The sequence below is a fragment of the Bacillus carboniphilus genome (assembly GCF_020524035.2).
Lineage (GTDB): Bacteria > Bacillota > Bacilli > Bacillales > JAIVKR01 > Bacillus_CC.
In genome coordinates, this window is sequence record NZ_CP129013.1 from 1730139 (window position 1) to 1787809 (window position 57671).

General features: G+C 35.6%; 44 protein-coding genes, 10 pseudogenes and 1 other annotated feature (1 of these 55 only partly in view). Of the genes and pseudogenes, 17 read left to right on the top strand and 37 right to left on the bottom strand.

The annotated features are described in order from the left end of the window. A protein-coding gene (gene citZ / locus LC087_RS08840) for a citrate synthase (RefSeq protein ID WP_226539197.1) crosses the window boundary here: on the bottom strand, positions 1-712 show its 5' portion. 404 nt of this gene lie to the left of the window's left edge; the window shows 712 of its 1116 coding nt (coding positions 1-712); its start codon is at positions 710-712; its stop codon lies beyond the left edge, outside the window. Positions 713-1578: 866 nt separating this feature from the next. On the opposite strand from citZ, the gene ytvI reads away from it, so the two are divergent. Beyond that, positions 1579-2700, top strand: a complete 1122-nt coding sequence (ytvI, locus tag LC087_RS08845) for a sporulation integral membrane protein YtvI (RefSeq protein ID WP_226539196.1) — start codon at positions 1579-1581, stop codon at positions 2698-2700. A gap of 174 nt (positions 2701-2874) precedes the next feature. Here the strand turns inward: ytvI and LC087_RS08850 are convergent, their stop codons facing one another. From LC087_RS08850 to dnaE, 9 genes and pseudogenes are all read right to left on the bottom strand, one after another. Then, the gene (locus LC087_RS08850; RefSeq protein ID WP_226539195.1) at positions 2875-3264 is read right to left on the bottom strand and encodes an FxsA family protein; all 390 of its coding nucleotides are present in this window, start codon (positions 3262-3264) and stop codon (positions 2875-2877) included. Between the two features lie 155 nt (positions 3265-3419). Further along, positions 3420-3593: a PEP-utilizing enzyme gene (locus tag LC087_RS19665; protein WP_371932692.1), complete on the bottom strand. Its 174-nt coding sequence runs from the start codon at positions 3591-3593 to the stop codon at positions 3420-3422. Then, the gene (pyk, locus tag LC087_RS08855; RefSeq protein WP_371932670.1) at positions 3587-5182 is read right to left on the bottom strand and encodes a pyruvate kinase; all 1596 of its coding nucleotides are present in this window, start codon (positions 5180-5182) and stop codon (positions 3587-3589) included. The genes LC087_RS19665 and pyk overlap by 7 nt, the downstream gene beginning before the upstream one ends. Positions 5183-5348: 166 nt before the next feature. Continuing rightward, positions 5349-6309 (bottom strand): annotated as a pseudogene (pfkA, locus tag LC087_RS08860) (6-phosphofructokinase). A 265-nt stretch (positions 6310-6574) separates the two neighbouring features. Beyond that, positions 6575-7557, bottom strand: a pseudogene (gene accA / locus LC087_RS08865) (acetyl-CoA carboxylase carboxyl transferase subunit alpha). Next, positions 7542-8414 carry an acetyl-CoA carboxylase, carboxyltransferase subunit beta gene (gene accD, locus LC087_RS08870; RefSeq protein ID WP_226539191.1) on the bottom strand — a complete coding sequence of 291 codons (873 nt, stop codon included), beginning with the start codon at positions 8412-8414 and terminating at the stop codon, positions 7542-7544. Before accD ends, accA begins: the two are co-directional and overlap by 16 nt. Positions 8415-8764: 350 nt before the next feature. Beyond that, positions 8765-9379, bottom strand: a complete 615-nt coding sequence (locus LC087_RS08875; RefSeq protein ID WP_226539190.1) for a FadR/GntR family transcriptional regulator — start codon at positions 9377-9379, stop codon at positions 8765-8767. Continuing rightward, entirely contained in the window at positions 9360-10625 is a 1266-nt protein-coding gene (locus LC087_RS08880; RefSeq protein WP_226539189.1) for an NADP-dependent malic enzyme, read from the bottom strand. Before LC087_RS08880 ends, LC087_RS08875 begins: the two co-directional genes overlap by 20 nt. 124 nt (positions 10626-10749) lie before the next feature. Next, positions 10750-14096, bottom strand: a pseudogene (gene dnaE, locus LC087_RS08885) (DNA polymerase III subunit alpha). A gap of 203 nt (positions 14097-14299) precedes the next feature. On the opposite strand from dnaE, the gene LC087_RS08890 reads away from it, so the two are divergent. The 3 genes from LC087_RS08890 (at position 14300) to LC087_RS08900 (ending at position 15466) form a co-directional block, all read left to right on the top strand. After that, complete coding sequence (locus LC087_RS08890) at positions 14300-14629, top strand: sporulation membrane protein YtrH (RefSeq protein WP_226539187.1); 330 nt, start codon at positions 14300-14302, stop codon at positions 14627-14629. A 33-nt stretch (positions 14630-14662) separates the two neighbouring features. Beyond that, complete coding sequence (ytrI, locus tag LC087_RS08895; protein WP_371932671.1) at positions 14663-15136, top strand: sporulation membrane protein YtrI; 474 nt, start codon at positions 14663-14665, stop codon at positions 15134-15136. A gap of 126 nt (positions 15137-15262) precedes the next feature. Next, positions 15263-15466 carry a YtzJ family protein gene (locus tag LC087_RS08900; RefSeq protein WP_226539185.1) on the top strand — a complete coding sequence of 68 codons (204 nt, stop codon included), beginning with the start codon at positions 15263-15265 and terminating at the stop codon, positions 15464-15466. A gap of 90 nt (positions 15467-15556) precedes the next feature. Here LC087_RS08900 and LC087_RS08905 read toward each other — a convergent pair whose 3' ends face one another. Next, on the bottom strand, positions 15557-16495 hold the full coding sequence (locus tag LC087_RS08905; RefSeq protein WP_226539184.1) for a DHH family phosphoesterase: 939 nt from the start codon (positions 16493-16495) through the stop codon (positions 15557-15559). Between the two features lie 121 nt (positions 16496-16616). Between LC087_RS08905 and LC087_RS08910 the strand changes: the two genes are divergently transcribed. Beyond that, entirely contained in the window at positions 16617-16919 is a 303-nt protein-coding gene (locus tag LC087_RS08910) for a YtpI family protein (protein ID WP_226539183.1), read from the top strand. A gap of 58 nt (positions 16920-16977) precedes the next feature. On the opposite strand, the gene LC087_RS08915 is transcribed toward LC087_RS08910, so the two are convergent. Beyond that, on the bottom strand, positions 16978-18291 hold the full coding sequence (locus LC087_RS08915) for a DRTGG domain-containing protein (RefSeq protein WP_226539182.1): 1314 nt from the start codon (positions 18289-18291) through the stop codon (positions 16978-16980). A gap of 324 nt (positions 18292-18615) precedes the next feature. On the opposite strand from LC087_RS08915, the gene LC087_RS08920 reads away from it, so the two are divergent. Continuing rightward, complete coding sequence (locus tag LC087_RS08920; protein ID WP_226539181.1) at positions 18616-19419, top strand: DUF368 domain-containing protein; 804 nt, start codon at positions 18616-18618, stop codon at positions 19417-19419. A gap of 30 nt (positions 19420-19449) precedes the next feature. Here LC087_RS08920 and LC087_RS08925 read toward each other — a convergent pair whose 3' ends face one another. The 3 genes from LC087_RS08925 to LC087_RS08935 all read right to left on the bottom strand — a co-directional run bounded on the left by LC087_RS08925 (position 19450) and on the right by LC087_RS08935 (position 21309). Next, positions 19450-20133: a metal-dependent hydrolase gene (locus LC087_RS08925; RefSeq protein WP_226539180.1), complete on the bottom strand. Its 684-nt coding sequence runs from the start codon at positions 20131-20133 to the stop codon at positions 19450-19452. A 43-nt stretch (positions 20134-20176) separates the two neighbouring features. Then, positions 20177-20932 carry an SDR family oxidoreductase gene (locus LC087_RS08930; protein WP_226539179.1) on the bottom strand — a complete coding sequence of 252 codons (756 nt, stop codon included), beginning with the start codon at positions 20930-20932 and terminating at the stop codon, positions 20177-20179. Between the two features lie 227 nt (positions 20933-21159). After that, complete coding sequence (locus LC087_RS08935; RefSeq protein WP_226539178.1) at positions 21160-21309, bottom strand: hypothetical protein; 150 nt, start codon at positions 21307-21309, stop codon at positions 21160-21162. 169 nt (positions 21310-21478) lie between these two features. Between LC087_RS08935 and LC087_RS08940 the strand changes: the two genes are divergently transcribed. Beyond that, positions 21479-21802, top strand: coding sequence for a hypothetical protein (locus LC087_RS08940; RefSeq protein WP_226539177.1), 324 nt, complete (start codon positions 21479-21481; stop codon positions 21800-21802). Between the two features lie 149 nt (positions 21803-21951). Here the strand turns inward: LC087_RS08940 and LC087_RS08945 are convergent, their stop codons facing one another. The 7 genes and pseudogenes from LC087_RS08945 to sppA form a co-directional block, all read right to left on the bottom strand. Continuing rightward, the gene (locus LC087_RS08945; protein WP_226539176.1) at positions 21952-23139 is read right to left on the bottom strand and encodes an acetate kinase; all 1188 of its coding nucleotides are present in this window, start codon (positions 23137-23139) and stop codon (positions 21952-21954) included. Between the two features lie 241 nt (positions 23140-23380). Further along, positions 23381-24361: a class I SAM-dependent methyltransferase gene (locus LC087_RS08950; protein WP_226539175.1), complete on the bottom strand. Its 981-nt coding sequence runs from the start codon at positions 24359-24361 to the stop codon at positions 23381-23383. A gap of 130 nt (positions 24362-24491) precedes the next feature. After that, the gene (gene tpx / locus LC087_RS08955; RefSeq protein WP_226539174.1) at positions 24492-24989 is read right to left on the bottom strand and encodes a thiol peroxidase; all 498 of its coding nucleotides are present in this window, start codon (positions 24987-24989) and stop codon (positions 24492-24494) included. 92 nt (positions 24990-25081) lie between these two features. Further along, positions 25082-25565 (bottom strand): annotated as a pseudogene (gene ytfJ, locus LC087_RS08960) (GerW family sporulation protein). Positions 25566-25632: 67 nt separating this feature from the next. Continuing rightward, positions 25633-26373, bottom strand: coding sequence for a DUF2953 domain-containing protein (locus LC087_RS08965; RefSeq protein ID WP_306020793.1), 741 nt, complete (start codon positions 26371-26373; stop codon positions 25633-25635). A gap of 35 nt (positions 26374-26408) precedes the next feature. Continuing rightward, positions 26409-26879 (bottom strand): RDD family protein, encoded by a 471-nt coding sequence (locus tag LC087_RS08970; protein WP_226539171.1) that lies wholly within the window; start codon positions 26877-26879, stop codon positions 26409-26411. A gap of 11 nt (positions 26880-26890) precedes the next feature. After that, positions 26891-27895, bottom strand: coding sequence for a signal peptide peptidase SppA (sppA, locus tag LC087_RS08975; RefSeq protein ID WP_226539170.1), 1005 nt, complete (start codon positions 27893-27895; stop codon positions 26891-26893). Between the two features lie 126 nt (positions 27896-28021). On the opposite strand from sppA, the gene LC087_RS08980 reads away from it, so the two are divergent. Then, entirely contained in the window at positions 28022-28822 is an 801-nt protein-coding gene (locus tag LC087_RS08980) for an NAD kinase (protein WP_264189824.1), read from the top strand. Positions 28823-29026: 204 nt separating this feature from the next. Here LC087_RS08980 and LC087_RS08985 read toward each other — a convergent pair whose 3' ends face one another. The 7 genes and pseudogenes from LC087_RS08985 to LC087_RS09015 all read right to left on the bottom strand — a co-directional run bounded on the left by LC087_RS08985 (position 29027) and on the right by LC087_RS09015 (position 37310). Further along, positions 29027-30628 (bottom strand): amidohydrolase, encoded by a 1602-nt coding sequence (locus tag LC087_RS08985; RefSeq protein WP_226539169.1) that lies wholly within the window; start codon positions 30626-30628, stop codon positions 29027-29029. A gap of 33 nt (positions 30629-30661) precedes the next feature. Next, a pseudogene (mbcS, locus tag LC087_RS08990) lies at positions 30662-32231 on the bottom strand (acyl-CoA synthetase MbcS). 339 nt (positions 32232-32570) lie between these two features. Further along, positions 32571-32789, bottom strand: a complete 219-nt coding sequence (locus LC087_RS08995) for an alpha/beta-type small acid-soluble spore protein (protein ID WP_226539167.1) — start codon at positions 32787-32789, stop codon at positions 32571-32573. 218 nt (positions 32790-33007) lie between these two features. Then, complete coding sequence (gene thiI / locus LC087_RS09000; protein ID WP_226539166.1) at positions 33008-34210, bottom strand: tRNA uracil 4-sulfurtransferase ThiI; 1203 nt, start codon at positions 34208-34210, stop codon at positions 33008-33010. Between the two features lie 3 nt (positions 34211-34213). Next, complete coding sequence (locus LC087_RS09005; RefSeq protein ID WP_226539165.1) at positions 34214-35362, bottom strand: cysteine desulfurase family protein; 1149 nt, start codon at positions 35360-35362, stop codon at positions 34214-34216. Positions 35363-35613: 251 nt separating this feature from the next. Next, positions 35614-36162: a septation ring formation regulator EzrA gene (locus LC087_RS09010; RefSeq protein WP_306020700.1), complete on the bottom strand. Its 549-nt coding sequence runs from the start codon at positions 36160-36162 to the stop codon at positions 35614-35616. An 8-nt stretch (positions 36163-36170) separates the two neighbouring features. Beyond that, on the bottom strand, positions 36171-37310 hold the full coding sequence (locus LC087_RS09015; RefSeq protein ID WP_306020702.1) for a septation ring formation regulator EzrA: 1140 nt from the start codon (positions 37308-37310) through the stop codon (positions 36171-36173). 288 nt (positions 37311-37598) lie between these two features. On the opposite strand from LC087_RS09015, the gene hisJ reads away from it, so the two are divergent. Continuing rightward, positions 37599-38405 carry a histidinol-phosphatase HisJ gene (hisJ, locus tag LC087_RS09020; protein WP_226539163.1) on the top strand — a complete coding sequence of 269 codons (807 nt, stop codon included), beginning with the start codon at positions 37599-37601 and terminating at the stop codon, positions 38403-38405. Here hisJ and refZ read toward each other — a convergent pair. Then, positions 38394-39017, bottom strand: coding sequence for a forespore capture DNA-binding protein RefZ (gene refZ, locus LC087_RS09025; protein ID WP_226539162.1), 624 nt, complete (start codon positions 39015-39017; stop codon positions 38394-38396). The two genes, hisJ and refZ, sit on opposite strands and share 12 nt — an antisense overlap. A gap of 151 nt (positions 39018-39168) precedes the next feature. On the opposite strand from refZ, the gene LC087_RS09030 reads away from it, so the two are divergent. Next, entirely contained in the window at positions 39169-39651 is a 483-nt protein-coding gene (locus LC087_RS09030; RefSeq protein ID WP_306020705.1) for a GAF domain-containing protein, read from the top strand. A gap of 46 nt (positions 39652-39697) precedes the next feature. Here the strand turns inward: LC087_RS09030 and megL are convergent. Together megL and LC087_RS09040 are read right to left on the bottom strand one after the other, a co-directional pair. Further along, a pseudogene (gene megL / locus LC087_RS09035) lies at positions 39698-40881 on the bottom strand (methionine gamma-lyase). 374 nt (positions 40882-41255) lie between these two features. Next, positions 41256-43028: a sensor domain-containing diguanylate cyclase gene (locus LC087_RS09040; RefSeq protein WP_226539160.1), complete on the bottom strand. Its 1773-nt coding sequence runs from the start codon at positions 43026-43028 to the stop codon at positions 41256-41258. A gap of 355 nt (positions 43029-43383) precedes the next feature. On the opposite strand from LC087_RS09040, the pseudogene rpsD reads away from it, so the two are divergent. Next, positions 43384-43987 (top strand): annotated as a pseudogene (gene rpsD / locus LC087_RS09045) (30S ribosomal protein S4). Between the two features lie 173 nt (positions 43988-44160). Beyond that, positions 44161-44487, top strand: coding sequence for an SCP2 sterol-binding domain-containing protein (locus tag LC087_RS09050; RefSeq protein ID WP_226539158.1), 327 nt, complete (start codon positions 44161-44163; stop codon positions 44485-44487). Between the two features lie 40 nt (positions 44488-44527). Here LC087_RS09050 and tyrS read toward each other — a convergent pair whose 3' ends face one another. Then, positions 44528-45793: a tyrosine--tRNA ligase gene (tyrS, locus tag LC087_RS09055; protein ID WP_226539157.1), complete on the bottom strand. Its 1266-nt coding sequence runs from the start codon at positions 45791-45793 to the stop codon at positions 44528-44530. A gap of 62 nt (positions 45794-45855) precedes the next feature. Further along, positions 45856-46084 (bottom strand) — a binding site (T-box leader). Between the two features lie 166 nt (positions 46085-46250). Between tyrS and LC087_RS09060 the strand changes: the two genes are divergently transcribed. Continuing rightward, complete coding sequence (locus LC087_RS09060) at positions 46251-49109, top strand: transglycosylase domain-containing protein (protein ID WP_226539156.1); 2859 nt, start codon at positions 46251-46253, stop codon at positions 49107-49109. Positions 49110-49251: 142 nt separating this feature from the next. Here the strand turns inward: LC087_RS09060 and acsA are convergent. Next, positions 49252-50969: pseudogene (gene acsA / locus LC087_RS09065) on the bottom strand (acetate--CoA ligase). 493 nt (positions 50970-51462) lie between these two features. On the opposite strand from acsA, the gene LC087_RS09070 reads away from it, so the two are divergent. From LC087_RS09070 to LC087_RS09085, 4 genes and pseudogenes are all read left to right on the top strand, one after another. Continuing rightward, the gene (locus LC087_RS09070) at positions 51463-51603 is read left to right on the top strand and encodes a hypothetical protein (RefSeq protein WP_226539154.1); all 141 of its coding nucleotides are present in this window, start codon (positions 51463-51465) and stop codon (positions 51601-51603) included. 349 nt (positions 51604-51952) lie between these two features. Then, on the top strand, positions 51953-52585 hold the full coding sequence (locus LC087_RS09075; RefSeq protein WP_226539153.1) for a GNAT family N-acetyltransferase: 633 nt from the start codon (positions 51953-51955) through the stop codon (positions 52583-52585). 62 nt (positions 52586-52647) lie between these two features. After that, on the top strand, positions 52648-53292 hold the full coding sequence (locus LC087_RS09080; protein ID WP_226539152.1) for an acetoin utilization AcuB family protein: 645 nt from the start codon (positions 52648-52650) through the stop codon (positions 53290-53292). After that, positions 53289-54447: pseudogene (locus LC087_RS09085) on the top strand (acetoin utilization protein AcuC). The gene LC087_RS09080 and the pseudogene LC087_RS09085 overlap by 4 nt, the downstream one beginning before the upstream one ends. A 79-nt stretch (positions 54448-54526) precedes the next feature. On the opposite strand, the pseudogene motS reads toward LC087_RS09085, so the two are convergent. The 3 genes and pseudogenes from motS to ccpA form a co-directional block, all read right to left on the bottom strand. Continuing rightward, a pseudogene (motS, locus tag LC087_RS09090) lies at positions 54527-55236 on the bottom strand (flagellar motor protein MotS). Continuing rightward, entirely contained in the window at positions 55226-56044 is an 819-nt protein-coding gene (motP, locus tag LC087_RS09095; RefSeq protein WP_226539149.1) for a flagellar motor protein MotP, read from the bottom strand. The pseudogene motS and the gene motP overlap by 11 nt, the downstream one beginning before the upstream one ends. Before the next feature lie 493 nt (positions 56045-56537). Then, positions 56538-57536 carry a catabolite control protein A gene (gene ccpA, locus LC087_RS09100; protein WP_226539148.1) on the bottom strand — a complete coding sequence of 333 codons (999 nt, stop codon included), beginning with the start codon at positions 57534-57536 and terminating at the stop codon, positions 56538-56540. Positions 57537-57671 lie beyond the last annotated feature (135 nt).

The following is a 57671-nucleotide window of genomic DNA, read 5'->3' on the forward strand; positions in this document are numbered from 1 at the left end:
CATTTTCAACACTGCCAATCTCAGTCAACATCTTCATCACTCGTTCATTCGCTCCACCATGAAGTGGTCCCTTTAAAGCTCCAATAGCAGCTGTTACTCCAGAATAAATATCAGATAGAGTCGCTACACAAACTCGAGCAGTAAAGGTAGAGGCATTCAACTCATGGTCAGCATGAAGAACTAGCGCTTTATTAAATGCTTCTACTTCAATATCTTTAGGCTCTTCTCCAGTTAACATGTAGAGAAAGTTAGCAGCATAACTGTAATCTTCTTTTGGCTGAATTGGCTCTTTTCCTTTACGAATTCTCGCAAAAGATGCAACAATCGTTGCTATCTTCGCTTGTAAACGAATAGCCTTTTTATAATTTGCTTCTTCATTCATTATATCTGCTTCTTTATCATATAAACCTAACATAGAAATGGCTGTACGCAATACTGCCATCGGGTGAGCGCTTTCATTTTCAAATGATTGGAAACTTGCAATAATTTCACTAGGTATCGTCATTTCTCTCATCAGTTGTTGTTTTAATGTACCTAATTGATCCTCTGTCGGAAGCTTCCCATGCCACAATAAATAAATAATCTCTTCAAAACTAGCATTTTCAGCTAGGTCATCAATGTTGTATCCAACATATGTTAGTTTGTCATCAATAATTGAACTAACTGCTGACGTTGTTGCCACTACCCCTTCTAAACCACGTGTCATTGTCATGTCCATCTCTCCTTTTACTGTAAATAAGACTAACCTAACCCCTTTTAGTAACCACTCGTCTTTCTCTCTAACTTAACACAAATAAGATATTGTTCAAAAAGTTTAGCGTGTCTGAGTTAACTAGTATCATTTTTGCTAACAAAACAGAAACTATTTGAAGGTAATGTTTATTTCCCCTATACTTTTTGAACACTTACAATAAGGTTCTCTAAATGTAAGCATACCAAAAAAATCATATTTTACAAAAAAGAAAATGCTTACATATTATTAGATTCATATTTAGACTTCAGTTACTAATTCTTATTTTTAAAATCAGCCTATCCCCATTATAAACAATAATCTGATAAATGTTAAATTTTTTAAAACTTTTCTGGCATTTTTCTTAAAATCATATGGTTTAGCATTTATTTTCCTTGTTGTAATATAATAAGTTTAAACGTATTTTCATAGGATACTTACTTAACTTTACATACATTTATATTAAAAACTACTAAATAATAAATCTTTCCCTCATTTTCCTTTTACTATACCCTTTCAAGTTGTAAAATATTTATAGTACGTGTTCAAAAAGTAGGGGAAAAAGGGCCGAGGAGAACGAGGCGTCCTGCTTATGAACGCAGGCTAAATTCAGCCACGTCGCGAGAGCAACGCCTGCGCTAGCCCGTCCTGGGCATCGAAGCACCACAGTGTACGTACAGAAGGATCACAGGCTAAGAACAACCACTTCCTGTGGTTAACGCCTGTGCTAGCACATCCTGTGCGTCGGAGGAGTGGAATAGCGAGACAACAAAGTTACTCGACAGCAATTTTTCATGACTTTTTGAACAACCTCTTATAGATAATCACTACTTTAAGGAGTGAAATGATTGAATAAACAATATTTATACATAACGTTACGGACGTTACTAGTAGGTTTGATATTAATTGGCGGTGGTTATTTAGTCTTATTCTCTGCTAAACTGACCTATCCTTTTATTATCGCTTGGGTTCTAGCTATTTTTATGAATCCACTTGTTAACCTATTAGAGAATAAAACAAAAATGAATCGAGGATGGTCCGTTTTTTCCTCTATTATTATTGTATTTACCATCATCGCAGGATTATTAACCTTATTAGTTGCAGAGATTGTTAACGGAACTGCTTACTTATCAAGAGTAGTGCCCAAAAATATTGAACAACTAAGTATATATCTTGAAAACTACTTTGTTGAAACAATCCTGCCATTATATAACGAAGTCACTTCTATCTTTAATAACTTGAACAACGGACAGCAAGAAACGATCTTGTCTAATATAAAAGGGATTGGAACTGAACTTACGACGACTGTTGGAAACTTTGTAACAACGTTTTTAAATAATATTCCTACTATCTTCAGTTGGCTACCAAATACAGCAACAGCCATTGTTTTCTCTTTTTTAGCTACATTTTTCATTAGTAAAGATTGGTATAAACTAAAAAAAATGATGGTCAACATCATACCTCGAAAAGCGATCTCAAGTGGTAAATCTGTATTCGACGAGCTAAAAAAAGCATTGGCTGGTTTTATAAAAGCACAGCTAACGTTAATTTCTATGACAGCAGTTATTGTGATGATCGGGCTACTCGTTCTTCAAGTTCCTTATGCCATTACCATTGCTTTATTAATTGGGTTTGTGGATTTACTTCCATATTTAGGTACAGGTCTAGTCTTTGTTCCTTGGATCATCTTCCTTATTTTCAGTGGAAATATACCTTTAGCGATTGGAATGAGCATTTTATATGTAATTGTCATGCTCCAAAGGCAATTCATGGAACCTAAGGTGCTGTCTTCGAATATCGGTCTAGATCCTTTAGCTACGTTAATTGCCCTGTTTGTCGGATTTAAACTCGTTGGTTTTTTAGGATTAATTGTTGGACCAGTCACGCTTGTCATTATCAATACCCTTTACAAAACGCGTGTCTTTCACGAAATTTATGAATTTATTGTCGGAAAACCTAAAGTAGATTGAGTAAGTGAGTAAAGGGATCTATGCAGGAGTATTCACGCCTTTTTTCATACAAATTATAATTTTCACAATCGTTATGTCTTTCAAGGAATTTACAGAATTCAAACAAAAGAAGAGTGCCAATTAAAAAATGAACACTCTTCTTTTCATTATTCATGACTTTAAATCCACTAACATTTACAAACGAAAAATCTTTATTCGATTATTGTTAATAAAATGGCGAATAATGCGAACAAGACCTGGTTTAATCATATTACGAGTAGTAGGGAATAATAAAAGAAAGCCCATTAAATCCGTAATAAACCCTGGGGTTAACAAAACGACTCCACCTACTAATATACACAAACCATCAAGAATCGTATCTTGAGGAATTAGACCCATACTCATTTCACCTTGAACTTTTCGAATCGTTTCTAACCCTTGTTTTTTCGCTAAATAAGCCCCCACGATTCCAGTAAAAATGATCAGTAAAACAGTTGGAATGACACCAAGGGTTTTTCCTGACAATATTAATAGTCCTATTTCCATAGCTGGCACGATAATCAAAAAGGAAACTAACCAACGCAATTTCCTTCACCTCACAATAAAGTAGATTTAGCAACATTATAAGCGGCTAATTTAGACTCGACAAGCACTTTATGTTCGTAAGTCACGGTATATTTTTCTAAATTAAAAACGAGAAAGGATTCATAACCACCCTTTCTCGTTTTAATCTTTAGACCTTACAGTACACTTGTATGACCTTGGTAAATCATTCCTTGATCAGCGTCAACCGTAATCTCTTGTCCTTCTTTAATTAATTCCGTAGCATTTTCTACACCAACAATGACAGGGATCCCTAGGTTTAGACCTACAACAGCTGCGTGACTAGTCAGTCCACCTTCTTCTGTTACAATCGCAGCCGCTTTTGTAGCATAGGCATCATTTCTTTTTCCGTACTATAAGAAACAACTATAAACGGATGATCTTGGTTAATCTCTTTTAAATCAGCAGCATTTTTAACAATAACCGCTTTACCAAAAGCAGATTTACGGCCAATTCCTTGAGCCTTAGCAAGTACATTACCAACAACATGAACTTTCATCAAGTTCGTAGAGCCTGATTCTCCTGCTGGGACACCTGCAGTGATGACAATTAAATCACCATGCTTGACAATACCTGTACTTAATGATTCTTGAACGGCAACATCCAACATTTCATCTGTTGATTCTGCTTGTTGTCCAATTTGTGCATGAACGCCCCATACTAAAGCTAACTTACGACATACAAAATCACAAGAAGTAACGGCAACAATTGGAACCTTTGGACGATACTTAGAAATCATGGTTGCTGTATAGCCACTAACCGTAGGTGCGACTATTGCAGAAACATTTAAGTTCGTTACCGTATGAGCAACGGATTGTCCAATCGCTTCAGTAATATTTGTTTCAATTTGTTTACTACGCTCTGATAAAATATGAGCATAATCTAACGATTTTTCTACACGAGAAGCAATATTATGCATTGTTTGAACCGCTTCTACCGGGTAAGAACCAGCTGCTGTTTCTCCAGATAACATAATTGCATCTGTCCCATCAAAAATAGCGTTGGCAACATCACTTGCCTCAGCACGAGTAGGTCTTGGATTACGTTGCATAGAATCTAACATTTGAGTTGCTGTAATAACAGGTTTACCTAGTTTATTACATTTTTTAATAAGCTCTTTCTGAACAAGTGGTACTTCTTCTGCTGGGATTTCTACCCCTAAGTCTCCTCTTGCTACCATTAAACCGTCAGAAACCTCCAGAATTTCATCAATATTATCGACACCTTCTTGGTTTTCGATTTTTGGTATGATTTGAATACCTGTTGCATTATTCTTTTCTAAAAGCTGTCGAATTTCTAACACATCTGAAGCACGTCTCACAAATGAAGCAGCAATAAAGTCAACACCCTGCTCAATACCAAACAAAATATCTTGAGCGTCTTTTTCTGTAATACCAGGTAAGTTGACACTTACTCCAGGAACATTAACACCCTTTTTGTTCTTTAATGTTCCACCATTTTTAACGGTTGTATGAAGCTCTTTACTCGCTTTATCTATGTCGTTCACTTCTAATTCGATTAATCCATCATCTAATAATATAGAAGAACCTTCATGTACGTCGTCAATTAACCCTTCATAACTAACAGAAATCTTCTCTTTCGTCCCACTTACTTCTGTCATAGATACAGTCAGCTTTGACCCTGCTTCAAGCTCAATTGCGCCATTTTCCATTGTATGTGTGCGAATTTCTGGACCTTTTGTATCAAGTAAAATCGCTACATGCTTCCCTAAATTTCCAGATGCTTCACGAATATTTTTGATTCTCGCCCCGTGCTCTTCAAAATCACCATGGGAAAAGTTAAGTCTTGTAACATTTAAGCCTGCTTCCATCAATTCTTGTAATTTTTCTACTGTCTGACTTGCTGGACCTATTGTACAAACTATCTTTGTTTTTCTCATTTTAAAAGTTCCTCCTGTAAACAATTATGGAAACGATACCAATACCTTTAAAGTCCACCTCAAAAACCCGAAAAAGAGAGGGAATAAAACATTACCCTCCTATAATGAAAATGTCTAACTACTAAACGTCATGACTTTTTTCACCTTGAGACTTTTGATTTTCTTTTTAAATGGACAATTCTTTAGACAACTGGTACATAGATGGTTCAATTGTATGTTTTTCATTTAAAATTTCAATAATATCATGGTTGATAAGTTGGTTCTTCTGAATTCCTACACAGCGTCCACCATTTCCATCAAGCAACAACTCAACTGCATAAGCACCTAATCGACTTGCTAACACACGGTCAAACGCTGTTGGAGAACCACCTCTTTGAATATGTCCTAAAACCGAGACTCTCGTTTCGAACTGGGTTTCTGATTCGATTTTTTTACCGATATCAATTCCACTTCCAACACCTTCAGCTACAACAATGATACTATGTTTCTTTCCACGTTCATGGCCACGCTTAAGTCGGTGAACGATATCTTGAAGATCATAGGTTGACTCAGGGATGAGTATAGACTCAGCACCACCTGCTAATCCAGACCATAGGGCAATATCCCCTGCATGACGACCCATCACTTCTATGACGTATGTACGTTCATGAGATGTAGCTGTGTCTCTAATTTTATCAATTGCATCTATAACTGTATTTAATGCTGTATCAAAGCCAATTGTGAAGTCTGTCCCTGGAATATCATTATCAATTGTACCTGGTACGCCCACACATGGGAAACCATGCTCTGTTAATTTTTTTGCTCCCATATAAGAGCCATCTCCACCAATGACAACTAACCCTTCAATACCGTGCTTATTAAGCTGTTCAATACCTTTTTTTTTGTCCTTCTACTGTTTTAAATTCTGGACATCTTGCTGTAAAAAGTTTTGTTCCACCACGGTGAATAATATCCCCAACTGATCCAAGTTCGAGCTTCTCAATTTGTCCAGATATTAATCCTTCATAGCCATGATAAATACCAAAAACTTCTACTCCTTCAAAAATAGCTTTCCTTACAACAGAACGAACGGCAGCATTCATTCCAGGAGAATCGCCACCACTTGTTAGTACTCCGATTCGTTTCATAATTTCACCTCAAAACAGAAATGACTTAAATAGGGGTTCATATACCTATTACAATTACATGCTATTTACAAGCCTCTATCATTATACACCCAAAACAGATAAGAATTAAGTGACAAATGTTAAAAAAACAATCATAATATCATGTAAGCGCATTCAAGTCAACTATAAACAACTTTTGAGGAATTAGGGAAAGTGCCATGCTCTTTACACAATATCATTGTTAAATAACTTAACAAAATATTGCCCAAAAACGCATGGCTCCTCCTTAGTCTATCCCTATTTCAACATTATTATTAGATGAAAGGGTACCAATTTGTTTATATTTTTTATACCGTTCTTCCACCAGTTGATCTTTTGATAATGGTAGAAGCTGATTTAAAGATTTCAATAAACATTCTTCAATAAAGATTGACTGCTCCTCTATATTTAAGTGGGCGCCCCCCCTTAACTTCTGGAACCACATCATCGATTACACCTAACTCTTTTAAGTCTGGAGCGGTAATTTTCATAGTTTCAGCTGCTTTTTTAGCCAAGCTGGAATCCTTCCATAATAAAGCAGCTGCTCCTTCTGGCGATATAACAGAGTAAGTAGAGTTTTCTAGCATAAAGAGATGATTCCCTATTCCTAAGGCTAAAGCACCGCCACTTCCTCCTTCTCCGATTACAATACAAATGATTGGAACCGTCATACCGGCCATCTCCATCAAGTTTTTAGCGATCGCCTCACTTTGTCCACGCTCTTCTGCTGCTTTACCGGGATAGGCTCCTTTCGTATCAATAAAACAAATAATAGGTCTTTCAAATTTATTCGCTTGTTTCATTAACCTTAATGCTTTTCTATAACCTTCTGGATGTGGCATACCAAAGTTTCGTTTAAGGTTCTCTTTCGTATCTTTCCCCTCTCTGATGACCAATTACCGTAACCGGAAGACCTTTGAACTTAGCCACTCCACCTACAATGGCTAAATCATCTCCAAATAACCGATCCCCATGGCATTCAATAAAATCAGTAAATATATGGTTAATATAATCTACTGTTGTCGGTCGCTGAGGATGACGAGCCAGTTGAACTCGATCCCATGGTGATAAGTTCTCATAGATTTCTTTTTCAAGGTTTTGAAGACGAGTTTCTAACCGCGCAATTTCTTCATTTAAATCTACATCTGACTGTTCGGTATATTCCTTGAGCTCTTCAATTTTTTTACGCAGATCAATAATCGGCTTTTCAAATTCTAATTCTCCAGCCAAGAACTTCCCCCCCTAGGACGATGAATATCTAAAAGCATCGTTAATATAGTCTTAAAGTCTTTACGATGAATCACTTTATCTAACTGACCATGCTTCAGTAAAAACTCAGCCGTTTGGAAATCATCAGGAAGTTCTTCCCGTATCGTTTGTTCAATAATTCTTCTACCCGCAAAACCAATTAAAGCTCCTGGTTCAGCAAAATTATAATCACCTAAAGAAGCAAAACTTGCTGAAACTCCTCCCGTAGTTGGATGAGTCATAATAGAAATAAATAGTCCACCACTTTGATTAAAGCTTTCTAAAGCACAGCTCGTCTTCGCCATTTGCATAAGACTAAGAACTCCTTCTTGCATTCTAGCCCCACCAGATGCTGTAAATATAATGAATGGGTAGCCTTTTTGTTTCGCCATTTCAATGGCATTCGTGATCTTCTCCCCTACCGCAGAGCCCATGCTCCCCATACGAAAACGAGCATCCATAATAGCGACTACAACTTTAAATCCATTGATTGTTCCTTCTCCAGTCACGACTGCCTCATTTAATTTTGTTTTTAATCGGTCCTTTTCCAGTTTATCCATATAATTTGGGAAGTCGAGTGGATTTTCAGAAGTTATATGAGCGTCATACTCTATAAAACTGTTTTCTTCGAACAGACTCTGGATTCTTTCCCCTGCATTCATTTGCAAGTGATAATCACAATGAAGACAAACCTTTTGGTTTTTGACTAATTCTTTTGTCATCATAATCTTCTTACACTTTGGACATTTTGTCATAATTCCTTCAGGAACATCCTGTTTGGATTCCTCAGATGGAATGGTTGCGTATTTTCGTTTCTTCACAAATATATTTTTAATCACCTTTGCCCCCCCTTTAATGGTGTTATTCCTGTTAAAAACGGACTAGATTCTTTAAGTGCGTGTTCAAAAAGTAGGTAAAAAAGGACGCTGAATAGAAAAGCTGAAACCCTTTGTTCACGCTAGGGCGAGCATAAGGCGGGGAGAAAAGAAAGATGTTCTTTATCTTTTGTTCTCACTGACTTATGACCTCGAGGGTGTAAGGGTTGAAGCTAGACAAGAACGAGGCTGTTTGCTCTATGGAACGCAGGCTAAGTACAGCCACGTCGCGAGAGCTAACACCTGCGCTAGCACCTCCTGTGCGCATGAAGGAGCGGAAAAGCAAACCAACAAAGTTATTCAACCGACATTTTTTAGAACTTTTTGAACAACCTCTTTAAGGAGATGTATTCATAAGCACTATCCACTCTATCTCTATCCTCATCATTAATTGCATCTAATAATGCCCGATGGCGTTCAGTAGGCTCTTCCAATGAATGTGATAAAGCTTCCATAATATATTCATTTAAAACAACCCAGATGCGGTATTTTAAGAAGTTATTCGCTTGTCTTAAAATTTCTTCCATCCACTCGCGTTCATTATCCACTTGACTAGAAATAGTGATAGGGAGCCGTTCTTTGTTTCTATCTAAAAAGGAATGAATAGCATCTATTTCTAATAATTCATTTAAAGCTAACATGTCTGTTAGCGCCTTTTTATCTCCTAAAATAAACGTTCCTAACACACGAACGAGGTGGTGATCATGAAAGTCTTTTAAGTACGTCCCTTCCCCTCTTCTTGTTTCTATTATCCCTAACAACTCGAGCGACCTTAAGGCTTCTCTGACAGATGACCTACCTACTTGCAACCTACTTGCAAGTTCCCTCTCTGAAGGGAGTTTGTCACCCGGTTGCAAACTGTCTGATTGAATAATAGTACGAAGCTGGTTAACAATTTGTATATAAACTTTAGATTTTAACGTTGTCACTAACCTCACTCACTTCACTATCAATCATCGAAAGTTGTCTTGTTTTTGTGATGATTTCTTCTGGGTCTACTTCAATTCTAGCAACACCTGTTTCCATTGCTGTTTTTGCGACTGCACCTGCTACTGCTGGAGCAACTCGTGGATCAAAAGGGCTAGGAATGACATATTCCGAAGATCTCTCCTCCTCACTGACTAATGAGGCAATGGCTTCCGCAGCCGCCATCTTCATTCTTTCATTTATGTGTGTTGCCCGAACATCAAGTGCACCTCTGAAGATGCCTGGAAAAGCAAGAACATTGTTCACTTGATTCGGAAAATCTGAACGTCCAGTTCCCACGACTTTAGCACCCGCCTCCATTGCTTCATGAGGCATTATTTCAGGATTAGGATTTGCCATAGCAAATATAATTGGATCTTTTTTCATCGTTTGAATCATACTTCTTGTTAAAGCACCTTCTACTGAAACACCTATAAAGACATCTGCTCCTTCAAGAACCGCCTCTAATCCACCTTCTACCTTATTTACATTTGTATAATTTGATACTTCTTCCTTTATACCATTCATTCCATATGGGCGCCCCTCGTAAATCGCACCTTTGGAATCACACATAATAATATCCCTGACACCATAGCGATGAAGTAGTTTTATAATTGCAATTCCTGCAGCACCCGCTCCATTTGCAACAACTTTTATGGAAGAAAGATTACGATTCGTCAACTTTAAAGCATTAATTAAAGCTGCAACAGTAACAATAGCCGTACCATGTTGGTCATCATGAAAAACAGGAATGCTCGTTTCTTTTTTTAATCTCTCTTCAATGGCAAAACAACTAGGAGCAGCAATATCTTCTAAATTAATTCCACCAAAAGTAGGTTCAAGTAATTTAACCGTACGAACGACTTCTTCGACATCGGTTGTATTTAAGCAAATAGGAAAAGCATCTACACCAGCAAAACTCTTAAATAGAACAGCTTTTCCTTCCATCACTGGTAAAGAAGCATCTGGACCAATGTTCCCTAGACCTAAAACGGCCGTTCCATTGGAAACAACCGCCACCATGTTCCCTTTCATTGTATAATCATAAACTTTTAATTGTTCATCATATATTTCTTTACAAGGTTCTGCTACTCCTGGAGAATACGCTAAACTTAAATCCTTTGCATTTCTTACAGGAATTTTGGCTGTAGTTTCTAACTTCCCTTTACTCGTTTGATGAATATGTAATGCTTCTTCTCGTAAAGACAAAAAACCACTCCTTATTTTTTAATATTTCATATATAGGCTGTTAACCGAAAATGTTTTCAATCTATCATTATTAGATATTTTAAGAAAGTTAATTAGTGGTCTGACCACTAAGACGCTTATTAAACTATAACACAGGGCCTGACTCTTTTACCACTACATTCTTATCTCCTAGCATATCTTTTAAACGGGCGATACAATCTTCATGACCAGATACATAATAATCATTCGGCAAGAGCTTTGTTTGATTCAAACGCTCATAATACAAATAGACAGGGGTTTCTCCTTGATCTTTCCTTAATACTTTTTTCACATCATGCAATAATTGTGAATCTTCTACTTCGTTACTAATACGAATAAAAAGTTTTTTTGTTCTTTTATTCAAATGCTTAATTTCCTTAATGTCATGTACAATGAATTGTAAGTGGGCATTTCTTTCTTCTACTTTTCCTTCTAGAAGTAATAAGCTTCCTTTAGTAATTGTCACTTTTTTATAGGTTGCAGGAAAAACAACAGCCTCTACATCCATCGTTTCATCACTAATCGTTAGAAACGCCATCACTTCTCCTTTTCTCGTTCGAATCGTTTTCATTTCTTGAATGTAAGCTCCCACCGTCACCTTCCTCGATTGATACTGTTTTAAATCTGCCAGCTTTACAGTATGAAAATTTTTCAAAATTGTGTTATAACTTTCGATTGGATGACTTGATAAGTATAGTCCTAACACTTCTTTTTCAAACTTTAACTTTTCATCAATGGGCATAGCGTCTAATTCGATATATTTGGGCTTTAAAAAATCATTGAATGAAAAGTCTACTTGATGATCAGATTGATTACTCTTTAATAATTCAGCATGATCAATCGCTACATCTAGAGTAGCTAATAGTGAGCTGCGATTTTTGCCGAACTCATCCATAGAACCTGAAACAATAAGCGCTTCTATGACTCTTCTATTGACAATTTTCAGCGGAAGTCTTGAACAAAAATCAAATAGATCAGCAAATGGCTTAGAAAATCGTTCTTGTACTATTGCTTTAATCGCCTGTATACCTACATTTTTGATTGACATTAAACTAAAACGAATACCATTGTTATCAACAGTAAAAGAAAAGTCACTCCGATTCACAGAAGGAGGGAGAATTTGTAAACCTAACTGATTAGCTTCCCTTATATATTGCTTTATTTTCACATCATTTCCATTCACACTTGATAATAAAGAAGTCATAAAATATAGCGGATAGTTTGCCTTTAAATAAGCAAGCTGGTAACCAATCATACTGTAAGCCACTGCATGGCTTCGATTAAATCCATAGTTTGCGAACTTAACAATCAGGTCATACACTTCATTGGCCGTTCGTTTATCGTACCCCTTTTTTATGCTTCCACCTACAAAATGCTTTCTCTCGTCATCTAACACTGATTTATTCTTTTTACTTACCGCTCGTCTCAATAGATCAGCTTCACCTAAAGAAAACCCAGCCATTTGGGAAGCAATTTGAATGATTTGCTCTTGATAAACAATAACTCCATACGTATTTTTTAATATTTTTTCTAATGTTGGATGTGTGTAATGAATCGGTTTTGTTCCATTCTTTCTTTCAATAAAAACCGGGATATGATCCATAGGTCCTGGACGATAAAGTGCGTTGACACTAGCTATATCCTCTAGCGACTGCGGCTTTAGTCTTTTTAGAACATTTCTCATTCCTTCTGACTCCAATTGAAAAACGCCACTTGTTTCTCCTTTAGAAAGAAGGTCATATGTTGTTTTTTTATCTTGATAATTAATTTCTGATACACTAAGCTTTTTTCCTGTTTTTCGTTTGATTATTTTCAGAATATTTTCAATTAACGTTAAGTTTCTCAATCCTAGAAAATCCATTTTAATTAAACCTATCTCTTCAAGATAATCCATTGAGTATTGTGTCAAGTATCCTCCATCATGCCCTGTTTGAATAGGGACCACATTGGTTAAAGGTTGATCGCTCAAGACCACCCCAGCAGCATGTGTTGAAGAATGACGAGGTAATCCTTCAATTTTAAGAGCAATTCGATAAATATCCTCTAATAACTTAGACTCTTTTAGTATTTTTTTTAAGGACTTCGATTCTTGATAGGCCTCCTTTAACGTCATTGTATTTCCATGAGGAAGATGGTTAATCAATTGGTTGATTTGTGAGGCTGTTGCTCCGAACACTCTAGCCACATCCCTAATCGCCTGCTCTAGCTGCAAACGTTCCGAACGTAATGATTTGTGCAACGTGTTGCTTTCCATATCGATTCGTAACGTATTGGATCATTTCTCCTCTTCTCGTATCTGGAAAGTCAATATCGATATCAGGAAAAGTGATTCTTTCAGGATTTAAAAATCGCTCAAAAATTAAATTATTTTTAATTGGGTCAACATCGGTAATAAAAAGCACATACGCAACAAGTGAACCTGCAGCCAGAGCCCCTTCCAGGACCAGTCATAATCCCTTTTTGATGAGCATACTTCATAAAGTCCCACACAATTAGAAAATAATCACTAAAATTCATTTTTTCAATAACCGTTAGTTCGTACGCTAATCTCTCTTGATATTTGAGCTCATATAGCCCTCTTTTCATTAACCCTTGACGACATACTTCCTTAAGATATTGATAAGAATCGACCCCTTCAGGTGAAGGGAATGAAGGAAGCTTTGTTTTACCTAACTCAATTTCTACATTACATTTTTCCGCAATCGATAACGTATTTTTCAAGGCAATGGGTAATTTTTCAAAAAGTATTGTCATTTCATCCGGTGTTTTTAAATAATACTCACTATTGCTCAATTCATGTTGATCTACCTGAATTCCACTTCCCACAGCTTTTAAACAACGATAAGCAAATTCATCTTCCCTTTTTAAATAGCAAACATCATTCAAAGCAACAAACGGAATAGAAAGGTGGTTAGATAATGTAAGCATTTTACTATTAAGTGTCTCTTCTTTCGGATCAAAGTGATTTTGAACAGAAAAAAAGAAGCATTGATCATCGAATAATCTTTTTATCGTTTCGGCTGCTTCTGTTGCTCTTTCACTTTTATTTTGTAAGAAAAGCTGCTCAACCCACCCTTTTCTTCCTGGAGAAATAGCGATTAAATCTTGACCGTACTTCTTAATTAAATCAATTGGAATCCCTTCTCCGTATTTTGTTTGTAACATACTACTTAAAATCAATAGATTTCGATAGCCTCGGTATCCTTTTGCTAAAAGAATTATTTCAGATTGAATTTGCTCTACAATATAGGTAACGGTTAATCCAATAATAGGCTTAATCCCTTTTTCTATACACTTTTTATAAAAAGCAATGATTCCGTACATTGTATGGTAGTCAGTAACCGCAACCGCTGAATAGCCATCCTTTTTTGCCGTTTCAACGAGATCATCTATTTTTACCGTACTATTTAAGAGACTATATGTACTTTTCACTTGCAGATGAACAAACGACAATCTAACCCCCACCTTTTTAACTCTTTTATTCATATTATAGTATCTACCTTTAAATGATGACAAATTTCAACGTTCACACGAAGGAATCTTCTAAAATTACTTCTTATTTTCAACACTCGTCCATAAATTATATAAAGAAGAATATAGAGAGTCTTTTAATTACTACCCGTGAGTTTTTTAGAGTATAAGGAGGATACAAATTAATGGAAAATGAAGCGTTTATCCCTTTCTTTATTCATAGTTTTTTTATTGCTTTAGGTGTTATTTTAGGAGGAGCATTGATAGGTGGAATAGGAGCATACTTGACTGGCGATCCTCCATTATCCTTTATGTTCCGTTTTGCAAACCGACTAAAGATATGGGCTTTAGTTGCTGCGATAGGCGGTACTTTTGATGCGTTTTCTAATTTTGAAAGAGGACTTTTTCAAGGAGCCTCTAAGGATTTATTCAAGCAATTTCTAGTGATTGTTTCAGCCATGGGAGGAGCACAAACAGGCTGGATGATTATAGCATGGTTAACACAGGAGGAATAAAATGAGAGTTCCTTCACTATATAAAAAACGATCTTGGCACAGCGCTTTTTTGTTGGGGTTGTGATTGGAACCATAATTAGTTGGTGGTTTTTTGTATACAGTTACGGTATATACCAAGAAGAATACTTAAATACGATTTCAGAACTACAAAACGACAAAGAAGGTTTGGAGAACAAAATAAAAGTCTTACAAGATGATTACAATGTATTAAATAAAAAAAATCAACAACAACTTTCTATTCAAGATATCACTATTTCTATCCAAAATGCAGATCAATACAAACTCCGTGAATACTCGAAACAAGAAATCATTGCGGATTTAAAAGAGGACTTATCCTCCCTTATCGCAAAAGATATCAAAAGTGTAAGTAAAACTCAATTTTTGATTAAAAAAACAATCGAAAACAAAATTTACAATATTGATAATAAAAAATATAAGCTGGAATTAAAAGTTCTTGTTATTGATACAACCTTAGTCGTTGATGTGGAACTGCTGTTTTCAAAATAAGAAAATATCCATACAATGTTAATTTTGAACATTTCTTTAATTTTTTAAATTTTTGTATCATTTACACCTACATTTAGATAAAATATGATTATAAGAGTAACAATATGTAGTGAAGGAGTGATTTCTATGTATGTACTTAGTCGAAACCAGATGGCAAAAGAAAAAGTAGAACGGATTAGAAGTGGGTTATCAGCTTATGCAGAGTCAGAGGAGCTTTCTCAAAAAATAAAACGAGAACTCGAATTACAAAACATTTCAGTACATGAAGATATAACTGAGTTCGGTTACTGGTTTATTCCTGTGCAAGAAAACCAACATCATATACTCTAATCCTTTCACACCTTCCTCAACCATTACAATTTAATTCCTAATCAATTCCTTTAAAAGCCCTCGGTTGTTATTCTCGAGGGCTTTTAGCATTTAGGAACCACTACATATTTTGTCCAGTTCAGCAACTACGTGATCAGCTTCCCCCCATTTTTTTATAGTGGCTCCAGAAGCCATTGGATGCCCCCCACCATTATAACGTTTTGCTAATTCATTAATAACAGGCCCCTTAGAACGAAGTCGAACTCTGATTTGATTTTCCTCTTCTACAAAAAAGATCCACGCTTTTATACCTTCAATATGACCAAGAGTTCCGACAAGTTGAGAGGTTTCTTGGACAGAAACTCCGTATCTTTCTAATGTTTCTTTCGTTAATTTGACAAAGGCTGCTCCAGATGGCAATTGTTCAAACGTTTGCAAAACGACCCCACTTAATTTTGCCACTGCTGGCTTTATTTTATATAATCCTTGGTATAATTCTGCTAATGATATCTCCCATTTTAATAGATCACTCGCATATTGAAATGTTTTTGGTGAGGTAGAAGGGAATAAAAATCTTCCTGTGTCACCAACTATACCGAGATAAATAAGTTCAGCTGCTGTATTATTCATTTTCAACCCTTTAGTTTTTCCAAATAAGTAAAACTCATATATCATTTCACTCACACTACTTGCGGATGAATCAACCCATTCTATGCTTGCATATGGATCTTCATTTGGGTGATGATCAATTTTAATTAATTGATTCCCTTGATTATAGCGTTGATCTGATATTCTTTCTTTATTAGCTGTGTCACAGACGATGACTAAAGAGCCCTCATATGTTGAATCTTCAATGACTTCCATTGAAGCCATAAAAGTTAAAGAAGGATCTTCCTCTCCAACAACAAATACATTTTTATCAGGAAAAGATTCTCTTAAAATCTCTGCCAATCCACATTGAGAACCATACGCATCTGGATCAGGTCTTACATGTCTATGAATAATAATGGTATTATGTTTTTGGATTTCTTCCAATATTTTTTGCTTCAATTTCCCTTTCCTACCTTTCTGTTCTAAATAAAGATTAAATGGGTGATAAGATGAGTAGTTTTTTTTTATAAAAACATATAAAATAAACCATATGTAATTCAAACAGTTGGAGGTAATAACTTTGCATATCTTTGTGATACTGATTATATTTGCTCTTATGTTTTACTTATATTATAAAGTTAAGTTCTTCAGGTCTTCAAAAGAAATGGAACGACAATGGCTTTCAGCTAAATCAAGTATCGCACTAGGAGCATTCGTTTTCTTCTTTGGAGTCAATCAATTTTTTCTTTTCAGATCTTCTCTATCCATTATAATTGGAGCAATATTTGTGGTCATTGGTCTTGGAAGTGTTTGGGCTGGCTTTAAAGCTTATCGCTTTTATTTACCTTTAGCCATCAAAGAAAATAGCGAAACGACAAAATAAGAAAAGCGCAAGCGCCCATAATAGTTTCTCCACCTTTTTGTTAAGGTGGAGTTATTCTTTAACGGTCGATAAGTTGCACCATCATCATAGCTTTTCCTACAATTACTGTCTCTAAATAAACCTCTACTTCTACTTTACCAAACTTTCTACCGACTTCTAAAATACTGGGACGTATATGAAGTATGCTCTCCATTTGAACAGGTTTTAAAAAATAAATGGTCATGCTTTCAACAACCAAATCACCTTTTTTCTTCGAACGTAAATAACGATTGGTTGCTTCTGTCATCAATGTAGCAAACACACCATAAGATACAGTTCCAAGATGGTTGGTCATTTGCGGAGTCACTGTACAACGATAAACATCTTTTTCATTGTCTTCATCAACACTTACAATGTGACTAGTGACCGTATCGTCTAGTTTTTCTCCTATTTGTGGTTGTCTATTGATTGATTGCAGAGCCCTTAATACGTCTTGACGACTAATGATACCAATCATTTTATTATTTTCTCCCACAACAGGTAATACTTCTATCCCTTCCCAAACCATTATTTGTGCAGCAGAAGCTACTGATGTCTTTCCTATAATCGTAATGGGGTTTTTCGTCATCACTTTATCAATCAACGTATGCTGATCCTGCCCCATTGCATCCTTTGATGTAATAATGCCGATTACTTTTAATTGTTCATCTACTACTGGAAACCTGCCATGACCGGTTCTTTTATTTACCTCAAACCATTTTTCAACAGAATCTCTAGCAGACAAATAAATGGTTTTCTCAATAGGAGTTAAAATATCTTCAACTTGGACGATTTCCTTTTTTATTAATTGGTCGTAAATAGCTCTATTTATCATGGTTGCCACAGTAAAAGTATCATAACTTGTTGAAATGATTGGAAGCTCTTGTTCATCTGCTAACTTAACCACTTCATCATCTGTATCAAATCCTCCAGTAATGAGTACTGCTGCACCAGCTTTTAAAGCTGACTGTTGGGCATTCGTTCTATTTCCAACAATTAGAAGGTTATTAGCTCCTGTATATTTCATCATTGCCTCGAGTTTCATCGCACCAATGACGAATTTATTCAACGTTTTATGTAAACCTGTTCGTCCACCAAGTACTTGGCCATCCACAATATTTACTACTTCTGCATAAGAAAGTTTTTCTATGTTTTCTTTTTTCTTTTTTTCAATTCGAATTGTTCCAACACGTTCGATCGTAGAGACATACCCTTTATTCTCCGCTTCTTTAATTGCCCGGTAAGCTGTTCCTTCACTTACATTCATTTCTTTGGCAATCGAACGTACAGATATTTTCTCACCAACTTCTAATCCATCTATATACTGCAATATTTGTTCATGTTTTGTAGCCAATCGAACTCATCCTCTTTTTCAACATGACATATGATATATATTATTATATAAGTGAAAACATGGATAAAGCAATAGAGTAGGATAACCTCTTTCGAGGTTATCCCCTCGTCAAACATTACTTCAGAATGCAAAAAGCAAACACACTAGTTCCCCTTAAACCTCCAATCTGATATCACGGCTTTTCTGCAGGAACCTTTTCAAAATTATATTCGAACAAAATAAACAATCGCTCTATCTTTTAAAGTGTAACTGTTTTGACATCCTATTGACTTTATAAAAGATTATCATTATAACTATGACTATGACTTATTTAGGAGTGAAACTATGAAATGGAAAAATATATATAGAGGTTTTTTAATGGGAACGAGTGATATTATACCAGGGGTAAGCGCTGGAACTATTGCCGTTTTACTTGGTATTTATAATAGCTTACTTGCAGCAATCAACGGTTTTTTCTCAAAAGAATGGAAAAAACACCTAGGATTTCTCATTCCATTAGGGGTAGGCGTTATATCTGCTATTCTGCTGTTAAGTCACTTACTCGAGAGTTTATTAGAAAATTATCAAGAACCTACTCACCTCTTTTTTCTAGGATTAATTTTAGGAATTCTTCCATTTTTAGTATTTCAAGCAGATGTTAAAAACAATTTTACAAGTAGACATTACATTCTTCTTATTGTTGCTGCAATTGCTATCGCATCTATGGTCTTTTTAGATCAAAATACATCTCAATGGCAAGTTATCGGCATGAAAGAAATAGTCCTATTATTTTTATCTGGTTGGGTAGCTAGTATGGCGATGCTTCTTCCGGGAATTAGTGGCTCTTTTATACTCTTAATATTTGGCGTTTATGCCACCGTCCTTGGAGGAGTTAATGACCTTAATCTCATTATTTTAATTCCTGTTGCTCTAGGCGTGATGCTTGGGTTTATTTCAATGAGTAAATTATTAAACTATTTAATGTCTGCTCATACGAGTATTATGTACGCACTCATTATTGGTATGGTAACTGGCTCACTTGCTGTAGTATATAAAGGATTTTCAAGTAATATTTTATTGTGCCTCCTTACCTTTACCTTAGGGTTTATCATCGCTATTTTACTAGGAAACTTAGAATATAAAAAATAGAGTCTCATTTGAAATGAGACTCTATTTTTCTTATACTTTAATACATTCGCCTACTTCTAGTACAATCCCCTCACCTGGAGTTACCTGTTCAGCAAATGCATACGGGTCTTGTTCTATGACTGGGAACGTATTGTAGTGGATAGGAACGACCTTCTTTACATTTAACCAGCTTGCTGCTAGTAAAGCGTCTTCAGGTCCCATTGTAAAGTTATCTCCAATCGGTAGGAACGCAAGGTCAATTTGATTCCTTTCTCCAATAAGCTTCATATCTGAAAATAGTCCTGTATCCCCTGCATGAAAGATCGTTTTCTCATCAATGGTAAGCAATATACCAGCAGGCATTCCTGTATATACAATCTGTTGATTATCTTCGTCTATAAAGCTAGATCCATGAAAAGCTTGAGTGAATTTGACTAATCCAAAATCAAATTCATGCTTACCACCTATGTGCATCGGGTGGGTTTGACAACCTTTAAACCCTAAAAAAGTCGCCAATTCGAAAGGAGCTACTACTAACGCATCATTTTGTTTAGCTAACTGAACTGTATCCCCTACATGATCATTATGACCATGAGATAATATAATAACATCAACTTTTAAATTGTTAGCATCAAGATCTGTAAGACTGTTTCCTGTAATAAAAGGATCAATAATAATTTTCTTTCCTTTTGTTTCAATTAGGACAATTGAATGTCCATGATAAGAAACCTTCATTTTATTTTCCTCCTATTAATTAACTATATAACACTTGAGATAATCACCTGAAACGATGAATGACATTTTCCGCACCTGTTGCTTCAATAATGGACCCTGTAATTAAATCTGATTGTTCATGAATTAGAAAACCAATTAATCGAGCAATATCCTCCCCTGTTCCTGATCTTCCAATAGGTTTATCATCACGCCTGTTTCTCGCTTCATCAATCGTCGATTCTTTCATTCTACCCGCAATATTTCCTGGACAAACCATATTTACTGTAATGCCATTTTCAGCCTCTTCAATTGCTAGCGTCTTAGTTAAAGAGGCAAGACCCGCTTTGGCTGCACTAAAGGCAGAACGATAAAGCCAACCAGATGCGTGCTCTGCCCCTTGAAATCCATAATTGATGATTCGACCAAAATGTTGTTCCCTCATAATAGGCACTACCTGTTTTACAAAATGAAAAACAGAACTCAAATTCCCCTCAATCATTGAATACCATTCAACATCTTCATAATCAACTAATTTTTTTCTCTCAAAAATATAAGGACCAGCGTTATTAATTAAGGTATCAATTCGTCCAAATTTTTTATATGATGACTGTACAATTTTGATGATATCCTCTTTGTTCGTTACATCGCCCTGGACAATATGAATATTGTCTTTTTTTTGTTTATAGTCACCAATTAGTTCTTCCACTGCATGGAAATCACTTCTATAATTGACCGTAACACAATAATTTTTTTCTAAAAGGTGTTCTGTTACTTTCCGTCCCAGTCCTTTGGACCCTGCCGTTATGAGGGCATGTCTCACTTTTATATCCCCCTAGAAGAGTTTTTATTTAATTTTTTATGTACCTAAAACAAACATACATGATCTACTTCACTATTTTCAAACCAAACACTCAGAACCATTATTATGTATATTCAAGGACTCTTTGTAAAAATCCTTTTGAGGAGGATAGAAATATCCCTATAATATTTAAGAAGAATAGGCCACCTAAACATTAAAACCCTTCGCTAATGAAGGGTTTTAATGAGTCATTCTATTTCTTCGTCATATTTTTCATAATTATTTTCTTTTTCATATGCTTGTTCAGCTACTCCACTCTCATAAGCATTTGTTACTTGATTCGTTGTTTCCGCTATACCACTTTGTTCATACTCATACTTTTTCTTCTCTTTTGCCATTTGTTCATCCACTCCTTAAGTAATCTAATGTTACGTCATTACTATGTGATAAAACATATAATTTATACATAGAGGAGAACCTTGTTTGTTGAAAGTTATATTCTTCATTTGAAAAACAAATAAGCGTGATAAAATATAATTAATTAACTTATATGCAAAGGGGATCTTCATGAAAGGCTTTATTTATAATCAACGCTTAGAGATTGAAATTCCAGACCATAAACTTCTTGAAAGAATCGATAGTGAAGCGTCCTTATTAAGATGGGAACAAATAAGAGGAGCAATACCAGATAAAATCAAACAATTCGAACAAGCAATTAATCAAAAGCAGGAGCAATTAAATGTGGAGGCTGATTTCCTTCATTCTTGCCAATTGAATGATGATATTGCCGAATTGGCATCGATTATTAATGACTTATGGATTTGGTATCGATTTGAGATTGTTAAGAAAAGCGCAAGTGCCCGTTTAGCCACGAATGATGAGGAACGTTGACGCTAGCACATCGTGTTCGTCGGAGTTGCTGGGCAATGGAGCTAGACAAGAAATAAAACCGCAAGCTAAATAAGTACCTATTTTTATACTTTCTTACTCTGTAAAAAAGCTTGATTTTATCTAAAGATAAAATCAAGCTTTTAAATTAATTACATTGCTAGTCTTACCGCATCACGAGCAATCATCACTTCTTCATTTGTTGGGATGACAATTACTTTCACAGGAGAGTGCGGATAGCTTAAAAACGCTTCTTCTCCTCTTACTTTATTTAAAGCTGGATCCCAATAAACACCCATAAATTCGAGACCTCTTAACACTCTCTCCCTTACTTCCGTACTGTTCTCACCAATTCCAGCAGTGAAAATAATCGCATCAACGCCGCTCATACGTGCAGCATATGAACCAATATATTTATGGATACGACTCGCAAATACTTGAAGAGCTAATTCTGCTCGTTCATTTCCTTCTTCTGCTGCTCCTTCAATATCACGTAAGTCAGAAGACATTTCCGTAATTCCTAATAGACCACTTTTCTTATTTAAAACATCAAGAACTTCTTCAGCCGTTTTGTTCGTTTTCTCCATAATGAACGGAAGTAGCGCTGGATCTATATTTCCTGATCTCGTCCCCATTGCCACACCAGCCAACGGTGTGAAGCCCATTGAAGTATCAATTGATTTTCCTCCTTCAATTGCTGCAATAGAAGCCCCGTTTCCTAAATGACAAGAAATTAAACGTAATTGTTCAATTGGACGCCCTAAAAGCTCAGACGCTCGTTCAGAAACATATTTATGACTTGTCCCATGAAAACCATATTTACGAATTCCATAATCCCTATAGTACTCATATGGTAGACTGTAAAGATATGATTGTTCGGGCATCGACTGATGAAAGGCTGTATCGAAAACAGCAATGGCTGGTGCATGTGGAAGTACTTCCTTAAAGGCTTTTATGCCAATAATATTTGCCGGATTATGAAGTGGCGCTAATTCAGATAATGCTTCAATTTCAGATAATATTTCATCTGTAATAAGTACAGAATCAGAAAACTTCTCTCCTCCATGTACAACACGATGACCAACAGCATCGATCTCTTGTAAAGATTGAATGATACCAAAATTCGTCAAACGTTCAACAAGCATTTGAACAGCAACTGCATGGTTTGGAATATCCGTAACTTCTGTTTTCTTCTCTCCATCTACAGTAATCGTAAAAATAGATTCATTTAACCCAATTCTTTCAACAATTCCTTTTGTAATAACATGTTCCGAAGGCATTTCAAATAACTGAAATTTAAAAGATGAGCTTCCCGCATTTACTGCTAATACTTTTTTCATTAATTCCGCTCCTTCATTTTCATTCAATCTATATGATTTAGGTCTTTTCTCATAAAAATATTTATACTAACAAAGTTTATTTCGAAGTATGTGATTATTTTCACTCGACTTTATCATTTAATCATTGGATCACTGATGATTTCAAGAAGAAATAAAATTGGAATCGGTTACATCTAAAATTTATTAAATTCTGACTAGTTTTAAGAGTGAAAAAGGGGATTTCCTTTCCCCTTTAAAAGCATTAAATAATTTTATTTTCTTTAATCCATTGATCAATTTTTCCAAGTACAGACTCTACTTTAGATGGGTCAGAAAAGCTAGGCATGTTGACCAACATCGCCTGCTTAGGAGCTTTCGTTTCATCTCCTTTCTTTTGTAAAATAAAGATACTCTTTGCATATTTCTCTGACTTAAAAACATTTAATGGCAATTGGATGACACCTTGTACAATTGCATGTTTTTGTAAAAATGTTTTTAACTTATGCGCCTCAGGAGAATCAAATAACTGATTAGGAATGATAAAAAAACCGTATCCATCTGTCTTGAGATAGCTCAAGCTTTGTTCAATTAATAAGTGGTGAGCATAAGAATGCCCTTGCTCACTTTTCAATTCAAAGGTTGCCGCATTTTCGTCATTTGGGTAGTAGCCGACTGGTAAATCAGCAACAACAAGATCAACAGGTTCAATATAAAAAGGCATTAAGCTGTCTTGTAAAAAGAGCTCCAAATGATGTGCTTGCGCATTCCCATTTAACATTGAAATTTTCAACAATACTTCATCAATGTCGATACCATAAGAGGTTTTAACGTCTAGCTGATTTAATACAGCTGTCAATAAGTTCCCACTTCCTACAACTGGGTCTAACACTGTGACATTTTTATTATTTTCTAACACTTGAACAAATTTATGAACAAGATACCCCATAAAAATACTAATTGCATCTGGAGTCATCTGATGATTAGGTTGTGTTCCCTCTTTTTGTCCTTTTAATATCACTAATTGAACAGATTTCCTTATCTCTTCTTTACTATAGTCATCAAAATGAATAGGATTAATTAGTTCAAGCAACTCTTTAAAGTGACTTTCTTGCTCATTTTCTCCTTTTAAAACATCGGCTAGTATGGTCAAAGCTTCAATATAAGATATATCGTTCTTCTTACAAATCCACTCTGCCCCTTTATTCAATTTACTATATAGATCTTCAACCTTTGATTGCTTCATCTTAATTCCTCCTGCGTTAATCATCTATCATTTCATTTCATAAAAATGGTAGTCTTCATTTGGCAACAACGAAAAAACTGACCCAACCATAATTGAGTCAGCAGTACTTTTATAACCTTAAGACTAAAGACTATGCATTTTTAGCTACTTCAATGGCAGCTTCATAATCCGGGTGATCCGTTGCTTCTTTAACATATTCTACATACACAATTTTATCATTTGCATCTATAACAAATACCGCACGTGCAAGTAAACGAAGCTCTTTGATTAAAACCCCATAAGCTTCACCAAAAGAAGCATCTCGATGGTCTGATAACGTTTGTACATGTTCAATTCCGTTCGCACCACACCAACGTCTTTGTGCAAATGGTAAATCCATACTTATCGTTAAAACTTCAACACCGTTTAAAGATGCAGATTCTTCGTTAAATCTTCTTGTTTGAGCATCACAAACGCCAGTGTCAATAGAAGGAACGACAGATAATATGCGAACAGAACCTTTACTATCCTCTAAAGTCACCTCGGAAAGATCATTAGCTAAAACATGAAAATTAGGTGCTAAATCTCCGGCACTTACTTCTTCTCCAATTAAAGTAACAGGATTCCCTTTAAATGTTATGCTTGCCATAGTCTCATCTCCCTTTATTTGATTTGGTTTTATGTATCATCTATTGCTACTATACATTGCCAAATCTATTTTTGTAAAGAATCTAGAGCAAACTATATATCTAAATCTTCCTTTTGGTTATTTGACTGATTTGAATGTTGCTGTGATTGATGCTGCTCTTTTTTCTCATTTTGTCCATTCTTCTCCTTATTAAATAAAGATTGAATCTTCTCAATTGTGACAGGAGCCAAATCCATGATTTTTTCATATAAATGAGTATTTTCATCCAAATGCAAAATCTTCACTCCTTGAGAGCTGACAATTAAAAAAAGCAATTGGGGTAATGGAAACACCTCCCCCACTTCCTCCGCCAAATGGGTGCTTTTGTTCTGAGCTTTGTGAACTGCTAGACTTTATATTTTTTCCATTAAATTCACTTCCACCTGCCGCAAACCCAAAACCTACTTTTGACACAGTTAATATTACACTACCATCTGGTGTTTCGACCGGATCGCCTATGATTGTATTCACATCAATCATTTCCTGAATATTTTCCATTGCCGTTTTCATCAAACCTTGAATCGGATGTTCACTCATTTCATTTCCTCCTTGATCAAATTTTAGTAAACCTTATGTAGGGACCTATTATCTTAAATGAATACTTTTACATTTCTTGCGCCTTAGAATTTGTTTTCCGAATCGTTTTTATTCCACCACGTAAATTTATCAACAAACGGAAAGCTGCTAACATAGCATAACCGATTCGAAAACGAATCATACATGTAAAGGAAGTTTTTGAAAGAGGGATGTGAAAATTAGGTTCAACTGACACGATTGGCTGAGCAACCAATCTAAAATGGTAACTGATAATCGAAACAATGTTCATTTTAATGGTCCAAGCCGTCCCAATTAGAAATCCTGTTGTAGCAGCATCTTTCATTCCTAGAATGCTAAACCACTCAAAACGTTTAATTTTCACTCGTTGCAAAAATCTTTTTATGATTAAATTTAGCCCTCTAACTCTTTCAGTGAATTCTTTAAACTCTTTAAGACTATCTAACACTTCTTCCGGGGTAATTTTGTCTGTCTTTTCATCTTTTTGTCCTTTTTTTGCAGACTTTTCTTCTTTAACAATGACATCTGTAGAATCAGGTTCCATTTTAATAAAAGGAACCTCATATTTATATTTTAATAAGCCAAACCAAGCTCGAAATCTAATTACGAGCTGGTCTTCATCCTGTTCATGTAAATAAGTAATGATAATGGAGACGTTGGTAATGATGAATAAAAATAAGAGGAAAAAGATAAGAGCAAGCACAATTCCTACCCAGAACACGTAAAGTAACCTCTCTTTCATAGAAACAGCCTTATCCACAGTATAGGTATCAATAAATTTCCTATACATTGACAAAAAAATAAACCTACAATAATGTAGGCTTATTATCTTTCATGAATGACGGTCGTATCAGAAAATATATCATGTAATCCTTGTTTTTTAGGTGTGAAGGCAACCACAATATACAAAATCCAAATAGTGTAAACGAAATAACGAGATATCCATTCTCTAAAAATAATCGTTGACCATGAAAGCGATTCTTCATTGATATGAACTACTTTAAGGCCGAATAACATCTTTCCAATGGTAGCGCTAAAAAATTTCGTCATCAAGACAAAATAACCGAAAATAATCACAGCACTTAAAAAAGTTGATAATGAAAGAAACTCTTCGCTTCTCTCTAATGGTGAAAGCTTATAAAGCGGGTTTAAAAGAATTCCATTTATACTCGAAATCACAATAAGGTCAACTAAATAAGCCCAAAACCTCATCCAAAACCCCGCATATTGCCGAGGAGAAGATTCTGACTTGACCACAAGTTTTTCTGATTCAAACTGATCCATTGTCGTGTCCATATAATCGCCTCCTATTCAGTATATAAGTACATGAGACGTGAAGTATTTGGGTTAGTTGCCATTTTATACATTGAAATTAGTTCAAATTCGCCAGAGAAGATTTTCGTTGCACTCATCTTGAATAAAGAGTTCAATCCCATACTTGATTCGTATTCAACCACTTTCGCATTTTTTAAGTCTAAATCTTCTTTCATAGTGATTAAGGCGTCATCAAAAAAACCTAGTTCATCGACAAGATTAAGTTCTTTCGCTTGACTTCCACTGTAAATTCTTCCATCTGCAATTTTTTTCACTTCGTCTTCTGTCATATTTCGACCATTTGCAATGACATCCACAAATCCTTCATATGATTCATCTACTAACTCTTGAAGAATTTTTCGTTCATCTTCTGTCATTTCTCTAGATGAAGACATAATATCTTTATACTTTCCACTCTTGATTGTTTCAAACTTAACTCCAAGTTCATTTGCAAATTCACTAAAGTTAATGCTCTGCATAATAACACCTAAAGATCCTGTTAAGGTTTCTGGAGCGGCAACAATTTTAGTTGCTGGAGCTGAAATATAATATCCACCTGATGCGGCTAATGAGCCCATAGATACATAGACTGCCTTATTGTATTCTTCTTTTATTTCAACAATCTTTTCATGGATTTCTGCACTTTCCATTACGCCACCACCAGGAGAATTGACTCGAAGCAGAATCCCTTTAACATTGTCATCTTCTGCTGCTTCATCAAGCATAGCGAGAAATTCCCGATGATGATACCCTTCTGCAAATAAAGCATCTTCTCCAGTATCTTGAATGACACCATCTACATTTAATACGACAATCTTTTTAGTTGTCATACCAGTACCTTCTTCAATCACAGTTTCAGAAAACCCTTCACCAAATTCATTTAAAAAGGTGGATAGGTTGTCTTCCGGTTGTTCTCTTTCTGGTATGAAACTTGTGAATAGCGAAAAAATAAATAAAAAACTCGCTATCCCTAGCGCTCCCCAGCGTTTACCATTCATATCTTCTGCCTCCCTTATATATTTTCACCCGAGTAAAATAGTGGTAAAATAAAATTACCACTCCCTATTGTAACATTTCTTATAAAAATTGTTGATACTCACCACCTAACTGGAGGGAATATAATAATGGAAGATCGTCGTAACGTTTATCTATATTACAAAAGAAACAGTGAAATTGAAGGTCAACTTAACACAATTAAAGAGTTTGCCAAAAATTATGGTTTCAACATCGTAGACCATTATAAAGAGTCTAATATTATTGTAAGCTTCGGTGGAGATGGTTCTTTTCTACAAGCTGTTCGAAACACAAACTTTCGTCAAGATTGTTTATATGTTGGAGTGGCGACAAATAGACCTAATAGTCTTTATTCTGATTTTTCTCTTGATGACAAAGACAAAATAATTGAAGCTATTTCATCTGAACAGTTAGAAGTACGAAAATATCCTGTATTAGAAGTTTCAGTTGATGGACAATCTTCGTTTTTATGTTTAAATGAATGCTCCATTCGCTCGGGTATTATCAAAACATTTGTGATAGATGTATGGATTGATGATCAACATTTCGAAACATTTAGAGGGGACGGAATGCTTGTTTCAACACCTACTGGGAGCACTGCATATAACAAATCAGTTAATGGTGCGGTCGTTGATCCTAAATTACCATGTCTCCAAGTCAATGAACTCGCTTCTTTAAACAATAATAAATATCGAACGCTCGGCTCCCCATTTATTTTAAGTAATGAACGAAAACTACGGCTACAAATTGTTCAAGATGGCAACGATCATCCAATTATTGGGATTGATAATGAAGCATTAAGTATACGTCATGTTAAGAACATCGACTTTAAATTAAGTGAAAAAGTGATTAAAACGGTCAAACTAAAAGACAATTCCTTCTGGGATAAAGTAAAAAGAACGTTTTTATAAGAAAAGCAGAAGCGACCGTTTAACGACGAAGGGGCTTGAGACCTCCGTATGAGATAAAGGAAACACGAAAAGCCGTAGGCTTCGATGTTGACTTATCATAAGGAGGAGGGCGAAAACTTACGAGTCGTTGGTCGCTGGAGCTAGACAAGAAGAAAAGCAGAAGCGGCCGTTTAGCGACGAGTGAACAAAGAGAGGTGTAAGCATCTATACACCTCTTTTAATGTTGTCATTATCATAAACAACCTTACCGCCTACAACGGTTTTACTAACTTTAACCTCTCCTATTTTATGAGGATCAACTTTAAACAAATCTTTTTCCAAAATAGTAAAATCTGCATCGAACCCTTTTTTTATCATACCTCGCTTATCTTCTTTATGAATGGCCTTTGCGCTTCCTTTCGTATATAAGGATATCGCTTCAAAAACAGATAAACATTGTTCAGGAAAAAAACATTCCTTGTCTTTTTCATACATACTCGTTCGACAAACGGCAGATTGAATCCCTACCAATGGATTAATTGACTCGATAGGGGCATCAGAGCCACCTGCGCAAGTAACCCCTTTATTTAAGAGAGATTTCCATGCATAACAGCTTTGTATTCTTTCTTTACCGATTCGTTCAATTACCCATGGAAAATCTGATGCAACAAAAGATGGCTGAATATCTATGATGATTTTCATTCTACTTGCCCTATTGATTAACGCTGGATTCAAGATTTGACCGTGAATAAGTCTGTCATGTTGATCAGGTTTAGGAGGTAACTGTTCAAAAACATTTAACATTTTTTCAAAAGCTAAGTCTCCAATCGTATGAACGGCTACCTCCATTCCATAACTTCTTGCTAAACGAACAAGATCATAGAGCTCTTCATCAGAATGAATGGCGATTCCATTTGTGTGAGGAGCATCGTTGTATGGTTTCGATAAAAGTGCTGTTCTTCCACCTAATGCTCCGTCGGCAAATAGCTTCATCGCTCCAAAATCTAGGAAGTTAGACTGCAATTGAGCATACTTTTTGTTTTGAAACGACTTTACAACATGATGATGTACGAGAAGGTGACAGCGAAATTGTTGTTCTGTTATTACTTCTTGAAAAGCATGAACCGTATTTTCGAGAGATCCATAATACGACAAATCTTCTGTATGTACCCCTGTTAATCCTTTTCTTACTGCATCTTCAATAGCTCTGTTTAAGTATATCTTTAGTTCTTCTTTAGATGGAGATGGAATAACACTTAATACTTTTTCTTGAGCTTGATCAAATAACAAACCTGTTGGCATTCCTTGTTGATCTTTTTCAATCGCACCTCCTTCAGGATTTGGAGTACTTGAATCAATACTAGCAATCTGTAAAGCTTTAGAATTACCGATTAAACTATGGCGACAAATTCTTTTCAACACAATCGGATGATCTTTACTTAGTTCATCAAGTTCTTTTCGATGAAAGATTTTTCGATCTATCCACTGATTCTCATTCCACCCCTCACCTATAATCCATTCTCCTTTTTTAGCTTCAGACACCTTCTTTTGAAGGGCCTCTAAAACTTGAATAGCCGAAGTCATGTGAGAAAGATCAATCCTTGATAACTTCTCACCATGACCTATTAAGTGAACATGACTGTCTACAAAACCTGGGTATACTGTTGCATTAAGTAGATTAATTTTCTTTTCAATTTGATAATAGCTTTCTAAGAAATTAACCTTTCCCCCATCGACAATCTTTCCATCTTCTGTGACGATCGCTTCCACTGTCTCAAATTTTTGTTCCATTGTATAAATAGTTCCACCATACCAAAGTGTTTTCAAAACCATCCCCCTTTCATCTTGAGCACAAGCACATTACATTTTTATTTTTTCTTGATTCCGAAGCTCTACTCTTCTAATCTTCCCAGAAATGGTCTTAGGTAACTCATCAACAAACTGAATTCTCCGTGGATATTTATACGGAGCGGTAACTTTTTTGACATGTTCCTGCAACTCTTGAACAAGCAAATCACTTTGCTCAATATCTTTTTTCAGTACGACAAAAGCTTTAACTATATGACCTCTTACTTCATCCGGGCTAGCAACAACCGCACACTCCTTTACTAGGGGGTGAGAAACAAGTGCATCCTCTACTTCAAAAGGACCAATTGAATAACCAGAACTTATGATCATATCATCTTTTCTTCCTTCAAACCAAAAATACCCTTCCTCATCCTTTCTTGCTAAATCACCTGTTATATAGTAACGACCAATGATTTGCTGATCCATTTCTTGAGGTGCTTTATAATATTCTTTGAATAAAGCTGGGCTATCAGTACGAACAGCAATGTTTCCTACAGTACCAGTAGGACATAGCTGTCCCTTTTCATCAATGATTTCTACTCTATTGCCAGGTGTGGCTTTCCCCATTGAGCCAGGCTTTAAATCGATTCCTTTATATATACCAATAAGTAGAGTATTTTCCGTTTGACCATACCCATCTCTTACATCAATATTAAAAGATTGACGAAATGTTTCTATTACTTCTCTATTTAATGGTTCTCCTGCAGAAACAGCGCTATGAAGACTAAGTAGAGAATAATCATTTAATTTTTCAACTTTTGCCATCATACGGTATTCTGTAGGGGTACAACATAATACATTTATTTTAAATTTATCAACTAAGGATAAATATTTTTCAGGATTAAATTTTCCTCCATAAATAAATCCAGTGGCTCCTGTACATAAAGTGGACAAAAAAAGGACTCCATATCCATTTCTGCCATCCTGGGGCAGCAGTTGCCCATACAAGGTCATCCATCTGGACAGATAACCATTTTTTTGTGGCCGTTCGTAAATGAGCATAGGCCCAACTATGAGTATGAACGACACCTTTAGGGCTTCCAGTTGTTCCAGAAGTATAAGACAAAAAGGCTTCATCTTCAGCAAATGTTTCAACTATAGGTAGCTCAACTGGTTGATTCGAAATTAAATCTTCAAATTCAAGCCAATCTTGATGGTTACCAAAAACGATTTTTATTCTTTTATTAGCAGCTTCTTGATCAAATTCATGTATATACATTTGATGACTGATGATTGCTTTTACATTGCCATGGGTTATTCGATAATTGAAATCTTTTTTTCGTAACATTTCTGAGCAAGGAACTACAATTAATCCTCTTTTCAAAGCCCCTAAATAAATGGCATACGTTTCGATTAATTTAGGCATGACAACTAAAACTTTATCGCCTTTCTCTAAACCTAAATCATTTAAAGCGTTTCCAATTTTATTTACTAAATAAAGAAGATGACGATAAGTAATCCGTTTACATCCACTATTTTCGCCTTCCCAAATCAATGCTTCTTTTTCTGGTCTTGTATAGGCGTGGTGCTCAAACTCCTCCACTAAGTTATAAATATGAGGTGCAATAAAGTTTGTTTGCATAGTAACGATCCCCTCTCTCTTATTGATTATATTTAAAATTCTGATAAATAAGCATAAATCCTTTTTATCTGTACATTTTTTTGAATTATTTTTATTTAAAGGGGATAATTTCTAAATACGAGAGCATCATAATGAACAAGGGTTACATTCGAAACAGGTTTTCGGAGTGCTCTTCTATTTTTTTGTTGAGCTCAATTATTTTAAAGCCATAAGAAAGGCTATGTTCCTTATTCATTCGTCACTAAACGGGCACCAAGCTATGTAAGGACAGATTTTTATACTCTTACTCCATAATAAAAGCGGGGTTTCCCCCGCCTATTAGCCAATAGTATTCAATTGTTATTGGTAAGAACCACCCATTTGTTGTTGAGCATAAGAAACAAGTCGCTTCGTGATTTCTCCACCAACAGATCCGTTTGCACGAGATGTCGTTTCTGGACCAAGTGTCACACCATATTCTGAAGCAATTTCATACTTCATTTGATCAATCGCTTGTTGTGCTCCAGGGACAACAAGTTGGTTTGAACTTTGTCTAGTTTGTTGTGTTTGCTGTGCCATGTTCTCACCTCCTTGTGAGTATAGAATGTGACAAATCATACGACTTCATTCAGTTAACTATTGGTAATTTACTTACAAGGTGAAATTCTTTTGATCAACATGCGGGAGTGAGTGGAGAAGGCTGTCTGGAAAGGACCATTTCTATAATAGTCAAAACCCAAGAATGTAGGCTACATTCTTGGGTTTGTTTCGTTTTCAATGAACTTTTTAACGCATACTTAAAGAAGGTGAGCAAATTGGTCTTCCTTCTCCTTTGCTGAAATATTAATTGTCTCTACATTATCAACTGCTTTCTGAATTAACTCTTCAAAATCAACAAAACTTTCGTATTTCATAACTTTCTCTTTTTTAGGCTTTGTTTTTGGTGAAGCTGGTGTGAAAATTGTACAGCAATCTTCATATGGACGTGTTGATATAGATAGCGTTCCAATATTTTCTGCTATGTTCATAATTTCCATTTTGTCCATCGTAATTAATGGCCTGATAATTGGAGTCGTTGTCACTTCATTAATAGCGTACATACTTTCCATCGTTTGACTTGCTACCTGCCCTAAGCTTTCACCAGTTGTAATGGCTAATGAATTTGATTTTTCTCTAATACTATCTGCTATTCTTAACATCATTCTTCTTGTAGAAGTCATTGAATAATTTTCAGGTACTTGTTTTTTAATTACCTCTTGAATTTCTGTAAATGGAACAATATGTACTATTATCGATCCACCGTATTTCGTTAATTCTGCTGATAAATCTAAAACCTTCTGTTTCGCACGCTCACTTGTATAAGGAGGACTAAAAAAGTGGACAGCTTCTATTTCTAATCCTCTTTTCATGGCTAAATACCCGGCAACAGGACTATCAATACCACCTGAAAGCATCAACATAGTCTTACCACTTGAACCAACTGGCAAACCTCTCGCGCCCTGATAATCTCTACTCATAATGTAAGTAGCCTCTTCTCTAACCTCAACCCGTACATTAATATCTGGATTCTTAACATTTACTTTCAACTCATCTGTATGAATTAAAATATGACTACCTATTTCATAATTAAGTTGATTGGTATCTAACGGAAAATTTTTATAAGATCGCCTTGCAGAAACTTTAAATGTTTCTCCTTTTTTATATTGCTGTTTAATGGTCCTTAACGCAGCTTCTTTAATGGAGTTAATTTCTGTTTCCACTTTTATTGCAACACTAAACGACTGAATACCAAATACGTACTGAAGCTTTTTAACAAGATCTTCATAAGGTGTTCTGTTTAGTTGTATATAAATTCGATCTCTTGTCGCCTTATAGGTAAGCTCAGGATAGTCAGCTAATGTTTGTTTTATATTTTTTCTTAATAAATCAATAAATCGTTTTCGATTTTTACCCTTTGTAGATAGTTCTCCAAAACGCACTAATATATGATCTTCAACCATTTGTTAATCCCTCATTACTCTTTGAAGTTTATGAATAAATTTATGTAAATGACGCAAAAAGAAATCGATCTCCTCTTTTGTTTGCTGATAAGATAGACTAACTCTAATGGAACTAGAAGCAACTTGTTCAGATTTCCCCATTTGTAAAAGAACATGGCTCATACTTGATTTTTTTGAAGAACAGGCGGCCGTGGTAGAAACATAAATCTCCTCTTGTTCAAACATATGAACAAGGACCTCCGCTTTTATTCCTGGAATTGAAAAATTAACTATATGAGGAGCAGAATTAAGCAAAGTTGTGTTTACATCAATTTGATCAATATTCAAGAGGTTCTCCATCAAATATTTCTTTATTTTGATCATATGAACAATTTCGTTTTCATACTGTTCCAATATCTTTCTTAGCGCTTTGGCAAATGAAACAATTGCAGCGACACTTTCCGTACCTGATCGAATCGCCCCTTCTTGACCTCCTCCAGAAAATAAAGGAGTCAGGCTCACGCCTTTCCTCTTAAATAATACACCGATCCCGTTTACTGCATGGATTTTATGCCCAGACATTGTACACAAATCAATATGAGCTTCCTTTATTTTTAAAGGTACCTTACCTAGCCCTTGTACATAATCTACATGATAGGTGATATTCGGATAGTTGGAAAGAAATTGGCCAATCTCCTCAACTGGCTGAATAATCCCTGTTTCATTGTTCACATGCATCACAGACACTAAGACGGTATCAGCACGAATAGATCGCTTTAATTCCTCAATATCAATAATTCCAGTATCTTTTACAGGTATATAAGTTACTTCATAATTGAATAAGTCTTTTAATTGTTCAAAAGCATCTTTAACAGAAGGGTGTTCAATCGTTGTCGTAATTAAGTGTTTGCCTTTTTTTTCTGCAGAAAACGCAATACCTTTAATTGACAAGTTATTTCCTTCTGTTCCTCCACTTGTAAATAAAATTTCCTCTTCTTCTACTCCCAACAACTGAGCAACTTGTTTCCTTGCTGACCCAACGAGTTTTTCAGACTCTACTCCTAAAGCATGAATAGACGAAGGGTTTGCAAAATATTTTTCAGCAACAAGTTTGTACGTCTCAAGAACGTCTGCATACGGACTAGTTGTTGCGCTATTATCTAAATAAAGCATAAATACCTCCAAAAGAAAAGCTATACTCCAATAAAGCCTTATCCTTTATACACATATAGTTAGTTAATGACTATTTACTTTTTCATCCCTTACTATACTACAAGAAAAGATCAAAGCCTTCCATTTATTTTTACCTTGAAATTCAAAAATATGTTTAATCACCAATTCAGTTATTTATTGAGAAGCTTATACTAAAAAAACAGATAAAACACCTCTTGTAAATGTACAGGAGGTGTCCTTCGCTTTATCCATTATTCTTGTTCATGATCAATTAACTTCTGAATTTTTCTAAGAGCTCCCGGTTCAACCGTTTCGATAGCCGCGGCACATTCTTCTAAAGAATCATCAAATTGATAGGAGCGAAATAGTCGTTCGGCTTGCTCTAGTCTTTTTGATAATTGCTTATTATTGCTTCTATATCTGTTCCCATATTGAATCACCTTTTCAATTAAATAAACTTGCTCAATAATTTCCTCTGTATATCTTTGTAATGACTCTACTTCAAGAACGGCTTTTTCCAAAAGGTCTTGAATTTCAGTAATATTTAAAGGAACCTCTTTTAGCTTTTCGAAAATCATATCCACATGTTGAAAAGCTGTTTGAACATGTTCTGTATATTTAGAAGGCAACCCAGGAACATTACTTTTTTCAATACGACGTTTTTCCTCTCTTAACAGATCTTTCAATTCTTTTACTTTTGCTCTAGCCTCAAGCTCTTCCTTACGCAGATCTTTAATCATTTGTTTATATTCTGAAAGAAGGTTTGAGGATTGTTCTAACTGCTCTTTAATTTTTTCCATATCTTCTTTCATGACAGAGAGTGAGGTATATTCGGCATCTGCATTTTTGTTAATATTTGTTCATACTGATTTTTAATTCGTTCTAGAGCTTCATCAATCTCTGTCAGTTTCTTGCTATCTTCTTCTTTTAATTGATAACTATGTTTAATCAAACTCGTTTCTTCTGCTATTTCTTTCTGATCAGCTGATAGCTTTTGAATAGTGTAAATAATGCTAGTCGATTCTTGATGAACGTATTGCTTCGCTTCTACCTCTTGTTCAAAAATATCATATAAACCATCAATTAAATCTTTCATTCCAGTAATATTTTCTTCTACCCCTGAAACTTCTCCATCATGGACCATTTTTAACGTTTCTTCCAATAACGCTTTAACTTTTCCTATTTCATCATCTATATCAATATGGCTAAGGTGGTAGCCCTTTTCGATCATTTCTTGGTATCCTTTTTTTAATTCTTCTAACTCAGATGGAATGTTCGTGTTACATTCGATTAAAAACCTTGGAATGTTATTGGCTTGATTTTGTAATTTTTCTAGTTTACGTTTTTGTTCAGCTAATACTTTTTTAGCAGCAAAATAGTTTCCCTGTTCTGTTTCTATTTCAAAGTTTTTAAGTTGATCAAAGCTTTCATATAAACTAGTTTCAAGTTTTTCGAATACATCTCCGTATGTATAACTATGGGCAAGTAGTTGCTTTTTAATTTCTTTAAACTGTTTTTTTACTTCTTGAATATCAGTAGCGTTCTTTTCTTCACTCATAATTAAATTCATTATTTCTTCTTTAATTGAGTCAATGTTTTCATTCACTACATTTAAATAGTCTTCAATGTGTTGAAGGACCTGTTTCGCTCGTTTTATTCTATACTTATCTGCATAGCCTTCCACATCATAAAGCATTTCTTCAACCTTAGGCATTTGGCTTGTAATAATGTCATCCCAATCTTTACGACAACGTTCAAATAATTCTTCCGTTTGACCAGCCATTTTCAACTGCTTAACTTTAGCCAGTTCATCAGCCACTGATTGATTCATAATTTCAATCTTCTTTCCTTCTAATCGATCTACTTGTTTGTATATATTTCTTCTTAAGTAATAGCTGTAGCTAAATAATAAAACTAACACAACAATGATCCCAATGATATATTCCATAAAAATCCTCCCGTACTGATGCGCCAAGTTTCATCTACAATATATAGATCTATCATATAATAAAGTTTTAAGTGTAATCTCTTTGACAAATCTTTTTCCTTTATCATACCATGTAACCAACATTTTTTGATGAATATTTTCAGATTCTTTTACAAATAGTGCATAATTTAGACGTTTAGTTTAAGGAGAATGTGTCCTCACTATATCATCGTAAAGTTTATACTTTTATTTAGATCATTGGAGACATTTTTAAACGAAGATCAAATATTAGAAAAGAGGGACTACAGTATGAAATGGGACGGTCATGTACACACTCCTTATTGTCCACATGGGAGTAGCGACAGTATAAAGAAATATGTTGAAACCGCAATAAAAAGAGGCTTTACTCGGTTATCCTTCACCGAACATGCCCCTTTACCAAAGTCGTTTATGGATCCAACACCTCATAAAGATAGTTCAATGAATTTTGTTCAACTCGAAAAATATTTAAAAGAATTGAGGCAAGTAAAACAGAGATATAAAGACGACATCTCCATACAAATCGGACTGGAAGTAGATTATATTGAAGGTTTTCAAAAAGAAATAACAGACTTCTTAAACGACTACGGTCCTATGCTAGATGACAGTATTTTATCCGTTCATTTTCTTAAAACGCATCAAAAGTGGTTATGTATAGACTATAGCCGAGAAATGTTTCAAGAGGTAATTAATCAACTTGGAGGAATTGAAAAAGTTTACGAGCGATATTATCAAGTGTATCTCGAAGCAGTGGAGTCAGATCTTGGATTTTTCAAACCAAAAAGAATGGGGCACTTAACTCTTGTAAGAAAATTTAATAAAAAATTCCCGATAACTACTTCCTATGAAACGAAAATCATCCGAGAAATTTTTAAAAAAATGTCATCATCGCAATATCAATTGGATATGAATACTGCAGGGACAAGAAAAAAAGACTGTGGACAAATTTATCCAACAGAAACTATTTTACAAGAAGCTATGCAATATAAAATCCCCCTTATATTTGGTTCTGATGCTCATTGTGCTAATGATGTTGGTGCTGATTATCAAAGAGTTGAGACTTTTTTAAATAGTTAAAGATTCCGTTCTAAATAGATGGATCTCAATATACCCTTTAACTCCTTCATAATATTTTTCTACAAAATATGGCTCATGAGGCAGGGTATGAAGTACTTCAACAATATATTGTGGTTGCACAAAAGGAAAGGATAGGAGTCCTTTTAATTGAATAATAAAATACGGAATATTGATCTTCTTAAACAAATCATTTTTGACTCCTTCCTGAATGATCATAGATAAGTAATATTGTTCTTTTTTTAAATATGTCGTCATTACTTCTCTTACTAACAAATTATCAAACGTTATTTCTCTTTGAACAAAGCGTGCTAGCTGACGATTCTGAAAGTCATAATATAAAATAGCGAAAATCACATTTAATAATTTTTCTTTGACATTTTCAGAGGTATAGGTTTCAATAATCATCTCAATAGATTTTAAGTATCCTTCATAATAGTGTGAGATTAGATGCTCGGATAACCCTTTCTTACCATTAAAATAATACGATATATGAGCAACATTTACATTGGCTTGTTTTGCAATTTCTCTGACAGACGTTCCGTTATAGCCATTTGTATTAAACAGTTCAATAGCAGCTTCCATTATCTTTAACTTTGTTGAGGGATTTTTCATTATTCCACACCCTTTTTGGAGATAATCACCAAAACAGAGATACATTTTATTAAAGGAGAACTTTATATAAATATTCAAGCTTTCCCTTACATTCCCCTTTAAGAAGAGCTCGACAAATCTTTTATTATAAATTGAAAGGCGGCATATTATTATGTTTACTGTCGAAATGTATAATGGTACAAAAGAAGAGAACTACCAATTAATACTCAAACAACTTCAAGCATTATTAGATGGCGAGGAAAACGTGATCGCCAACTTGGCAAATGCTTCAGCACTACTCAATAACTTTCTCTCTGAAGTGAATTGGGTTGGATTTTATTTAACTGAAGGAGATCAGCTTGTATTAGGTCCATTCCAAGGTTTGCCTGCGTGCGTAAGAATTCCTAATGGAAAGGGCGTTTGCGGGACTGCAGCTGCCACAAAGTCAATTCAAAGGGTAGCCAACGTACATGAATTTCCAGGTCATATTGCTTGTGATGCTGCAACACAATCTGAAATCGTCATTCCAATTATAGTAAATGAGGACGTTATAGGCGTATTAGACATTGATAGTCCGATTAAGGATCGATTTGATGAAGTCGACGAACAATACCTCAATAAATTTGTCAAAATTATTGAAAACCAAAGCAAATGAGAACAATCACAAAAGGCCACTACGATCACAAGTGGCCCTTTTGTTTTCATGCCATCTTTTCTAATGCTTGATGTAAGTCCGTCCAAATATCTTCCCAGGCTTCTAATCCTACAGATAATCGAACCATATTTTCAGTAATGCCCATCTTTAGACGTTCTTCTTCATCCACCACAGAGTGGGTCATGGAGGATGGATGTTGAATTAGCGTTTCTGCATCTCCTAAACTAACAGCAATGTGGATCATTTCTAGCTGATTTAAAAATTGTTGTGTTTGTTTTCGGTCAAACCCTTTAAGAGTAAAAGTGATGAGTCCTCCACCTTTTGTCATTTGTCGCTTCGCTATCTCCATTTGTGGATGACTTTCTGCAAAGGGATAATAAATGTTCTCCACAAGTGGATGACTGACTAAAAGTTCAGCAATTTTTTCTGCATTTTGACAATGTCGATCCATACGAACAGGTAATGTTTTCAATCCTCTTATTAACAACCATGCATCGAACGGAGCAATACTTGTCCCAATATCTTTTCGAATAGACTCTCCGATTGGCTCTATATACTTTTCGTTTCCAACAACAATACCTGCTATCACGTCTCCATGACCACAAATATACTTCGTCGCACTATGAACAACCAGATCACAACCAAGATCAAGTGGTTTTTGCAAGTAAGGTGTACTAAACGTATTATCTACCACAACTGGAATATTATATTCTTTTGCTACTTTCACTACTAGTTCTAAATCGATCATTTCCATCGTTGGATTAATCGGTGTTTCGATATAAACACAAGTTGTATTCGGACGAATTGCATCCCTTATTTCACTTTCAGCCTTCATCGCATGAAAACTATACCCAATATCATACTTTTCTTTCATCATCTTTAATAGACCAAACGTACACCCATACACACCCTTAGAACAAAGAACGTGATCACCATGCTTCGTTAATGAAATTAAAACGGCTGAAACAGCCCCCATCCCACTACTAAACGCAAGAGTTTATCTCCATTTTCAATCGCAGTCATTTTTTTCTCTAACTCCACAACTGTAGGGTTAGACAACCTACTATAAATATGACCTTCTTGTTCTCCAGCAAACCTTGCTTCTCCCACTTCAGCTGTATCAAAGATGAATGTTGAGGTTTGATGAATAGGTGTTGATAAACTACCATGTTCGTTTTTTTCTTTACCCGTATGAATCACTTTTGTTTCAAAACGATGCATCCATTTCATCCTCTCTTTAGAAAAAAAACTGTAATAGAGGTTGTTCAAAAAGTCATGAAAAATTGCTGTCGAATAACTTTGTTGTCTTGCTATTCCAAGCTCCGACGCCAGGATTGGCTAGCACGAGCGTTGTCCCTACGATGGGGACGTCTATAGCCCGTGATCCTTCCTTGGCGTACACTGTGATGCTTCGATGCCCAGGACGGGCTAGCGCAGGCGTTGCCACAAGGCGTGGCTGAACTTAGCCTGTGATCCTTTAAGCAGTCGCCTCGTTCTTCTCGGCCCTTTTCCCCCTACTTTTTGAACACGCTATAATAAACTCTCCTCTTCATTTTATAAAACTTTACCATTTTTCTAAAGGCTTTTCTAAAAAAAGCGTAGATTTAACCCTTGTTCAAATAAGCACAATTTTTCCCCTCTTCTTTTGCTTTATAAAGAGATTTGTCTGCTTTAATAAAAAGATCCTTCAACGTGATACTTTCTTGATTAGTCCAATGAGCTACACCAGCAGAGAGCGTCACCTCGGGAGATGTTTTTATACGGACATTCCTAATAATACGATTCGCCACACATAGACCCACTTGTCCATCAACTCCAGATAAATAAACAGCAATCTCTTCTCCGCCCCATCTTGCTGCCACATCACCTTTTCGAATCGACTGTTTAATGATATTACTTACTTGAATTAGTACTTGATCACCAACCTGATGACCATAATGATCATTAATCAATTTAAAATTATCAAGATCAAACAAAAGAAAAGCACCTTGCATGTCTTTCATCATATAATCCCTTATCATTTCATTTAAGTGATTACGTGAAAACAAGTTGGTTAAATAGTCCGTTTTAACTAACCTCTCAAGCTCTTCCTTTAAACGAATATTAAAAAATGATAAGGTTACATGGTTAACAAATAATTGAAAAAGCTTGAAATCCTCGAATTTAAATGCATATTCTTTTTTATGGAGAGCGATCGTCAGCCCTCTATAATTGTTCCCATCATACATTGGAACAGCCATTAAGGATCCATAAGGTAACTGAGGACATTCCTTCATTTCAGCAATATACATTCCTTCTCTTTCTTTTTGCATTTTTAGAGAAACAAAGTGAATTAGTTTTTGAGATATTTCCTTTTGAAAGAATGGGGTACATTCCTTTAATATGTTCATATGTTTATTTTCTATTAAAATAACCCCTACTTCTTCAGCAAAGAAGGAATGAGTTATTTGACGAATAACAAAGTTAACGGTCTCCGTTAAACTTGTACTTTTATTTAAATGATGAGACGTTTCATTTATTAATTGAAGGTCCAAATTCACCTTTTTTAAATGCTCATATAATTTTGCATTTTCTAATGCATGCCCTCCAGCCTTTGAAATTTTATTCAAAAAAGAGAGATCTGATCTTCTCAAATGATGATGATAAAGAAAGCTCATAAAAATAAATCCATATACACCTTGCTTGCCAATTAAAGGGATGTACACTTGTTGGATTGTGTTTTGTTTCACCTCCTGGAATCTCCCAGTTTGCAAGGTTTTTACCGCTAGTTCATTCTGAAGTAAATCTAGTTTTGAAATAGGAACAGCACCGGTAAGGTCATCTTCGTCTTGGGATAAATAAAACCAAATCGAATTAGCATTATAAGTAGATTGTAAGTAATTGTATAAATTTAACAAAACCTCTTTCTTATCCATGGTAGAATGGATCTTTTCGGTGAGTTTTATTAATAATTTTTCTCTGTTCGTTTCTTGTTTCTGTTGTCTTTTTATATCCAAATAGGAAAAAATCCGAAAACAGATAGTTGCAACTTCTTCTAAAAATGTATCCGGTATAGTCTTTAACCATAAAGGGTTAACGTTGTGGAATTGTATTATGATGGGATAAGAATTAAAATAATAGTCATTTTCTATTTGATAAATTTGCTGGTGCTGTAGCTTTGTAAATACTTCTTTATGTATGGGTACAGTCCTATCCATAGTTGATTCAATGGAATAGATCTTTTGTTCAGTTATTTTCCATATTGTGATCCCCTTTAGAGGAATTTGTTCTTTCAACATAGATAGAAACCGTTCTATTTCATTATCGTTTCGTTCTTGTCCAGTTAAAAGAAACTGTAAAAAAATGTCTTTTAATTCGTTGAGTTGAAAATCTTTCATATAAACCTCCAATCAAATATAGGAAATTTAGACCTAAATAAACATAGGAATAAAGACTTATTTACATATAAAGTTATTGTAACATAAATATCTCATTTTTAGTAATATTGAATATAGCTGTTTAAATACGAATAAACATTTGACTTATGTCTTTGATAATCATATAATGTTCTTTGTGTAAAATATTGCAGCCTTTAGATCGACAATGGTGATATCATTTTGTTCCTCTTTGAAGGTGTATCGTGTAACTCTCTGCTGCTGGGGCGATGGTACATGAAAACAAAATGACCATGATTGTTAAGATCCGTTGGTTTGTATTTTATACAAAATAAAATACAAAAAGGAGGAGTCTCTCATGGCTCGTTATACAGGTCCAAGTTGGAAAATATCCCGTCGTTTAGGGATTTCATTAAGTGGTACAGGTAAGGAATTAGACAAGCGTCCATACGCTCCAGGACAACACGGTCCAAATCAACGTAAAAAAAATCTCTGAATATGGCTTACAGCTTCAAGAAAAACAAAAGCTTCGTCATATGTATGGAGTAACGGAACGTCAATTCCGTAATTTATTTGATAAAGCGGCAAAAATGCCAGGTAAACAAGGTGAAAACTTCATGATTCTTCTTGAAGCTCGTTTAGACAACGTTGTTTATCGTATGGGCTTAGCACGCACACGTCGTCAAGCACGTCAGCTTGTAAACCATGGTCACGTTATGGTTGATGGAAAGCGCGTTGATATCCCATCATTCCAAGTAAAACCAGGTCAAATGATTTCTTTACGTGAGAAGTCAAGAAATCTTTCAATTGTAAAAGAAGCTGTAGAGTTAAGTAGCTTTACTCCAGACTTCGTGACAATTGATCGCGAAAAACTTGAAGGTACATTCACTCGTTTACCTGAACGTTCTGAATTACCTGCTGAAATTAACGAAGCTCTTATCGTTGAGTTCTACTCTCGTTAATCTTCAATTAAAAAATCCCTCGATCCTTTATGGATTCGGGGATTTTTTTCATGTAAATGAATAGCACAAATTAAAAACTAGCAAAATGACTATCAATAAAAACTTGAATCTTCAGAATAAAACACCTAAAATTATTTCCAAAGGGATAAAACGACAAACAAGGGGGAATGGAGATGTCTGCAATCATTCAAGAACTAGAACAACTAACAAATAATATTAATCAAAATCCGAAATTTATTGAAAACTTCGAAAAGACTTATCAATTTAGCATCAAAGATGAAGGAGTTTATAGCGTAGCTTTTTCTGATAACTGTGTGTCCTATCAAGAAGGTGATACCGAAAGCCCAGCTTGTACAATTAAATGTTCATCTGATAACTTTATTAAGCTTATTAAAGGAAAATTAAACACAACAACCGCTTTTATGATGGGGAAAATCAAAGTAGATGGAGATATTTCATCAGCATTAAAGCTACAATCGATTATTCAAAAGTATCAATAAAATTTAAAGAATGTGCCTGAAATCAGGCACATTCTTTATTTTATATAAACTTGATCATGTAATACTTTTTCTTTCCTCGACGAATAATGGAAAAAGCATTTTCTATACGATCTTCATTTGTCACTACATGACTAACCTCTTGCTGCCTCTCACCATTAATATAAATAGCTCCATTTGTTATATCTTCTCGAGCTTGTCTTTTAGATGAAGAAATTTTCGTCTGTACTAATAATTCAACTAACGGAATATCCTCTTTATTCACTTCAAATGTAGGAACATCTTTAAACCCTTGCTTAATTTCCTCACCCGTTAACGATTGAATATCCCCTTTAAATAAAGCATTTGAAATATTAATGGCTTGTTTAAGTGCGTCCTCACCATGGACAAGCTTCGTCATCTCCTCTGCTAATGCTTTTTGTGCAGAACGATTTTCAGGAGCGTCTTCAAGTTCTTTTTGAAGACTTTCTATCTCTTCTCTCGTTAAAAATGTGAAATACTTCAAGTATTTCATGACATCTTTATCATCTGTATTAATCCAAAATTGATAAAATTCATAAGGAGACGTTTTTTCTTCATCTAACCAAACCGATCCACCTTCTGTTTTACCAAACTTCGTGCCATCGGACTTTGTCACAAGCGGGATTGTTAATCCAAATGCTTTGGCATTCTCTCCTTCCGTTTTACGAATCAGTTCGAGTCCAGCCGTAATATTTCCCCATTGATCACTACCACCAATTTGGAGCTTACAATTTTCTTTCTGATATAAATTTAAGAAATCATACGACTGTAAGATCATGTAGGTGAATTCTGTAAAGGAAATTCCTGATTCAATTCTCGACTTCACCGAATCCTTTGCTAGCATATAGTTAATACCGAAATTCTTTCCAATATCTCTTAAAAAACCGATTACATCAAGCTTTCCTAACCAATCGTAATTGTTAGCAGCTATCGCTGGGTTTTCTGAATGAGAGAAATCTAAAAAACGAGCTAATTGCTGTTTTATTTTATCGGTAAATTGTTCTACGACCGATTGTTCATTGAGCGTTCGTTCTGCATTCTTTCCACTAGGGTCTCCAATCAGGCCCGTTCCTCCACCTACTAACGCGATTGGACTATGTCCAGCAAGTTGAAACCTTTTTAAAATTAAGATTGGAAGTAAATGACCAATATGCAAGCTATCAGCGGTGGGATCAAATCCAGCATACAGCTTCACTTGCTCTTTCGATAGCAACTCATTTAACCCTTCTTCGTCTGTCATTTGATTAATTAACCCTCGAAATTTTAAATCTTCGATCAAATTTGTCATGTTTTTATCTCCTATTCATATTTTTATCAAATAAAAAAGCCACCCCTACATACATTTCCATATGCAGGGACGACTTGATATCGCGGTACCACCCAATTTTAAATACCATAAAAGGTACTTCACTCGATAACGATAACGGCTCTTCACCGTCTTTTGCTAATTAGAAAAAATCTGTTCACAAAAGAAGCTCTTGAATGTAATTCACGATCTCTTCTATGTGCTGATTTCCACCACACACCAGCTCTCTATCACAGGGAGAAGTTCGTTACTTTATTCAGTCATTGCAGTCATTTATAATATTGGTTTAAATTTATTAAAGGATGTAGAAGTCATTAACTTTACAATCCTTTTTATCACACCCTTATAAAAAAGTCAAACGACTAAAAATAGATTTATCGTATATCCATTTCGACAAATATGCTATAATAAACAAGATTTTTAAGGGAGGTGGATCGGTGTGAAAAATCGATTTCAATGGTTTACAAAAATCAGCCCACTATTAAAAGAAAATTCAAGTAAACTAAGAATCAGCTATTATGTTATTTGGAATCTAATGTTACTAACTTTTATTATAGGTTTAATAGGATTTTCTTTTGTTAGTGGTGTAGGAGCTGGTTACTTCGCATCTTTAGTAGATGAAGAGCCAATCCGTTCAAAAGATGAATTAAATAGAAAGATCAACGATATAGAAGAAACATCAGAAGTTTATTTTGGAAGTGGCGAGTCTCTAGGAAAACTAAAAACGGATTTAGTCCGCGAGCGTGTTACATTAGATCAAATCTCACCTCATTTAGTAGACGCGCTTATCGCTACAGAAGATGAATACTTCAATGAACACGAAGGGGTCGTTCCAAAAGCGATACTTAGGGCCCTATTTCAAGAAGTCACCAACGCCTCCACTCGTTCTGGTGGAAGTACACTCACACAACAATTAATTAAAAACCAAGTGTTAACGAATGAAGTTTCATTTGATCGAAAAGCAAAGGAAATCTTATTATCTCTTCGCGTGGAAAATTTCTTTGAAAAAGAAGAGATTTTAGAAGCTTACTTAAATGTAGCTACCTTTGGAAGAAACAGTGCTGGACAAAATATAGCCGGTGTTCAAGCAACTGCAAAAGGATTATTTGGAGTTGAAGCAAAAGACTTAACGCTTCCCCAAGCAGCCTACATAGCTGGATTACCACAAAGCCCTTTCGCGTATACCCCGTTTTGGAAAAACGAGGAGGGCAAAGTCGTTATTAAAGATGATCTGAATCCAGGTCTTAATCGAATGAAAACAGTTTTATCAAGAATGTATAAGGAAGAATATTTAACAGAAGAAGAATATGACCAAGCATTAACATTCGATGATCAGCAGTTAAGATTAGAGCTTGAAGAAACGTTAAAGAAAAATGACAGTACACCTTATGAAAAATACCCAAGGTTAACGTATGAGATTGAAACTAGAGCTAAAGAACAATTAGCCTATGTTTTAGCTAAGGAATATGGTTATAAAGAAGAGGAACTAAAAGAAAATAGTAAGCTTTTCTCTTTCTATAAGTCTGAAGCCGATGAAAAGCTTAGACAAGAAGGCTATAAAATTACGACAACTATAGATAAAGCCATTTATGATGCTCAGCAAGCAGCAGCTGAAAATTATCAATACTATGGAAAAGAAATTGCTGGCGAACCAGTTGAAGCCGGAGCTGTACTAATTGAAAATAAGACAGGTAAGATCATTAGTTTTTTTGGAGGTCGAGACTTCGAACGCTCACAAGTCAATTACGCAACAGCAGCACCTCGGCCAAATGGTTCAACGATGAAACCTTTACTTGTTTATGCACCTGCATTTGAAAATGGCTTTGCTCAACCAGGTTCGGTTATTTTAGATGCACCCTATAACTACTCTGGTACAAGTCATGGTGTACACAATTACACTAGTAGATATAGTGGATTTGTGAGTGCTAGAAAAGCTTTGACCCAGTCTTATAATGTTCCAGCTGTAAAGATTTATACTGAAATGCTTCAAAAAAGCAATCCAATGACTTATCTTGAAAAAATGGGGTTCTCTACTTTAAACAAAAAAAGAGATTATAACGCTCCTGCAGTAGCATTAGGTGCTTTAACAGATGGTGTTTCTGTGGAGGAAAATGTAAATGCCTATGCCACTTTCCCTAATTATGGTGAATTTATTGATGCATACATGATAGAAAAAATCGAAACAAAAGAGGGAGAAGTCATTTATCAACATGAAAGCCAACCAACGAGAGTGTTCTCACCTCAAACCGCTTATTTAACATTAAATGTTATGAGAGATGTCGTCACTAGTGGAACAGCTGGTAGGTTAAATGGAATGCTTTCTTTCAGTTCCAATTGGTCAGGAAAAACAGGAACAGGTCAGGATTATAAAGATGCTTGGTTTGTCGCCTCAAATCCTTCTGTTTCTTTTGGAACGTGGATGGGGTATGAACATCCTGAAACAGAAAATAAAGCTATAAGAGGACTTAACTACACATATAAAGGAAAAAAATATAGTGAACGTAACCTTGGTCTATGGGCAGAGCTTATCAACGCCGCCTACAAAGTCAACCCTGACTTAATTGATCCTAACACGAGCTTTAAATCACCTGGCGGAATTGTCACACGTTCGTACTGTAAATTAACAGGTGACCTTGCCTCAAAGGGATGTAGCGAAGCAGGATTAGTAGATAGTGATATTTATAATGCGAAGTTTGTTCCTACTAAAAAGGATAATAGTTTAACAGATGGTAAGTTTGTATATGTAAAGGATAAGGCGTATCAAGTCCCTTCATCCGCTCCTAGTGAGTTTGTGCAAACAGGATATACGATCAGTAAAGACTTCTTGAAAAAGCATAATTTATCGAGTATTCAGCAACTAATGCAATGGTTACCTGATGGCATAAAAGGAAAGCAAGCCATTGCCACAGAAGCAGATCAAATCACAGATAATGGTACCATTCCTTCTGCCGTCACAGGTGTCAGGTTGTCAGGAAACTCATTATCTTGGAACACTAGCGGTGACTCTGATGTCATTGGCTATCGTGTTTATCAGGCGGCATTCAACTCTAATTCATTTAGAAAAGTTGCCAGTGTACCTGCTAACCAAACATTATCCGTAAATATTAGCGATCAAACAGCGGAATATTACGTCGTTGCGGTTGATGTTGCGGGTAAACAGTCGACTTCCTATACCGTCGTACAAGGTAGTCAATATGCCAAGAAAGGGAAAGAACAAGAAGAAAAAGAGAAACAAAAGCAGGAAGAGGAAGAGCAAAAAGCTAAAGAGGAAGAAGAAGCAATCTCCACCGAAGAATAATGAATTAAGAGCATCTCCATACGATTGGAGATGCTCATTTTAATTTGTAACTTTTGGAAAGTTAATACATTGTTTAAGAAAGACGAGAAATATATCCATTATTAAACGCTCAGAATACACAACTCTGAGCGTCTTTTTTACTCTATTCTTCCATCGTAGATAAATCACCTGTTGGTAAGTTTAATTCCCACGCTTTTAACACTCTTCTCATGATCTTTCCACTACGGGTTTTTGGAAGTGATTCTTTAAATTCGATTTGCCTTGGAGCTGCATGAGCCGCAAGGCCTTTTTTAATAAACAGACGAATTTCTTCTTTTAATTCATCGGTTGCTTCATAACCTTCACGAAGAGATACAAACGCTTTAATGATTTCTCCACGTATAGGATCAGGTATACCAATAACACCTGCTTCAGCTATAGCAGGATGCTCTACTAGTTTGCTTTCCACTTCAAACGGTCCTACCCTTTCACCTGAAGTCAAAATCACATCATCAATTCTCCCCTGAAACCAAAAATACCCATCTTCATCTTTATAAGCAGAATCACCAGAAATATACCAGCCACCAGGCATAAAATAAGATTGATACTTCTCTTCATTATTCCAAATGGCGTTCATCATAGATGGCCAGCCCTTCTTAATGGCTAGGTTCCCCATGCAATAAGGTGGTAACTCATTTCCTTCATTATCGATAATCGCTGCTTCGACTCCTGGTATTGGTTTCCCCATGGATCCAGGTTTAATTTCCATACATGGGTAATTACAGATCATTTGTGAGCCTGTTTCTGTCATCCACCACGTATCATGAATTCGCTTATGAAAGACTATCATTCCCCACTTAATGACTTCTGGATTAAGTGGTTCTCCAACACTTAAAATGTGCCTTAAGGAATTTGCTCATATCGCTTAACAATTTCGTTGCCAGCTCCCATCAGCATTCTGAATGCAGTAGGTGCGCTGTACCATACCGTCACTCCATAGTCTTCAATTAATTGATACCATTCTGATGGATTGAACCTACCACCTAAAACGACATTAGATGCGCCATGAAGCCAAGGTCCAAACATACCATAAACCGTTCCTGTCACCCAGCCTGGATCAGCCGTACACCAGTAGACATCATCTTCTTTTAAATCAAGAACCCATGCTGCAGTTTGATATTGTTGAATCATTCCTTGGTGGACATGGAGAACTCCTTTCGGTTTTCCAGTAGAGCCAGAAGTATAATGAAGCAACATTCCATCCGTATGATCCATCCACTCTATTTGCAAATGTTTTGACACATCTTTTAAACATTGGTGATAATTCACAAAAACATCACCCTCGAAATGCTCATCCCCCACAATGATAACAGATTTTAGGCTCTTTAATTCATTAATGGGAACCCTATCAAGTAATTCCGGAGTTGTGACAATGACTTTCGCTTCACTATCTGCAAGACGATCAAATACTGCCCCTTCCATAAACGCTTCAAAAAGAGGACCTACAATTGCACCTAGTTTAATTGCGCCTAAAGAAATCGCATATAGTTCTGGTGATCTTGGCATGAAAACAAAGACTCGATCCCCTTTTTGAACATCGGCATACCTTTTTAACACATTCCCTGCCTTATTAGACAAGTCCATCATTTCTTTAAACGTATACTTTTCTTCACGATTTTGATCTCGATAATAAAGAGCAATTTTATTTTTACGATACGTTTTTGTATGGCGATCAATGGCCTCGTAGGCTGCATTCATTCGACCTGTTTCAGACCAAGAAAACGCTTCTTCAACCTTTTTCCAATCAAAATCTTCTTTAACCTTCTCATAGTCTTGAAGATTATAATTCCCCTTCACTACTGGCAGCGCTTCCATTTTCACTATGCATTTTCCCCCTTTATGGAATTATTTCACTCTGTTATCATTATAGTATACGAAACTCGTTTTCTCAATTTTTTATAAGAAAAGCGCAAGCGCCCGCCTAACGACGAAGGGGCTTGAGCACTTCGTATGAGATAAAGGAAACACGAAAAGCCACAGGGCTTCGATGTTGACTTATCATAAGGAGAAGGGCGAAAACTTACGAGTCGTTGGGCGATGGAGCTAGACAAAAATAAAAGCACCATCCGAATAAGGACAGATTTTTATACTTTCTTACTCTGTAAGAAAAGCGGAAGCGCCCGTTTAGCAACGCAAAGCAAAGGAACGTCAACTAACAACAGTCACATCGTGTGACTAACGTTGACGCTAGCCCGTCCTGGGCATCGCCGTATGAGATAAAGGAAACACGAAAAGCCCTAAAGTAGAGGATCTACTAACTACTGCCACGTCCTGTGGCAAACGTAGATCCACCTCCCTCCTGGAGGCGTCTCCGTTGACTTATCAAAGAAATGGAACACCATCTAAAGGCGCCCACGTCCTGTGGGCAACGATGATGCTAGAACTTCCTGTGCATCGAAAAACTTACGAGTTGCTGGGCGATGGAGCTAGACAACAAAAAATACCTTTTTTATAAAAAGAAGCTCACTTTCTTATCTTTTAGTAAAAACAAATTTATGAAAACGCTTTATTTTTTCACATATCCTGTATAATAAAGGTACCCATATTTAAATTGTACTTGCCATAAAAATTAGACAACAAAAAGTGAAACCATAACCTCATTACAATAAGAAAGGCGCAAGCGTCTTGCTCAGCCACGACAAGCATAAGGTGCAGAGAAAAGAAAGATGTTCTTTATCTTTTGTTCTACGTGACTTATGACCTCGAGTGGCTAGGCGCTGGAGTAGACAACGATGTTTGCACCTTCTTATAAAGGACAAAGTTTATACACTCTTATCTTTTGAAAAATTATAGGCGGTGATCAAATGGAGCATGTGAAAACATATAATGCTCAAGAACTAAAAACACCACATGGAACATTAATTGTTGAAGGCCCCATTGGAGCAGAAAAGTTAAAAAAATATACATTTCATGAAGGACTAGTAGCATTTAGACAACCTGAAAAACAACATGCAGCATTAATCGAGATTTCCCAGCTCCCCGAGGGTCGCATTATTATTGCTAGATTAAATGAAACTATTATAGGTTATGTTACATATCTCTATCCCGACCCACTTGAAAGATGGTCTGAAGGAAAAATGAAGGATTTAATTGAACTTGGTGCAATCGAGGTTGCAAACCAGTTTAGAGGTTATTCGATCGGAAAAACGTTGCTTAGAGTATCCACAATGGATGACTGGATTGAAAATTATATTATTATCACAACAGAATACTACTGGCATTGGGATTTAAAAGGAACAGGATTGAATGTTTGGGAATACCGAAAAATCATGGAGAAAATGATGGTGGCAGGTGGATTAGAATGGTTCGCAACAGATGATCCTGAAATATGCTCTCACCCTGCGAACTGCCTAATGGCTAGAATCGGTAAGAATGTAAATAAAGAGTCTATTGAAAAATTTGATCGTCTCCGTTTTATGAACAAATTTATGTATTAGTTAAATTTAAAAACTTCTTACTAGATCACCTAGCTGAAATTTCTTTAAAGGGAGAGAGAAATATGATTGTCGAGCAAATAATGAGAAAAGAAGTCTCTACATTAGGACCTCATGATACCATTGAAAAGGCAATTGAAGTCATGGGTAAAGAAGACATTAGGCATATCCCAATTATTGATAAGCATGGGATATTAGTGGGGATTATTTCGGACCGAGATATTCGAGATGCAAGCCCGTCTATCTTTGAACTCGTAAATGAAAAACAATTTTTATCTCGACCTATTGAAGACATTATGAAATGGGATGTGATTACTGGTCATCCTTTAGACTTTGTCGAAGAAATATCAGCCATTTTCTATGAACATCGCATCGGTTGCTTACCCATTGTGAATCATGAAAAGCTCGTAGGGATCGTTACTGAAGCTGACCTACTTTATACGTTTATTCAATTAACTGGAGGACTCCAACCTGGTTCACAAATTGAAGTCAAGGTTCCAAATTTATCTGGAAGTCTTGCTGAAGTATCAAGTATTATTCAACAAAAAAATGTAAACATTCTTAGTGTTCTCGTTTATCCAGACTTTAATGACCAATTTAAAATATTGGTTTTCCGCATTCAAACAATGAATCCAATGAGTGTGATTGAAAGCTTAAGAAAGAGTGGATATGAAGTTTTATGGCCTAATTTGCCGGGGATATCCTCATGAGTAATTGTGCCTTTATTTATTCACCCTTTTATCAAAAATACCAATTCAATGAGAATCACCCTTTCAATCATATTCGAGTTGAATTAACGCTAGATTTATTAAAAAGACTCAATGTAATAGAAGAAAAAGAAATCGTCTCTCCTCGGCTTGCTGAGGATCACGAGCTCTTACTTGCACATGAGCAAACGTATATAGATCTAGTAAAAAAAGCAAGTGTTGGAAAATTAGATCAAACTACTGCTTTAAATGTAGGGCTTGGAACAGAGGATGTTCCTATTTTTGAAAGTATGCATGAATCCACCTCTTTACTTGTCGGCGGAACGTTAACAGCAGCTGAATATGTGATGTCTGGTAAAGCCAACTACGCCCTTAATCTAGGAGGTGGACTTCATCACGGTTTTAGAGGAAAAGCATCTGGTTTTTGCATTTATAATGATAGCGCCGTCGCAATCCACCATTTAATAAAAAAATATGATATAAAAGTTTTATATGTAGATACAGATGCTCATCATGGGGATGGAGTACAATGGGCTTTTTACGACAACCCCAACGTTTGTACACTGTCCATTCATGAGACGGGAAGGTACTTATTTCCTGGGACAGGAAACGTCAATGAAAGAGGAAGTGGTCCAGGCTATGGTACAACCTTCAATATCCCTTTGGATGCATTTACAGAAAATGAATCTTTTTTTACAAGTTTATGAACAATCCTTATTAGAAATTGCTCATTTTTTTAAGCCTGATGTGATTGTGACACAAAATGGAGCAGATGCACATTATTGGGATCCACTCACACATCTTTCTTCTACTATCGATATCTTTCAGGAAATTCCCAAATTAGCTCATCGTGTAGCTGATGAGTATTGTGAGGGTAGATGGATTGCACTTGGAGGAGGAGGATACGACATATGGAGAGTCGTCCCAAGGGCATGGGCATATATTTGGCTAGAAATGAAAGGAATTAAAGTAAATGGAGATCTCCCTATCGAATGGATAAAGAAATGGCAGAAGAAATCACCTGTCGATCTTGTACCTACATGGGAAGACCCTCCTAATCTATATAAACCTATACCTCGAAAACAAGAAATTGAAGAAAAGAATGCTCAAACATTGAAAAGATCATTACAGATAATTCACAGAAGACAAAGAGCTTAACTACCCCTACTACTTAAGTAGGGGGTAATTCTATTAATATAGGTCTAAAAACGAAAAAGGTAGCAGTCTACAAAGACTACTACTCCTGTTTGTTGTCCATAATAACAATTTCCACACGTCTATTTTTCTTCATAGACTCTTCGCTTTCATTATTACTTACTGGCATTGTGTCTGAATATCCAACCGCAACAAACCTCGATTCACTTAGTTGTTTCTCATTAGTAAAATAGCGTATAACACTACTTGCTCTTGCACTTGAAAGCTCCCAGTTAGAAGGATATTGATAAGTAGATATTGGGCGACTATCTGTATGCCCCTCTACTCTAATATCATTAGAAATCGTTTCAAATAAGGATGCCATCGTTTCTAAAAAAGGATAAGCATCCTCTAATATGTATGCTTCACCAGACAAGAATAAAACATTTTCTTGTAAAACAAGTACAACGCCTTTTTCCTCTCGAGTAGCTGTTATCATGTGATCTAATTGATTATCGTGTAAATAGGTTCTTATTTGTTTTAAAAGTTCATCCAACTCATCTTCCTGCTTCACTTTTTCTTGAGTTCTGGCTCTTCTACAATATCATGGTCATCTACAATCGAGGTTTGCTCATCTAAAATCCCATTATTAAACGAGCTTATGACCTTTTTAAACTTTTCTGCATCTATACTTGACATAGAAAACAGTAAAATAAAGAATACGAGTATTAAAGTAATTAAATCTGAGAAAGTTACGATCCATCTAGCAGAGTTAGAAGATTGAGAAGAAACCCGATTCTTTCTAAGCTTCATAAAGAACATCCTCATCTTCAGATAATTCTTCTTCATCCGCCTTTTTATTGTTTTCTTTTACAAACACAGAAAGCTTATCAAACAATTGTCTCGAATTTTGTCCTGTTTGAATACCGATGATTCCTTCAATCATAATTTGCTTCATAAAAATCTCTTCTTCTGTTTTTTCCTCTAATTTCGCAGCAATAGGTAAAAATAGCATATTAGCTAGTAACGAACCATAAAGAGTGGTAAGTAAAGCGATAGCCATGTTAGGACCAAGCGTTTCTGGGGTGTTAAGGTGATTTAACATCAGCACTAAGCCAATTAAGGTCCCAATCATTCCCCATGCAGGAGCAAATTCACCAGCCTTTTCAAAAACCCTTCGACCCTTTCGGTGCCTTTCTTCCATAGAGGCAATATCCGTGTTCAAAATATCGGAAATTGTATTTTGGTCTACTCCATCTATCACTAGCATTAACCCTTTTCGCAAAAACCGATCATCCATTTCCATCACATCTGGTTCCAAAGATAATAATCCTTGTCTTCTAGCTTTTTCCGATAATTCGATAAAATGATTAACCAACTCATATTTATTTAAATCATCTATTGTAAACGCCTGTTTTAGTATCACAGGAGCATTTTTTAATTCCTTGAAAGGGAAACTAACCATCAAAGCTGCTAACAAACCCCCTGTTACAACAAAAAATGAAGTAATATCTAAAAAAGAACGGAAGCCAGTCATTCCAGCTCCCGACAATATTCCCACTATGATCATTGATAATCCTAGTAAAATACCAATCGGCGTTAAAATATCTTTGCGCTTCAAACATCTCCACTCCCTAATAATTAGAAAAGCTGAAACCTTTACTCACACCACTTAATATGAAGAGAGCTCCCTTTTAGAGGTTGTTCAAAAAGTCATGAAAAATTGCTGTCGAATAACTTTGTTGTCTCGCTATTCCAAGCTCCGACGCCAGGATTGGCTAGCACGAGCGTTGTCCCTAGGATGGGGACGTCTTTAGCTCGTGATACTTCTGTTTGTACACTGCGGTGCTTCGATGCCCAGGACAGGCTAGCGCAGGCGTTGCCACAGAACGTGGCTGAACTTAGCCTGCGTTCATAAGCAGGACGCCTCGTTCTTCTCGGCCCTTTTTCCCCTACTTTTTGAACACGCACTTCTAGAACATATCAAAAGGTTATCTCATTCTCAGAAAGCTACTTTTGTAAAGGGATGACTCCTATCTTTTAAAAATAAACTCAAATCTTTTTTCTCTCTATTTTCAATTGTTAAAAAGGGCATTTAAGTACATTTTTTAGATTTATTTAGTCGACTGTCTCTTTTCAATTCTATGTGGCAAAACTACTGAGTAGTTTTCAACTGTTTCCTTATTCATTAACTTTGTTAACAGCCTCATTGCTACGGCCCCAATATCATAAGTAGGTTGGACAACTGTTGTTAAGGTTGGACGAATCATCGTTGCTAGTCGGGTATTGTCAAACCCAACTACATCAATGTCTGTTGGAACATGGTATCCACTATCTTGAGCACCATGAATCACTCCTAATGCCATTTCATCTGTTGCAACGAAAATCGCTGTCGGTCTGTTTGGAAGATCTTTGATTGACTGAAATGCCTCAGTACCAGAATCATAAGTGTTGTCTCCTTCTTGCAAAAGTTCTTCATCAAAGTCAATTCCTGATTCTTGTAAAGCTCTTTTATATCCAGCTAGCTTTTTGGCACCATTTATAGGTTCGTTCTTAGGACCTGTTAAAAATGCAATACGGTTATGTCCTTTGTTAATTAAAAACATAACAGCATCAAAAGCTGCTTGTTCATAATCAATATTTACAGAAGGAATTTGATCACTTTCATCTATAGCGGCAGCTAATACAATTGGAACAGGTGAGCGATTAAACTCCTCTATATGATCTTTTGTAATTTCTCCACCCATAAATACAAGACCATCCACTTGTTTTCCTAACAAAGTATTAATGAGATGAAGCTCTTTCTCTAAATTTTGATCAGAATTACATAAAATTATATTATATTTATACATCGTTGCTATATCTTCAATTCCTCTTGCTAATTCAGAATACAACGTACTAGAGATATCAGGTATAATGACACCCACTGTTGTTGTTCGTTTACTAGCTAACCCTCTAGCAACAGCATTAGGCCGATAACCAAGCCTTTCAATAGCATCCAAAACTTTTTTCCGAGTCGTAGGTTTTACGTTCGGGTTGCCATTTACTACACGTGATACCGTAGCCATTGACACATTCGCTTCACGTGCAACATCATATATTGTTACATTCATTACGATCACTCCTCATTGTGACATTATTTACTTATAGTATGACCATATCACTTTTTTCTAGTGACATCCGCCTATTTCTATTAAAGAGGTTGTTCAAAAAGTTATGAAAAATTGCTGTTGAATAACTTTGTTGTC

What these genes read in the sequence shown, in the direction of transcription:
- pyk (WP_371932670.1), bottom strand. Translation starts at nt 5,182, where the DNA reads ATGAGAAAAACAAAGATAGTTTGTACAATAGGTCCAGCAAGTCAGACA.
- LC087_RS08890 (WP_226539187.1), top strand. Translation starts at nt 14,300, where the DNA reads ATGGAAAATGAAGCGTTTATCCCTTTCTTTATTCATAGTTTTTTTATT.
- LC087_RS08900 (WP_226539185.1), top strand. Translation starts at nt 15,263, where the DNA reads ATGTATGTACTTAGTCGAAACCAGATGGCAAAAGAAAAAGTAGAACGG.
- LC087_RS08920 (WP_226539181.1), top strand. Translation starts at nt 18,616, where the DNA reads ATGAAATGGAAAAATATATATAGAGGTTTTTTAATGGGAACGAGTGAT.
- LC087_RS08925 (WP_226539180.1), bottom strand. Translation starts at nt 20,133, where the DNA reads ATGAAGGTTTCTTATCATGGACATTCAATTGTCCTAATTGAAACAAAA.
- LC087_RS08935 (WP_226539178.1), bottom strand. Translation starts at nt 21,309, where the DNA reads ATGGCAAAAGAGAAGAAAAAGTATGAGTATGAACAAAGTGGTATAGCG.
- LC087_RS08940 (WP_226539177.1), top strand. Translation starts at nt 21,479, where the DNA reads ATGAAAGGCTTTATTTATAATCAACGCTTAGAGATTGAAATTCCAGAC.
- LC087_RS08945 (WP_226539176.1), bottom strand. Translation starts at nt 23,139, where the DNA reads ATGAAAAAAGTATTAGCAGTAAATGCGGGAAGCTCATCTTTTAAATTT.
- LC087_RS08950 (WP_226539175.1), bottom strand. Translation starts at nt 24,361, where the DNA reads ATGAAGCAATCAAAGGTTGAAGATCTATATAGTAAATTGAATAAAGGG.
- tpx (WP_226539174.1), bottom strand. Translation starts at nt 24,989, where the DNA reads ATGGCAAGCATAACATTTAAAGGGAATCCTGTTACTTTAATTGGAGAA.
- LC087_RS08965 (WP_306020793.1), bottom strand. Translation starts at nt 26,373, where the DNA reads ATGTATAGGAAATTTATTGATACCTATACTGTGGATAAGGCTGTTTCT.
- LC087_RS08970 (WP_226539171.1), bottom strand. Translation starts at nt 26,879, where the DNA reads ATGGACACGACAATGGATCAGTTTGAATCAGAAAAACTTGTGGTCAAG.
- sppA (WP_226539170.1), bottom strand. Translation starts at nt 27,895, where the DNA reads ATGAATGGTAAACGCTGGGGAGCGCTAGGGATAGCGAGTTTTTTATTT.
- LC087_RS08980 (WP_264189824.1), top strand. Translation starts at nt 28,022, where the DNA reads ATGGAAGATCGTCGTAACGTTTATCTATATTACAAAAGAAACAGTGAA.
- LC087_RS08995 (WP_226539167.1), bottom strand. Translation starts at nt 32,789, where the DNA reads ATGGCACAGCAAACACAACAAACTAGACAAAGTTCAAACCAACTTGTT.
- thiI (WP_226539166.1), bottom strand. Translation starts at nt 34,210, where the DNA reads ATGGTTGAAGATCATATATTAGTGCGTTTTGGAGAACTATCTACAAAG.
- LC087_RS09005 (WP_226539165.1), bottom strand. Translation starts at nt 35,362, where the DNA reads ATGCTTTATTTAGATAATAGCGCAACAACTAGTCCGTATGCAGACGTT.
- LC087_RS09010 (WP_306020700.1), bottom strand. Translation starts at nt 36,162, where the DNA reads ATGGAAAAAATTAAAGAGCAGTTAGAACAATCCTCAAACCTTCTTTCA.
- LC087_RS09015 (WP_306020702.1), bottom strand. Translation starts at nt 37,310, where the DNA reads ATGGAATATATCATTGGGATCATTGTTGTGTTAGTTTTATTATTTAGC.
- hisJ (WP_226539163.1), top strand. Translation starts at nt 37,599, where the DNA reads ATGAAATGGGACGGTCATGTACACACTCCTTATTGTCCACATGGGAGT.
- refZ (WP_226539162.1), bottom strand. Translation starts at nt 39,017, where the DNA reads ATGAAAAATCCCTCAACAAAGTTAAAGATAATGGAAGCTGCTATTGAA.
- LC087_RS09030 (WP_306020705.1), top strand. Translation starts at nt 39,169, where the DNA reads ATGTTTACTGTCGAAATGTATAATGGTACAAAAGAAGAGAACTACCAA.
- LC087_RS09040 (WP_226539160.1), bottom strand. Translation starts at nt 43,028, where the DNA reads ATGAAAGATTTTCAACTCAACGAATTAAAAGACATTTTTTTACAGTTT.
- LC087_RS09050 (WP_226539158.1), top strand. Translation starts at nt 44,161, where the DNA reads ATGTCTGCAATCATTCAAGAACTAGAACAACTAACAAATAATATTAAT.
- tyrS (WP_226539157.1), bottom strand. Translation starts at nt 45,793, where the DNA reads ATGACAAATTTGATCGAAGATTTAAAATTTCGAGGGTTAATTAATCAA.
- LC087_RS09075 (WP_226539153.1), top strand. Translation starts at nt 51,953, where the DNA reads ATGGAGCATGTGAAAACATATAATGCTCAAGAACTAAAAACACCACAT.
- LC087_RS09080 (WP_226539152.1), top strand. Translation starts at nt 52,648, where the DNA reads ATGATTGTCGAGCAAATAATGAGAAAAGAAGTCTCTACATTAGGACCT.
- ccpA (WP_226539148.1), bottom strand. Translation starts at nt 57,536, where the DNA reads ATGAATGTAACAATATATGATGTTGCACGTGAAGCGAATGTGTCAATG.